The organism is Streptomyces sp. NPDC058464 (assembly GCF_042721035.1).
Classification (GTDB): domain Bacteria; phylum Actinomycetota; class Actinomycetes; order Streptomycetales; family Streptomycetaceae; genus Streptomyces.
In genome coordinates, this window is sequence record NZ_JBHXMA010000008.1 from 201,358 (window position 1) to 256,170 (window position 54,813).

General features: G+C 71.1%; 56 protein-coding genes (1 of these 56 only partly in view). 24 read left to right on the plus strand and 32 right to left on the minus strand.

Translation table 11 applies throughout. The features are described 5' to 3' along the window. Window positions 1-31: 31 nt before the first annotated feature. Window positions 32-883 (minus strand): menaquinone biosynthetic enzyme MqnA/MqnD family protein, encoded by an 852-nt coding sequence (locus tag ACFWPQ_RS13930; RefSeq protein WP_384032999.1) that lies wholly within the window; start codon window positions 881-883, stop codon window positions 32-34. 327 nt (window positions 884-1,210) lie between these two features. Here ACFWPQ_RS13930 and ACFWPQ_RS13935 point away from each other — a divergent pair, with 327 nt between their 5' ends. Then, window positions 1,211-1,414, plus strand: coding sequence for a cold-shock protein (locus tag ACFWPQ_RS13935; RefSeq protein WP_003992177.1), 204 nt, complete (start codon window positions 1,211-1,213; stop codon window positions 1,412-1,414). 94 nt (window positions 1,415-1,508) lie between these two features. Here ACFWPQ_RS13935 and ACFWPQ_RS13940 read toward each other — a convergent pair whose 3' ends face one another. After that, on the minus strand, window positions 1,509-2,081 hold the full coding sequence (locus tag ACFWPQ_RS13940; RefSeq protein WP_384033002.1) for a helix-turn-helix domain-containing protein: 573 nt from the start codon (window positions 2,079-2,081) through the stop codon (window positions 1,509-1,511). A gap of 72 nt (window positions 2,082-2,153) precedes the next feature. Here ACFWPQ_RS13940 and ACFWPQ_RS13945 point away from each other — a divergent pair, with 72 nt between their 5' ends. The 3 genes from ACFWPQ_RS13945 (at window position 2,154) to ACFWPQ_RS13955 (ending at window position 4,040) form a co-directional block, all read left to right on the plus strand. Further along, on the plus strand, window positions 2,154-2,840 hold the full coding sequence (locus tag ACFWPQ_RS13945) for an AzlC family ABC transporter permease (RefSeq protein WP_384033005.1): 687 nt from the start codon (window positions 2,154-2,156) through the stop codon (window positions 2,838-2,840). Then, the gene (locus tag ACFWPQ_RS13950; RefSeq protein ID WP_384033008.1) at window positions 2,837-3,151 is read left to right on the plus strand and encodes an AzlD domain-containing protein; all 315 of its coding nucleotides are present in this window, start codon (window positions 2,837-2,839) and stop codon (window positions 3,149-3,151) included. The genes ACFWPQ_RS13945 and ACFWPQ_RS13950 overlap by 4 nt, the downstream gene beginning before the upstream one ends. 223 nt (window positions 3,152-3,374) lie before the next feature. Further along, window positions 3,375-4,040, plus strand: coding sequence for a class I SAM-dependent methyltransferase (locus ACFWPQ_RS13955; protein WP_384033011.1), 666 nt, complete (start codon window positions 3,375-3,377; stop codon window positions 4,038-4,040). 4 nt (window positions 4,041-4,044) lie between these two features. Here ACFWPQ_RS13955 and kstD read toward each other — a convergent pair whose 3' ends face one another. The 3 genes from kstD to ACFWPQ_RS13970 all read right to left on the minus strand — a co-directional run bounded on the left by kstD (window position 4,045) and on the right by ACFWPQ_RS13970 (window position 7,108). Further along, complete coding sequence (gene kstD / locus ACFWPQ_RS13960) at window positions 4,045-5,823, minus strand: 3-oxosteroid 1-dehydrogenase (RefSeq protein ID WP_384033014.1); 1,779 nt, start codon at window positions 5,821-5,823, stop codon at window positions 4,045-4,047. 176 nt (window positions 5,824-5,999) lie between these two features. Then, window positions 6,000-6,245: a DUF397 domain-containing protein gene (locus ACFWPQ_RS13965; protein WP_384033017.1), complete on the minus strand. Its 246-nt coding sequence runs from the start codon at window positions 6,243-6,245 to the stop codon at window positions 6,000-6,002. Next, complete coding sequence (locus ACFWPQ_RS13970; protein WP_384033019.1) at window positions 6,242-7,108, minus strand: helix-turn-helix domain-containing protein; 867 nt, start codon at window positions 7,106-7,108, stop codon at window positions 6,242-6,244. The genes ACFWPQ_RS13965 and ACFWPQ_RS13970 overlap by 4 nt, the downstream gene beginning before the upstream one ends. A gap of 132 nt (window positions 7,109-7,240) precedes the next feature. Here ACFWPQ_RS13970 and ACFWPQ_RS13975 point away from each other — a divergent pair, with 132 nt between their 5' ends. Further along, complete coding sequence (locus ACFWPQ_RS13975; protein ID WP_384033021.1) at window positions 7,241-7,657, plus strand: ATP-binding protein; 417 nt, start codon at window positions 7,241-7,243, stop codon at window positions 7,655-7,657. Here ACFWPQ_RS13975 and ACFWPQ_RS13980 read toward each other — a convergent pair. Further along, on the minus strand, window positions 7,654-8,385 hold the full coding sequence (locus ACFWPQ_RS13980; protein ID WP_384033024.1) for a hypothetical protein: 732 nt from the start codon (window positions 8,383-8,385) through the stop codon (window positions 7,654-7,656). The two genes, ACFWPQ_RS13975 and ACFWPQ_RS13980, sit on opposite strands and share 4 nt — an antisense overlap. A 49-nt stretch (window positions 8,386-8,434) precedes the next feature. Then, complete coding sequence (locus tag ACFWPQ_RS13985) at window positions 8,435-9,304, minus strand: NAD(P)H-binding protein (RefSeq protein WP_384033027.1); 870 nt, start codon at window positions 9,302-9,304, stop codon at window positions 8,435-8,437. A 91-nt stretch (window positions 9,305-9,395) separates the two neighbouring features. Between ACFWPQ_RS13985 and ACFWPQ_RS13990 the strand changes: the two genes are divergently transcribed. Then, a complete protein-coding gene (locus ACFWPQ_RS13990; protein WP_384033030.1) occupies window positions 9,396-10,124 on the plus strand; it encodes a TetR/AcrR family transcriptional regulator in 729 nt (242 codons plus the stop codon). Window positions 10,125-10,136: 12 nt separating this feature from the next. Here ACFWPQ_RS13990 and ACFWPQ_RS13995 read toward each other — a convergent pair whose 3' ends face one another. The 3 genes from ACFWPQ_RS13995 to ACFWPQ_RS14005 form a co-directional block, all read right to left on the minus strand. Next, window positions 10,137-11,345 (minus strand): cytochrome P450, encoded by a 1,209-nt coding sequence (locus ACFWPQ_RS13995; protein WP_384033227.1) that lies wholly within the window; start codon window positions 11,343-11,345, stop codon window positions 10,137-10,139. An 11-nt stretch (window positions 11,346-11,356) separates the two neighbouring features. Beyond that, entirely contained in the window at window positions 11,357-12,340 is a 984-nt protein-coding gene (locus tag ACFWPQ_RS14000) for a DUF1259 domain-containing protein (RefSeq protein WP_384033033.1), read from the minus strand. A 203-nt stretch (window positions 12,341-12,543) separates the two neighbouring features. Next, the gene (locus ACFWPQ_RS14005; RefSeq protein WP_384033230.1) at window positions 12,544-14,448 is read right to left on the minus strand and encodes an AMP-dependent synthetase/ligase; all 1,905 of its coding nucleotides are present in this window, start codon (window positions 14,446-14,448) and stop codon (window positions 12,544-12,546) included. 348 nt (window positions 14,449-14,796) lie between these two features. Here ACFWPQ_RS14005 and ACFWPQ_RS14010 point away from each other — a divergent pair, with 348 nt between their 5' ends. Then, window positions 14,797-15,687, plus strand: a complete 891-nt coding sequence (locus ACFWPQ_RS14010; RefSeq protein WP_384033036.1) for a MaoC family dehydratase — start codon at window positions 14,797-14,799, stop codon at window positions 15,685-15,687. Between the two features lie 213 nt (window positions 15,688-15,900). Next, window positions 15,901-17,202, plus strand: coding sequence for a DUF6716 putative glycosyltransferase (locus ACFWPQ_RS14015; protein ID WP_384033039.1), 1,302 nt, complete (start codon window positions 15,901-15,903; stop codon window positions 17,200-17,202). A gap of 67 nt (window positions 17,203-17,269) precedes the next feature. Here the strand turns inward: ACFWPQ_RS14015 and ACFWPQ_RS14020 are convergent, their stop codons facing one another. The 9 genes from ACFWPQ_RS14020 to ACFWPQ_RS14060 form a co-directional block, all read right to left on the minus strand. Further along, window positions 17,270-17,908 carry a TetR/AcrR family transcriptional regulator gene (locus tag ACFWPQ_RS14020; protein ID WP_384033042.1) on the minus strand — a complete coding sequence of 213 codons (639 nt, stop codon included), beginning with the start codon at window positions 17,906-17,908 and terminating at the stop codon, window positions 17,270-17,272. Window positions 17,909-17,947: 39 nt separating this feature from the next. Further along, entirely contained in the window at window positions 17,948-18,301 is a 354-nt protein-coding gene (locus ACFWPQ_RS14025; RefSeq protein WP_384033044.1) for a DUF4229 domain-containing protein, read from the minus strand. Window positions 18,302-18,389: 88 nt separating this feature from the next. Next, the gene (locus ACFWPQ_RS14030; RefSeq protein WP_384033046.1) at window positions 18,390-18,914 is read right to left on the minus strand and encodes a GNAT family N-acetyltransferase; all 525 of its coding nucleotides are present in this window, start codon (window positions 18,912-18,914) and stop codon (window positions 18,390-18,392) included. A 223-nt stretch (window positions 18,915-19,137) separates the two neighbouring features. Continuing rightward, window positions 19,138-20,301, minus strand: a complete 1,164-nt coding sequence (gene mqnE, locus ACFWPQ_RS14035; protein ID WP_384033049.1) for an aminofutalosine synthase MqnE — start codon at window positions 20,299-20,301, stop codon at window positions 19,138-19,140. An 84-nt stretch (window positions 20,302-20,385) separates the two neighbouring features. Continuing rightward, entirely contained in the window at window positions 20,386-20,841 is a 456-nt protein-coding gene (locus ACFWPQ_RS14040) for an Lrp/AsnC family transcriptional regulator (protein ID WP_089099612.1), read from the minus strand. Window positions 20,842-20,901: 60 nt separating this feature from the next. Next, the gene (locus ACFWPQ_RS14045) at window positions 20,902-21,570 is read right to left on the minus strand and encodes a UbiX family flavin prenyltransferase (RefSeq protein WP_384033053.1); all 669 of its coding nucleotides are present in this window, start codon (window positions 21,568-21,570) and stop codon (window positions 20,902-20,904) included. A gap of 31 nt (window positions 21,571-21,601) precedes the next feature. Then, window positions 21,602-22,174 carry a Uma2 family endonuclease gene (locus ACFWPQ_RS14050; protein WP_384033056.1) on the minus strand — a complete coding sequence of 191 codons (573 nt, stop codon included), beginning with the start codon at window positions 22,172-22,174 and terminating at the stop codon, window positions 21,602-21,604. A gap of 46 nt (window positions 22,175-22,220) precedes the next feature. Beyond that, complete coding sequence (mqnP, locus tag ACFWPQ_RS14055) at window positions 22,221-23,123, minus strand: menaquinone biosynthesis prenyltransferase MqnP (RefSeq protein WP_384033059.1); 903 nt, start codon at window positions 23,121-23,123, stop codon at window positions 22,221-22,223. Continuing rightward, entirely contained in the window at window positions 23,120-24,577 is a 1,458-nt protein-coding gene (locus ACFWPQ_RS14060; protein ID WP_384033062.1) for a menaquinone biosynthesis decarboxylase, read from the minus strand. Before ACFWPQ_RS14060 ends, mqnP begins: the two co-directional genes overlap by 4 nt. Before the next feature lie 63 nt (window positions 24,578-24,640). Here ACFWPQ_RS14060 and ACFWPQ_RS14065 point away from each other — a divergent pair, with 63 nt between their 5' ends. Next, window positions 24,641-25,192 (plus strand): TlpA family protein disulfide reductase, encoded by a 552-nt coding sequence (locus ACFWPQ_RS14065; protein WP_384033065.1) that lies wholly within the window; start codon window positions 24,641-24,643, stop codon window positions 25,190-25,192. Window positions 25,193-25,209: 17 nt separating this feature from the next. On the opposite strand, the gene ACFWPQ_RS14070 is transcribed toward ACFWPQ_RS14065, so the two are convergent. Continuing rightward, the gene (locus ACFWPQ_RS14070; RefSeq protein WP_384033233.1) at window positions 25,210-25,740 is read right to left on the minus strand and encodes a DUF3515 family protein; all 531 of its coding nucleotides are present in this window, start codon (window positions 25,738-25,740) and stop codon (window positions 25,210-25,212) included. Between the two features lie 88 nt (window positions 25,741-25,828). Between ACFWPQ_RS14070 and ACFWPQ_RS14075 the strand changes: the two genes are divergently transcribed. Further along, window positions 25,829-26,095 carry a PLD nuclease N-terminal domain-containing protein gene (locus tag ACFWPQ_RS14075; protein ID WP_383720820.1) on the plus strand — a complete coding sequence of 89 codons (267 nt, stop codon included), beginning with the start codon at window positions 25,829-25,831 and terminating at the stop codon, window positions 26,093-26,095. Window positions 26,096-26,537: 442 nt separating this feature from the next. After that, on the plus strand, window positions 26,538-27,221 hold the full coding sequence (locus tag ACFWPQ_RS14080; protein WP_384033068.1) for a DUF6082 family protein: 684 nt from the start codon (window positions 26,538-26,540) through the stop codon (window positions 27,219-27,221). Window positions 27,222-27,702: 481 nt separating this feature from the next. Here ACFWPQ_RS14080 and ACFWPQ_RS14085 read toward each other — a convergent pair whose 3' ends face one another. Beyond that, window positions 27,703-29,403 carry a protein kinase gene (locus tag ACFWPQ_RS14085; RefSeq protein ID WP_384033071.1) on the minus strand — a complete coding sequence of 567 codons (1,701 nt, stop codon included), beginning with the start codon at window positions 29,401-29,403 and terminating at the stop codon, window positions 27,703-27,705. Window positions 29,404-29,646: 243 nt separating this feature from the next. Between ACFWPQ_RS14085 and ACFWPQ_RS14090 the strand changes: the two genes are divergently transcribed. Next, window positions 29,647-30,861 carry an esterase/lipase family protein gene (locus ACFWPQ_RS14090; RefSeq protein WP_384033074.1) on the plus strand — a complete coding sequence of 405 codons (1,215 nt, stop codon included), beginning with the start codon at window positions 29,647-29,649 and terminating at the stop codon, window positions 30,859-30,861. A gap of 66 nt (window positions 30,862-30,927) precedes the next feature. On the opposite strand, the gene ACFWPQ_RS14095 is transcribed toward ACFWPQ_RS14090, so the two are convergent. Next, window positions 30,928-31,278 (minus strand): winged helix-turn-helix transcriptional regulator, encoded by a 351-nt coding sequence (locus ACFWPQ_RS14095; protein WP_384033077.1) that lies wholly within the window; start codon window positions 31,276-31,278, stop codon window positions 30,928-30,930. A 127-nt stretch (window positions 31,279-31,405) separates the two neighbouring features. Here ACFWPQ_RS14095 and ACFWPQ_RS14100 point away from each other — a divergent pair, with 127 nt between their 5' ends. From ACFWPQ_RS14100 to ACFWPQ_RS14115, 4 genes are all read left to right on the plus strand, one after another. Continuing rightward, entirely contained in the window at window positions 31,406-32,056 is a 651-nt protein-coding gene (locus ACFWPQ_RS14100; protein WP_384033080.1) for an FMN-dependent NADH-azoreductase, read from the plus strand. A 125-nt stretch (window positions 32,057-32,181) separates the two neighbouring features. Next, window positions 32,182-32,433, plus strand: coding sequence for a chaplin (locus ACFWPQ_RS14105; protein WP_384033083.1), 252 nt, complete (start codon window positions 32,182-32,184; stop codon window positions 32,431-32,433). Window positions 32,434-32,594: 161 nt separating this feature from the next. Further along, entirely contained in the window at window positions 32,595-33,989 is a 1,395-nt protein-coding gene (locus tag ACFWPQ_RS14110) for a purine-cytosine permease family protein (RefSeq protein ID WP_384033086.1), read from the plus strand. Window positions 33,990-34,148: 159 nt separating this feature from the next. Then, a complete protein-coding gene (locus ACFWPQ_RS14115; protein WP_384033236.1) occupies window positions 34,149-35,162 on the plus strand; it encodes an alpha/beta fold hydrolase in 1,014 nt (337 codons plus the stop codon). Between the two features lie 12 nt (window positions 35,163-35,174). Here ACFWPQ_RS14115 and ACFWPQ_RS14120 read toward each other — a convergent pair whose 3' ends face one another. Further along, a complete protein-coding gene (locus tag ACFWPQ_RS14120) occupies window positions 35,175-35,939 on the minus strand; it encodes an SDR family NAD(P)-dependent oxidoreductase (RefSeq protein WP_384033088.1) in 765 nt (254 codons plus the stop codon). Window positions 35,940-36,139: 200 nt separating this feature from the next. Between ACFWPQ_RS14120 and ACFWPQ_RS14125 the strand changes: the two genes are divergently transcribed. The 3 genes from ACFWPQ_RS14125 to fumC all read left to right on the plus strand — a co-directional run bounded on the left by ACFWPQ_RS14125 (window position 36,140) and on the right by fumC (window position 40,254). Then, window positions 36,140-36,736, plus strand: coding sequence for a TetR/AcrR family transcriptional regulator (locus tag ACFWPQ_RS14125; protein WP_384033091.1), 597 nt, complete (start codon window positions 36,140-36,142; stop codon window positions 36,734-36,736). 357 nt (window positions 36,737-37,093) lie between these two features. Next, complete coding sequence (locus ACFWPQ_RS14130; protein ID WP_384033094.1) at window positions 37,094-38,767, plus strand: NAD-dependent malic enzyme; 1,674 nt, start codon at window positions 37,094-37,096, stop codon at window positions 38,765-38,767. Beyond that, window positions 38,764-40,254, plus strand: a complete 1,491-nt coding sequence (gene fumC, locus ACFWPQ_RS14135; RefSeq protein ID WP_384033097.1) for a class II fumarate hydratase — start codon at window positions 38,764-38,766, stop codon at window positions 40,252-40,254. The genes ACFWPQ_RS14130 and fumC overlap by 4 nt, the downstream gene beginning before the upstream one ends. Here fumC and ACFWPQ_RS14140 read toward each other — a convergent pair. Continuing rightward, on the minus strand, window positions 40,251-41,228 hold the full coding sequence (locus ACFWPQ_RS14140) for a CorA family divalent cation transporter (RefSeq protein WP_384033100.1): 978 nt from the start codon (window positions 41,226-41,228) through the stop codon (window positions 40,251-40,253). The genes fumC and ACFWPQ_RS14140 overlap by 4 nt on opposite strands. A gap of 202 nt (window positions 41,229-41,430) precedes the next feature. Here ACFWPQ_RS14140 and ACFWPQ_RS14145 point away from each other — a divergent pair, with 202 nt between their 5' ends. Further along, window positions 41,431-42,003, plus strand: a complete 573-nt coding sequence (locus tag ACFWPQ_RS14145) for a hypothetical protein (protein ID WP_384033103.1) — start codon at window positions 41,431-41,433, stop codon at window positions 42,001-42,003. An 8-nt stretch (window positions 42,004-42,011) separates the two neighbouring features. On the opposite strand, the gene ACFWPQ_RS14150 is transcribed toward ACFWPQ_RS14145, so the two are convergent. Next, window positions 42,012-43,352 (minus strand): PucR family transcriptional regulator, encoded by a 1,341-nt coding sequence (locus tag ACFWPQ_RS14150; RefSeq protein WP_384033106.1) that lies wholly within the window; start codon window positions 43,350-43,352, stop codon window positions 42,012-42,014. Between the two features lie 111 nt (window positions 43,353-43,463). On the opposite strand from ACFWPQ_RS14150, the gene ACFWPQ_RS14155 reads away from it, so the two are divergent. From ACFWPQ_RS14155 to ACFWPQ_RS14170, 4 genes are all read left to right on the plus strand, one after another. Next, complete coding sequence (locus ACFWPQ_RS14155) at window positions 43,464-43,913, plus strand: nucleoside deaminase (protein WP_384033109.1); 450 nt, start codon at window positions 43,464-43,466, stop codon at window positions 43,911-43,913. Continuing rightward, window positions 43,906-44,877, plus strand: coding sequence for an isopenicillin N synthase family dioxygenase (locus ACFWPQ_RS14160; protein WP_384033111.1), 972 nt, complete (start codon window positions 43,906-43,908; stop codon window positions 44,875-44,877). Before ACFWPQ_RS14155 ends, ACFWPQ_RS14160 begins: the two co-directional genes overlap by 8 nt. A 94-nt stretch (window positions 44,878-44,971) precedes the next feature. Then, on the plus strand, window positions 44,972-47,062 hold the full coding sequence (locus ACFWPQ_RS14165) for a hypothetical protein (RefSeq protein WP_384033114.1): 2,091 nt from the start codon (window positions 44,972-44,974) through the stop codon (window positions 47,060-47,062). A 25-nt stretch (window positions 47,063-47,087) separates the two neighbouring features. Next, window positions 47,088-48,635, plus strand: a complete 1,548-nt coding sequence (locus tag ACFWPQ_RS14170) for a hypothetical protein (protein WP_384033117.1) — start codon at window positions 47,088-47,090, stop codon at window positions 48,633-48,635. 97 nt (window positions 48,636-48,732) lie between these two features. Here ACFWPQ_RS14170 and ACFWPQ_RS14175 read toward each other — a convergent pair whose 3' ends face one another. The 7 genes from ACFWPQ_RS14175 to ACFWPQ_RS14205 all read right to left on the minus strand — a co-directional run. Continuing rightward, window positions 48,733-49,131, minus strand: a complete 399-nt coding sequence (locus ACFWPQ_RS14175; RefSeq protein WP_384033120.1) for a hypothetical protein — start codon at window positions 49,129-49,131, stop codon at window positions 48,733-48,735. A gap of 37 nt (window positions 49,132-49,168) precedes the next feature. Next, entirely contained in the window at window positions 49,169-50,065 is an 897-nt protein-coding gene (locus ACFWPQ_RS14180; protein ID WP_384033123.1) for a CU044_5270 family protein, read from the minus strand. Beyond that, a complete protein-coding gene (locus tag ACFWPQ_RS14185; protein WP_384033126.1) occupies window positions 50,062-50,703 on the minus strand; it encodes an RNA polymerase sigma factor in 642 nt (213 codons plus the stop codon). The genes ACFWPQ_RS14180 and ACFWPQ_RS14185 overlap by 4 nt, the downstream gene beginning before the upstream one ends. 77 nt (window positions 50,704-50,780) lie before the next feature. Further along, window positions 50,781-51,890 carry a c-type cytochrome biogenesis protein CcsB gene (gene ccsB / locus ACFWPQ_RS14190; RefSeq protein ID WP_384033129.1) on the minus strand — a complete coding sequence of 370 codons (1,110 nt, stop codon included), beginning with the start codon at window positions 51,888-51,890 and terminating at the stop codon, window positions 50,781-50,783. Continuing rightward, a complete protein-coding gene (locus ACFWPQ_RS14195) occupies window positions 51,887-53,599 on the minus strand; it encodes a cytochrome c biogenesis protein ResB (protein WP_384033132.1) in 1,713 nt (570 codons plus the stop codon). The genes ccsB and ACFWPQ_RS14195 overlap by 4 nt, the downstream gene beginning before the upstream one ends. A gap of 3 nt (window positions 53,600-53,602) precedes the next feature. Continuing rightward, complete coding sequence (locus ACFWPQ_RS14200) at window positions 53,603-54,379, minus strand: cytochrome c biogenesis CcdA family protein (RefSeq protein ID WP_384033135.1); 777 nt, start codon at window positions 54,377-54,379, stop codon at window positions 53,603-53,605. A gap of 1 nt (window position 54,380) precedes the next feature. Further along, window positions 54,381-54,813, minus strand: partial view of a TlpA family protein disulfide reductase gene (locus ACFWPQ_RS14205; protein ID WP_384033138.1) — the 3' portion only. The gene runs 158 nt beyond the window's last position; the window shows 433 of its 591 coding nt (coding positions 159-591); its start codon lies beyond the right edge, outside the window — the gene reads right to left on this strand; its stop codon occupies window positions 54,381-54,383.

The window sequence follows — 54,813 nt, forward strand, 5'->3', positions numbered from 1 at the left end:
CAGCCGCATATCCGATACAGCCCCGCGCCCCTTACGGGGCGCTCAGCAGCTCGACTTTCACATCTGCCGCGAAGCCGGTCGTCGGGCCCACCCGGCGGGCGAACTCCGCCACCGCCGCCAGCTGCGCCGCGCCGAAGCTGAAGTCGAGGGTGGTGAAGTACTGGGCGAGGGTCGCCTCGTCGAAGGCCTCCCAGCGGGCGGCCTGTTCGGCGACCTTGGCGACCTCCTCCAGGGAGAGGTTGCGGGAGTCGAGGAAGGCGCCGTGCACCTCGCGGGTGAGGTGCGGTTCGCGCTCCAGGTAGTCCCGGCGCGCCGCCCACACCGCGAAGACGAACGGCAGGCCCGTCCACTCCTTCCAGAGTGCGCCGAGGTCGTGGACCTGGAGGCCGTAGCGGGGGCCGTCCAGCAGGTTGGCGCGCAGGGCGGCGTCGCCGATGAGCACCGCCGCGTCCGCATCCTGCATCATCAGGCTGAGGTCGGGCGGGCAGGTGTAGTAGTCGGGCCGGACGCCGTAGCGGTCGGAGAGCAGCAGCTGGGCGAGGCGGACCGAGGTGCGCGAGGTGGAGCCGAGGGCGACCCGGCGGCCGTCCAGCTGGTCCAGCGGCACCTTCGAGACGATCACGCAGGACATCACCGGGCCGTCGCAGCCGACGGCGATGTCCGGGAAGGCGACCAGGTCGTCGGCGTTGCGCAGGAACTCGACGAGGGTGATGGGCCCGATGTCGAGGTCGCCGCGCACCAGCTGCTCGCTGAGCTTCTCAGGGGTGTCCTTGGTCAGCTCGAAGTCGAGGAGGGTGCCGGTTCTCGCGAGCCCCCAGTAGAGGGGCAGGCAGTTCAGGAACTGGATGTGGCCGACGCGCGGCCGGGTGCGAGCATTGTCCACATCGCGAGACTAGACCCCATGGGGTACCGTGCTGGGACCGCCCCCCGCCCCACCGCACTTGACGCGCAGGCCGCCCGTACGGTCAACCCGCCTTCGGGACCATTCAAACGTCCGGGTGACGTGATCTTGGCCTCTGTTGCTTTCCGCTGCCCACATGCTAGGCTCGCCGCAAGTTGCAGTTTGGTTTCCCTTGCAGTACAGAGCCTGCGGAGCATGTAACCGCGGGCTCTCGTCATTTTCAGACATATGCAGTTGTGCGGCACTTAGTTTGTTTTCACACTTGCAGGTTCTGGAGCAGGGCGACCCTTTTGAGCCCAAGGAGGGCTTATGGCTACCGGAACCGTGAAGTGGTTCAACGCCGAAAAGGGCTTTGGCTTCATCGCCCAGGAAGGCGGCGGCCCCGACGTCTTCGTCCACTACTCCGCGATCAACGCCAGCGGGTTCCGCTCCCTCGAGGAGAACCAGCAGGTGAGCTTCGACGTCACGCAGGGCCCGAAGGGTCCGCAGGCGGAGAACGTCACCCCCGTCTGATCCCAGACAAACCAAGTCTGATCGCAGACTGAGTGCAGTACCCAAGGAGCCCCGTGCCGTCAGGCAACGGGGCTCCTGCCTTTCCACCGCCCCCTCAGACGTGCTGCATGACCAGCACGAACGTGGTGCCGGGCAGCAGCGCCTCGTAGGAGTGCGGCACGTCCCCGCGATACGTCAGGTAATCCCCGGGGTTCAATTCGACGGTTTCTCCGCGTGGCCCGGCCTTAACCTGCCCGCCGCATACGACGAGATGTTCGACCGTTCCCGGAATGTGCGGCTCGGACTCCCGCGGCACCCCCGGCTCCATCCGCAGGTGGTAGATGTCCCGGCGGGCGCCGGGCGGGCAGGACGACAGCAGGGTGGCGGCGAAGTCGGCCCGTTCCGACGCGACCGTGGGCCCCTCCCCCGCCCTGATCACCTGGACCCCGGACACCGGCGGCTCCACCAGCGCGCTGAACGGCACACCCAGCGCCACGCCGAGCGCCCACAGCGTCTCCACGCTGGGGTTCCCGCCGCCGGCCTCCAGCTGGGACAGCGTGGACTTCGCGATTCCGGCCCGCTTGGCCAGCTCGGACAGCGAGAGCCCGACCCGGGCCCGCTCCCGCTTCAGCGAACCGGCGATCCACTCCATCGGAAGCCGGTCCGGCCGGTCGGGTGTCTCGGACATCTGATTCGTTCGCTCCATCGGTACGACCGTTCGCCTTGACGAACACGACTCTACGTGTTCATTGTAGAGAACATGCGTTCGTCACACCGAACCACTCTTCCGCCGGGCGCCCGAACGGGGAGTTCGCTCGTCCGGGACAGTTCACTCGTCTGGCTGGCCGGCGGGATCGTCGGCGTCTCCTTCGGCGCGGTCGCCGTGGCCGGTGGCCTGCCCGTCTGGGTCCCGGTCGTGATGTCCCTCGTCGTCTACGCGGGCTCGGCCCAGTTCAGCGCGGTCGGCGTGCTGCTCGCCGGCGGCGGCCCGCTGGCGGCGGCGGCCACCGGCCTGCTCCTCAACACCCGAACGGCCGCCTTCGGCCTCGCCGTCGCCGACCTCCTCGGCCCCGGCCGTGCCACCCGCCTGCTCGGCGCCCACCTGGTCACCGACGAGACGGTCGCCTTCGCCCTGGCCCAGCCGGACCCGGCGCGCCGCCGCGCCGCGTTCTGGATCTCGGGCCTCGGCCTGTTCGCCGCCTGGAACGCGGGGGTGCTGGTCGGCGCCCTCGCCGGCACGGCCCTCGGCGACCCGGCCCGCTACGGACTGGACGCGGCGTTCCCCGCCGTACTGGTGGCCCTGGTCCTGCCCGCGCTGCGGGCGGACGCGGGGGTACGCCGGGCGGCGCTGCTCGGCGCGGTGGTCGCCCTCGCGGTGACCCCGCTCGTCCCGGCCGGGGTCCCGGTCCTGCTCTCCCTCGCCGCCCTGCCGGTGGTACGACGATGAGCGCCACGGTGGTCATGATCCTCGCCCTCGCGGTCGGCACGTACGCCTTCCGTCTGGTGGGCCCGGCGCTGCACGGCCGGGTGGAGATCCCGGCGCGGGTCCAGGAGCTGGCGTCGGCGGGGGCGGTGGTCCTCCTCGTGGCCCTGCTGACCACCGGCGCGCTGACCGAGGCCGGCGGTTTCGCGGGCTGGGCCCGCCCGGCCGGGGTGCTGGTGGCGGGCGTACTGGCCTGGCGGCGGGCGCCGTTCGCGGTCGTGGTCCTCGCGGCCGCGGCGGTGACGGCACTGCTGCGGGCGACGGGCGTCGCCTAGTCCGGGCGGGCGCAGCCCAGTCCGGGCGGGCGCAGCCCAGTCCGGGCGGGCGCAGCCCAGTCCGGGCGGGCGCAGCCCAGTCCGGGCGGGCGCAGCCCAGTCCGGGCAGGCCTCGCCCAGTCCGGGCAGGCCTCGCCCAGTCCGGGCAGGCCTCGCCCAGTCCGGGCAGCCGTCGCCCGGTCCCGGCGGGCGTTGTCAGTGGCGGCCGTTAGGGTCCGCGGGCATGACCGCCGACTTCATCACCGCCACCCGTACCTTCTACGACGCGATCGCCGACGACTACGCCGACCACTTCCGCGCGGAACTCGTCAACAGGCCCCTGGAGAGGGCCCTGTTGGCCACCTACGCCGAACTGGTCGGCGCCGGCGGCGAGGTGGCCGACCTGGGCTGCGGCCCCGGCCGGACCACCGCCCGCCTCGCCGCCCTGGGCCTGTCCGTGTTCGGTCTGGACCTGTCGGAGTCGATGCTCGCCGTCGCCCGCCGCGAGAACCCCGACCTGCGCTTCGTACCGGGCTCGATGCTGGAACTGGACCTGCCGGACGGGGCGTTGGACGGAGTGGTCTGCTGGTACTCGTCCATCCACACGCCGGACGACCGGCTGCCGGAGCTGTTCGGGGGGTTCAGGAGGGTGCTGAGGCCCGGGGGCCAGCTGCTCCTCGCGTTCCAGGTGGGGGACGTGGCCCGGCGGTTGGAGGAGCCGTGGGGGCATCCGGTGACGCTGGACTTCCTGCGGCGGCGGCCGGAGCGGATGGCGGAGCTGCTGGGGGACGCGGGCTTCGACCTCCGCTCCACGACGGTCCGCGAACCGGACGAGGCGCTCGGGGAGACGAGCCCGCAGGCCTTCCTGCTGGCGGCCCGCCGCCCCGGAGCCGAACCGGTGGCCGGGTAGCGGGTCACGCCGGGAGCGCCCCGGCGAGATCCATCGCCGCGACGTACCCGAACGTCATCGCGGGGCCGATGGTCGACCCGGCGCCCGCGTAGCTGTGCCCCATCACCGCGGCACTCGCGTTCCCGGCCGCGTAGAGCCCGTTGATCACGGACCCGTCGCCGCGCAGCACCCGCGCCCGTGCGTCGGTCACCAGTCCGCCCTTCGTCCCCAGGTCGCCCGGCACGATCCGGAAGGCGTAGAACGGCGGCAGCCACAGCGGGGCCAGGCAGGAGTTGGGCAGTACGGACGGGTCCGTGTAGTAGTGGTCGTAGGCGCTGTCGCCGCGCTTGAAGTCGGTGTCCTTGCCGCTCACCGCAAGGGAGTTGAAGCGGTCGACGGTGGTGCGCAGGGCGGCGGCCGGGACGCCGACGGCGGCGGCGAGGGCGTCCCAGGTCCAGGCCTTGAACGCGGCGCCGGAGGTGTACCAGGCGTCGGGGAGCACGAACGTCGGGGCCACGTCCCGGAACAGGTACCGGTTGCGGTAGTTCTGGTCGACGATCAGCCACGCCGGGATGTCGGGGTCGGTCGGGTTGCGGTCGTACATGACGTGGACGACGTCGCTGTAGGGCGCGGCCTCGTTGACGAACCGGCGGCCCGCCGCGTTGATCATCAGGCCGCCGGGGAGGGTGCGTTCGGCGAGGCAGAAGTACGGGTCGGAGGGGAGCGGAATGGCCGGGCCCCACCAGGCGTCGTCCATCAGCGCGAGCGCGCCGCCGGCCGCCGCCCCGGCCCGGATCCCGTCCCCGGTGTTCTCCTTGGCGCCGACGGTCCAGTCGGTGCCGATCGGCTGCCGCTGGTACTGCGCCCGCATGGCCGCGTTGTGCTCGAAGCCGCCGGAGCCGACGACCACCCCGCGCCTGGCCCGCACCAGCCCGGCGGTGCCGCCCTGGGTCACCACCGCCCCGGTCACCACCCCGCTCTCCTGGTAGAGGCCGGTCAGCGGGGTGTTCAGCCACACCGGTACGCCCGCGTCCAGCAGCCCCTTGCGCAGCCCCGCCGCCAGCGACTGCCCCATGGTGAGCGGGGTCTGCCCGAGCAGTGCGGCCCGGGTCCCGCGGGCCAGGCACTCGGTGGCGACGGCGGCGCCCTTGACGCTGACGGCGGACAGCGCCAGCCACTTGTAGTCGGCGCTGAACACCACCATCCCGGACGGGACCTGGAGGTACGGCGGGTTCAGGTGGGCCAGTTCGGCGCCGAGCAGGTTGCCGTCGAGCTGGTCGGGCTCGATGGAGCGGCCGTTCGGGAGGCCGCCGGGCAGTTCGGGGTAGTAGTCGCTGTACCCCTCCATCCAGCGGAAGCGCAGCGGGCTGGATGTCATGACCTGCGTCAGCATCGCCGGGCCGTGGGCGAGGAAGGACTGCTGGCGGGCGGCAGGGACGTCGGAGCCGACCACCGCCGCCAGGTAGGCGGCCGCCTTGGCCTGGGTGTCGGGCACCCCGGCGGCCAGGATGACGGAGTTGTTGGGGATCCAGATCCCGGCGCCGGAACGGGCCGCCGAGCCGCCGAAGGTCGCCGCCTTCTCCACCACCACGCAGCTGAGCCCCTGCGCGGCGGCGGTGAGCGCGGCGGTCATTCCGGCGGCCCCCGCGCCGACGACCACGACGTCGTACGTGCCGAGCAGCGGCAGCTCGGCACCGGACGCGACGCCGCGCGCCCCGGCGGCGAGGGCCAGCCCCGTCGCCGCCGTGGTGCCCAGCACCTGTCTCCGGGTGGGTCTCGCACCGGGTCCCGCGCTCACCGACATGACCGTTCCCTCCAGACCTGACGCAAACATGAGGATTGGGGAGGGAAGGTCCCGCGGGGGTCTTGTGAAGTCAAGGGCCGTGCACCTGCTCGCGCGGGCCACCGGGGCGTTTCCCGGCGAGGTCGCCACGCGGGCGCAGACGGGACCGGGCCTGGTCCGGCCGTGGTGCACGTCCCTTACGAGGAGGTGAGGACCGCCAGGAAGGCCGTCCAGGAGGACGGGGAGAGGGTGAGGTGGGGATCGGCGGTCCGCTTGGAGTCACGGATGTGGATGGCGGAGGGGGCGGTGCGGACTTCGAGGCATTCGCCGCCGCCTCCGTCGCTGTACGACGACTTGCGCCAGGGGTAGGCGACTTCGAGGCACTGGCCGCCCTCGCCACTGCTGTAGCTCGACTTGAACCAGCTCAACTTCTCTATGATCATCGCTCTTCCAGCATCTCCTCGATCAAGTCCAGGGACTCGTGCGGGTTGAGTGCCTGCGCCCGGATGATCCCATAGCGGGCGGCGAGCACGCGGACCTCTTCTCGGTCGGTAATCAGCCGCGGATATCCCTGGCTCTCCATGTAGCCCACTTGCTCCTTCCCCTTGGGGGTTAGCAACGTGAACGAGTTATCCAGGCAGGGATGTTCGTGGCGCCCCGTAGGCATCACCTGGACCTGCACATTCCGCATCCGCCCGATCCGCAGCAGCTGCTCAAGCTGCGCCCGGTGAACCTCGGGTCCACCGATCGGCCTTTCCAGCACCGCCTGTTCCATGACGAAGCTGAACTCGGGTGATGGCCACTGCTCGAAGATCTGCTGGCGCGAGAGCCGGTCGGCCACCCGCTTCTCGATCGTGTCCTCGTCCAGGGGTGGGTGCCGTTGGGTGAACACGGCCCGTGAGTAGTCCTCCGTCTGCAACAACCCGAGGACGCCCATCGTGCTGTAGTCGTAGAGCGAGACCGCCTCCGCCTCCAGCCCCGCATATCCCCGATACCACTCGGGATGCCGCGTCCGCGCCCTCTTCATCGCCTCCTTCAGCTCGGGCACCGCCGCCCCGAGCAACCCCCCGCCCTCCAACAGCTCGTCCGCCTTCACCAGCATGTCCGGCTGAGGAACCCGCACCCCCCTCTCCATCGCCGAGATCGCGTCCGGCCCGTACCCCACCAGCGCGCCGAACTCCTTCTGCGTGAGCCCCTTCCGCTCCCGCAGCAGCTTCAGTTGCTTGCCCAGTGCGCTGAACAGCCCCGTCGTACCCTCGGCCTCCGCCGGTGTCTCCGGCCGCCGCTCCTGCTGTACGTCCGTCACGTACGCCTCCGCCTCACGTCGTCGTGGTCACGGCCGACAACCCGTACTCCTCACCCGACACACCCGTACGGCTACCGTGAGTCGCGTGATCGCCCCTGGTCAGGGTACGGAGAACCGGCCACGCTCTGTCACGTGAACGCCGAAATCTCCACCCCCGCCGCCGAGCTGACCCAGCGTCTGAGCGCCACCCCGCGGGGCGCCCGGCTGGCCCGGCGCCTCGTCGCCCACCAGCTGGCCACCTGGGGATATCCCCATGACAGCGACCTCAACTACACAGCCCAGCAGCTCACCGCGGAACTCGCCGCGAACGCGGTCACCCACGGTCGCGTCCCCGGCCGGGACTTCGAGGTACGACTGCTCCTGCTCACCCCCGGCAACACCCTCCGTATCGAGGTGAGCGACGCACGGGACGACCGGCGGCTGCGGTTCGTGCGGGACGCGGGCGCGGAGGGCGGACGCGGTCTGGTGGTGGTGTCGCTGCTGGCGCGGGCGTGGGGAGTGAAGGAGCGGGACGTCGGCAAGACGGTGTGGGCGGAGCTCGCTCTCTAGGGCGTCTCGGGCGCAGCGGTGTCCCGGCCCGCCCCGAACGAGAACAGGGACCGGAGGGAACGCCGGGCGGGAGGTGAGGCGCCGGGGTCGGTGCCGATCAGTTCGAGTGCCATGCCGTAGAGCAGGGCCCGGCCCAGCCGGAAGGCCCGGCCGGCCAGTTGCCCGCCGGGGGTCGTCGAGGTGCGGCCGGGCTCGGGGAGGGGGTGGACTCGGCAGGCTTCCATGGCGGCGAGCAGGGCCCAGCCGCCCTGCGCATTGTCGTCGGAGGCACCCAGTGTGACCGCCGACGAGTGCAGGAGCCCCGCGAGTTGCCGGCACAGGCCCTCCTGCCCGGCCAGTTCCCCGGCCACCAGTTCCGGGGCCCGTGTCCGGGCCGCCTTCTTCAGTTTGGAGCCGGGCGCCGCGAGGCCCGCGCCGCCGGGACGGAGGCGGGAGCGCCGGCCCAGCCCGTCGGCCAGCCCCAGCAGGAGGACGGCGGGCAGGGCCGCCGACTGCGCCCGGTGCTCGTCGAGGCCGGGGATCATTGTCTGCGCGATCGCCGGGACGGTCGTCGGCAGGGCGCTCGCCGCCGCCAGCAGCCAACGCGACCCGTCCAGGTGTTCCACCCCCGGATAGAGCCCACAGAGCGTGTCCGTCACGTCGTCGCGCAGGAGCTGTGCCATGGCGGCGGCGGAGGAGTACGGGACGCCGAGACCCTCGAACGCGTCTGCCACTAAGTCATCGGTCATGGCACGGCCGTGCCCCGGGAACCGGAAGGGAAAACCTGGTTGGCCCGGCCTACGGGTTTCCGGCGAGGCGCTCTCGCAACAGCGTGCGCAGGGAGGCGGGTTCGCGGCCGAGCAGCTTCGCCAGGGTGGGGTCGGGGGTCGCGAACTCGCCCTCGCGGGCGGCTGTGAAGATGCCCAGGAGCTGGTCGGCGGTCTCGACCGGGACGCCACCGGCCACGAGGTGCGCGCGGAACGTGTCGTCGGCTGCGGTGGTCCTGGTGATCGGGCGGCCGGTGAGTTCGCCCGCGAGGGCGACGAGGTCGGCGAAGGTGAGGGCCTCTGTCGCGGTCAGCGGGGGCGTCGGCCCCTCGAAGCGGGGGCACTCGTCCGCGAGGACCACGGCCGCCGCCTCCGCCAGGTCGGCGTGGGCCGTCCAGCAGACCGGGCCGTCGGCGGGCAGGGCGACCTCCCCGGCATCCAGGCCCTGCGCGAGGAAGCCGAGCCCGCTGTCCGCGTGGAAGCCGTTGCGCAGCGAGGTCCAGGCGACACCCGAGGCGGCGAGGGCCTCCTCCGTGGCCGCGTGGTCGCGGCAGGCCTGGAAGCGGGAGGTGGGGCTCGCGCCCATGTGGGCGGTGTAGACGATCCGGCGGGCGCCGGCCGCGACGGCCGCGTCGACGGCGGTGCGGTGCTGCCGTACGGCCTCCTCGCCCATCCGGTCCACGGAGACGATCAGGACCTGGGACGCGCCCTCGAAGGCGTGCGCCAGGCCGGCCGGATCGGTGAAGCCGCCCTGCCGCACCCGCACGCCCCGGTCCACGAGGGACCGCGCCTTCTCCGGGTCGCGCACGCTGACGCCGACCCCCGCGGCCGGTATGCGGTCCAGCAGCCGCTCCACGATCCGGCCGCCGAGCTGTCCGGTGGCTCCGGTCACGATGATCACGATGTCCTCCAGCGATGGCAGTAACAATGGAAACGTCTTCAGAGTAACACTGATACTAACGATGGAATCAAGTGCGCGATATCGTTGATACATGCCATCGGGACCACGTGACACGACCGCCGCCGCCACCGGCTCCGCCGCCCCCGACACCCGGCAGCGCGTCATCGACGCCGCCATCGGGCTGCTGGAGCGCGAGGGGCGGGACGCCGTCACCACCCGCGCGGTCGCCGTCGCCGCCGGGCTCCAGGCCCCGGCCATCTACCGGCTGTTCGGCGACAAGGAGGGGCTGCTGGAGGCGGTGGCCGAGCACGGCTTCGCCGCGTTCCTCGCGAGCAAGCGCGTCGTCCCGGACCCCGAGGACCCGATCCAGGACCTGCGGGACAGCTGGGACCTCGCGGTCCGGTTCGGGCTGGAGAACCCGGCGCTGTACGCGCTCATGTACGGCGACGTCTCACGCAGCGACTCGCCCGCCTTCCGGACCGGGCTGGAGATCCTGAAGGGCCGGGTCCGGCGGCTGGCCGTCGGCGGCCGGCTGCGGGTCGGCGAGGCGCTCGCGGCCGACGTCATCCACGCCACGGCCCGCGGCGCCGTCCTCACCTGGCTGTCCATGCCGGCGGCCGAGCGCGACCCGGCCCTGCTGACGACCCTCCGCGAGGCGATGGTCACGGCCGTCACCACGGAGAAGCCCGCCGTACGCACGACCGGCCCCGCCGGCGCCGCCCGCGCCCTGCGCGCCTCCCTCTCCGACCAGACGGCCCTCAGCCCGGCCGAACAGCACCTCATGAGCGAGTGGCTGGACCGCCTGGCCACCGATTCCTGACGGGTCGTACGGCTACCAGGCCACCGGCAGCTCCAGGGGGAACCGGCGGATGGTGTCGGTGTCCCAGCGGACCTCCTCCGGGCGTACCGCCAGGCGGAGCGTGGGGAAGCGGTCCAGGAGGCGGTCCACGGCGACCTCCAGTTCGGCCATCGCCAGGGGGACCGCGACACACCGGTGGCCGCCCCAGCCGAAGGTCATGTGGGGAGCGACGGTTCGGTCGGGCACGATCGCGTGCGGATCCGGATAGCGGTCCGGGTCGCGGTTGGCCGCCAGGTAGGACACGTGGACGAAGTCGCCGCGCCGGATGACCACCCCGTCCATCTCGACGTCCTCCAGCGCCACCCGGGGAATGCCCACGCCCTTGCGGAAGGGGATGTACCGGAGCAGTTCGTGGAGGAAGTCCGTCAGGTCCTTCCGGTGCTCGCGGGCGTACTCCTCCAGCTCCGGGCGGGTCAGCAGCAGGTACGCGATGTTGCTGATCTGGCAGGTCGCCGTGTCCTGGCCGCTGAGTGTGAAGGTCAGGGCCAGGACGGCCAGTTCCCGGTCGTCGAGCTGGTCCTCGCCGTCCCGTGCCTCGGCGAGCACGCTGATGATGTCCGTACCGGGGTTCTTCCGGCGTTCGGCGACGAGCTGGCTGAAGTAGGCCGTCAGGTCCTCCTTGGCCGCGCGGGCGACGTCCCGGTTGCCCGCTCCGAGCACCAGCAGCCGGTGGACCTGTTCCTCCATCCGGGGCCACTCGGCGCGCTCGATGCCCAGCAGGTCCAGGATGGTGTGCTGCGGAAGGGTGTTGGACAGGTGGCGGACCAGGTCGGCCGGCGGGCCCTCGGACTCCATCTCGTCCAGCAGCCGGTCCGTGAGGAGGGTGATCCGGCCCCGCATGCGGTCCACGTGGCGCTCGGTGAAGGCCTGGGTGGCCAGATGCCGGATCCGGCTGCTGTGCGGCGGGTCCATCACGTTGATCGACTCGGGGGAGACGATCGGCTCGGCCGTCAGGCGCGGATAGTCGTGCTCGATGATCCCGGCCCGGCTGAACCGGGGGTCCGTGGTCACCTGCTGCACCGACTCGAACCTGGTGACCAGCCAGGCGTCCGACTCGCCGTACGGCAGCCGGATCGTGCCGAGCGACTCACGCGCCATGAAGCCGGCCAGGGCCGGGTCGAAGTCGAGGGACTTGCTGAAACCGAAGGGGCAGTTGACCGGCTGCACGTTCGTCTCCTTCATCGGTCGGTCGCTCACGAGAACGGCACCACGTTGGTGGCGTGGACGGCGGCGCTCAGGTCCTTCGCGAGCCGCAGGGCGTCGCCGATCGCCCAGTAGTGGAGGAAGAACAGGCGCGGCTCGTCGTAGAGGTTGTGGTGGTGGAGCTCCACCAGGCCGACCCCGCCCTTGCGCAGGATCTTCAGGACCGGCTGGACCTCGCCCGCGGTCATCACGAAGTCACCGTTGACCGCGACCTTCCCCCGGCCCAGGGGCTGGAAGTTGACGGTGGTCGTCGAGCCGAGACCGGGCGGCAGGATCATGTCGCCGTCCACGATCCGCTCCACACGTGCCCAGACGCTCTTGTAGATGCCCTCGTCCTGGACGCCCTTGCTGCGGAGCGCGGCGTCGATGCCCTTGGTGTCCAGGTCGAGGACCGGAGTGGGGGGCGTCCGGTCGGGCGGGGTGCCGGTGCGGTCGAAGGCCGCGCGCAGCCCCCGGGCGACGGGGACCGGGTCGTGGGCGTGGGCGTGCAGATGTACCCAACACAGAGCGGGCTGGTGGGCGAAGAGGTGCTTGTGCACGGCGTTGATCTCGATGCCGTGCGCCAGGACGGCGTCGCTGAAGCCGTCCATCTCGTGCTCGGTGACCACGGCGTCGCCCATCAGCAGATGGGCGCCGTCCTTGTAGCGGACGAAGGCGACGTGGGTGCCGAGGGCCAGCGAGGTCTCGATCCGCACGCCCCGGGAGACCACCTTGAGGTCCCGGCGGGGGAAGCCGGTGTGGTACATGAACCGCTTCATGTCACCCGGCCGTCCGAGCGCCTTGGCCACGTCCGCCCAGTAGGCGAGGCCGGTCATCTCGGGTTCGGCCAGGGAGCGCGGGCGGTCGCGGGAGAGCGCCTGGGCGGCCGGGGTGGCCGCGCCTGCGAGGACGGGGGCCACGGCGCCCGCGGCAAGCACGCGGCGCCGGGTGGTGGAGGGTCGGGGGTGGGTGTCCTGCTGCCGGTCGTCGGCCATGGTGTACCTCCTGGCGCGATGGAATCACGGGCCGCGGACGGTCCCCGTGATGCCATCGCGCCAGGTGGGCCAGGTGGCCCAACGCAAACCACCGGACACCGGGACCGCAGACCACCGGACACCGGGACCCCGAACCACCGGACACCGGGGCCGCAGACCACCGGACACCGAGGCCGCGGACCGCCGCGCGCGGCGGCCGCCGGTCACTTCGCGTACAGGCCCTCGACCTCCGTCGCGAAGTCCTTCATGATCACCTCGCGGCGCAGCTTCATCGAGGGGGTCAGATGACCGGCCTCCTCGGTGAAGTCGACGGGGAGCATCTCGAAGCGGCGGATGGACTCGGGGCGGGAGACCAGCTTGTTGGCCTCGTCGACGGCGCGCTGCAGGACGGCCCGCAACTCCATGTCGTCCATGAGGAGTTCCGGCGGCACCGGGTGCTTGCCGTTCATCTGGCGCCAGTGGGTGAGGCCGTCCCGGTCGAGGGTGATGAGGGCACTGACGTACGGCAGCCCGTCGCCGACCAGCATCACCTGGGAGATGAGGGGGTGCGAGCGCAGCCAGTTCTCCAGCGGGGCCGGGGCCACCGACTTGCCGCCTGCCGTGATCAGCATCTCCTTCTTGCGGCCGGTGATGGTGAGGTAGCCCTCGTCGTCCAGTTCGCCGAGGTCGCCGGTGGCCAGCCAGCCGTCCCGGGTGGCCGCGACGACCCCGCCGGCCGCCGGGTCCCAGTAGCCGCGCAGCACGTGGTCGCCGGCGACCAGGATCTCCCCGTCGGCGGCGATCCGGACCTTGGTGCCGGGCATCGGCCAGCCCACCGTGCCCAGGCGGGGCTTGAGCGGCGGGGTGCAGGTGGAGGCGGCGGTGGTCTCGGTCAGGCCGTAGCCCTCGTAGATCTCGATGCCGGCCCCGGCGTAGAACGCGGCGAGGCGGCGGCCCAGCGGGGAGCCGCCGCAGATGATGTGGCGGACCTTGCCGCCCATGGCGGTGCGGATACGGCGGTAGACGAGCGGGTCGTAGAAGGAACGGGCCGTCTTCAGGGCGCGGCCGGGTCCGCTGCCGGTGCCGGTCTGCTTGGCCTCCAGCGCCTCGCCGTACCGCTGGGCGACCCCGGTGGCCCGGTCGAAGACCGAGACCCGGCCGCCCGCCTCCGCCTTCGCCCGCGCGGTGTTGAAGACCTTCTCCAGCATGTACGGGATGGTCAGGAGGCAGGTCGGTCTGAAGGCGGCGAGGTCCGGGAGGAGGTCCTCGGCCTTGAGGCTGGGGGCGTGGCCGAGGCGGACCCCGGCGCGGATGCAGGCGATCGCCACCATGCGCCCGAAGACGTGGGACATGGGCAGGAAGAGGAGGATGGAGACCTCCTCGTCGTTGCGCGACTTGAAGATCGGGTAGAGGAGTTCGATCGCGTTGTCGACCTCGGCGAAGAAGTTGCCGTGCGAGAGGGCGCAGCCCTTGGGGCGGCCGGTGGTGCCCGAGGTGTAGATGAGGGTGGCGAGGGTGTCGGGGCCCAGCATGCCGCGCCGTACGCCCACTTCGGCGTCCGGCACCTGCGCACCGGCTTCGGCCAGCCGGTCCACATGCCCCTTCTCCATCACCCACAGGTGCCTGAGGTCGGGCAGCCGGTCGAGTTCGGGTCCGAGCGCGGCGGCCTGTGCACTGGTCTCCGTGACCAGGGCGACGGCACCCGAGTCGTGCATGATCCAGCGGGTCTGGAAGACCGAGGAGGTCGGGTAGACCGGCACGGTCACCAGGCCGGCCGCCCAGGCGCCGAAGTCGAGGAGCGTCCACTCGTACGTCGTCCGGGCCATGATCGCGATCCGGTCGCCCGGCATCAGCCCCTCCGCGATCAGCCCTTTGGCCACCGCCAGCACCTGCGCGGCGAACTCCGCGGCCGTCACGTGCTCCCAGTCACCGTCGTCCTCCCCCGACCTGCGGCTGAGCACCACGGCGCCCGGCTCCGCCTCCGCGTTCTCGAACGGCAGGTCGGCGAGGGAGCCGTGCCGCACCGGCGGCGCGAACGGCGGTACGTACGCCTCCCGCACCACCCCGTCCAGCCGCTGGACGAGGGGCTCCACCAGGATCGGCTTCCCGTCGTAGTCCGTGGCCTGGATCGCCGTACCCGGGGCTACGGGGACGGCGTTCGGATAAGAGGACGTGGACACGGGGCGGCTCCTCGGGCGTGCAGCGGTGAACTGCTTGCTGCATGACGTACGTGCCTCGCGCACCGAGGCGTTCACCGGCACCGCCCCTCGGAAAGGGGTTACCGGCGGTTCAGGCTGGAGATCGTACGGGTCCGCTGTGGCGGGGTTGTGGGTTTTCGGGGGTTGTCCGGGGACGGGCCTGTGCAATCCCGGAGGTTACGTGAGGGTCCTTCACGTTCGGCCCGTTTCCCGGCACTTGACAGCTGTGACATAGACTTACCTACGGTAACCTTACTCCGGAGTCAGGAATCGGGCGACATGGGGGACGGACATGACGGACCGCTGCGGCACCGGCGTCGAAAGGCAGCCTCTGTGATCGTCCTTGACCGCACCCCGTCCCTCGGCCCCCTGTTCGCCCTCGGCGCGCTGCGGTCACCGTTCAAGCACCCCGCCCCCGACGCCGACCTCCCCCGCACCCGGCTCCTCCTCCCCCACGTCCGTCCCGACCTCGCGAAGCTCGCCGCCTATGAACGCGTCTGCGGGTTCGGTACCGGTGAGGACGGGCTGCCGATCACGTATCCGCATGTGCTCGGGTTCCCGCTGGCCATGCGGCTCATGAGTGCGCGGGAGTTTCCGTTGCCGCTGCTGGGGCTGGTGCACACCTCGATCGAGATCGTGCGGCATGCCGAACTACCCGGGGACGGGACGTACGACATGGCCGTCCACGTGGAGAAGCTGAGCCCGCACCGGCGGGGCACCGAGACCACCGTCGTGACCGCGGTGCGGGCCGGCGAGGACGTCGTATGGGAGTCGCGGAGCACGTATCTGGCGCGGCATCGCACACGGCACACCGGTGAGACGGTCCGGGACGAGCCCGGGCTCCTGCCCGTCGTCGGGGAGTGGCGGATCGCCGGGGACGTCGGCCGGCGGTACGGTGCCGCCTCCGGGGACCGCAACCCCATTCACCTGCACCCGCTCACCGCCCGCCTCTTCGGCTTCCCCCGGGCCATCGCGCACGGCATGTGGACGGTGGCCCGGTGCCTCGCCGCGCACGGGGTGCCGACGGCGGCGCAGGTACGGGCGGAGTTCCGGGCACCGGTGCTACTGCCGGGAACGGTCGAGTACGCCGCCGAGGGCGGTCGCTTTCAATTGCGGAGCGGCGACCGGGTGCATGTGGAGGGCAGCATCAGCCCACGCATTGCCCCGTGATCTACTAAAAACTCACAAAGACTGTGTTTCGCCTTTCTATGCGTATCCTGTCACGCATTTACGAAACCGCAGGTGGCAGCGGTGCCCCAAGATCCCCTCACATCGGACACCCAGCCCGTCCAAGGATCCGTGAAGGATTCCCTAATGCTGCGCCAAGAAAGCGTCCTTAGCCTCTGCTCACTTTTGTGATCCATTGCACGAAGGGCACTGAGCATGCCTCCCAGACGCGTCGCAGTAATCGCCGACTCGGACACCCGCTGGAAATGGGGGGCGTCGGTGGCCCGGCAGATCGCCCCCGAGCACGCGCTGGACGCGTACTTCCTGCGGGGCCGGTCCACCCCCACCGAACGGCAGCTCGCCGAGATCGGTATCGAGCCCGACACCCGGCGCGAGCTGCGTGCCGCCGAACTGGTCGACGACGAGGAGCTGGCGAACGCGGACGTCGTCGTGCTGGCGGTCGTCGGCGGCACGGTCCTGGCACTCGTCCACAGCCTGGGGCTCGCCTGGGAGGGCCGGCTGCACCGGCCGGTCACGGTCAGCGGGTACGTCGGCGTGGTCTACGAGAAGATGGTCGACGGTCTCCTGACCCGCGCCGGCACGGATCTGGTCCTCGCCAACTCCGACCACGACGCCCGCCGGTTCCGCTCCGTCTTCGCGAGCGTGGGCGTCGGCCCCGACTCGGTCGTCGAGTGCGCCCTGCCCTTCCTCGGCGGCGCCCCCTACCGGCCCTCCTCCGACCGCCCGTTCACCGTCACCTTCGCCGCCCAGCCGTCCGTGCCCAAGGACCGCGCGTCCCGGCTCGGGCTCCTGGAGCGGGCCGCCGCCCACGCCCGCCTGCAGCCGGAGCGGCTCGTCCTGGTCAAGCTGCGCAGCCGGCCCGGCGAGCAGACCACGCACGAGGAGCGGGAGCCGTACCAGAAGCTGGTCGAGGCCCTCGCCGAACCCGCGCCCGCCAACCTCCAGCTCGTCTACGGCAACATGGCCGAGGTGCTGGACCGCACCGACCTGCTGGTCACGGTCAGCTCGACGGCCGCGCTGGAGTCGATGCACCGGCGGATACCCACCGCGATCCTCACCGACTTCGGTGTCCGCGAGGCCCACGGCAACCACTACTTCGTGCACTCCGGCTGCCTCGCCTCCTGGGACGACATCGACGCGGGCGCGCTCCCGCAGCCGGACCCGGAATGGGCGGCGGCCCAGGGCATCGGCAGGAGCGACCCGTACACCGCGGCCCGGGCCCGCATCGCCGAGCTGCGCGCAGCCGACCCGCTGCGCCCGTTGCCACCGCTGCGCCCGTACTACACACCGCAGAACGCCGGCATCTACCTCGACGGCATCCTCCGGAACAACGGCTTCGACGAGCGGGGCCGCCCGCTGCCGGTACCGCTGGGCGGCGGCGGCCGGGGACGGGTGAAGAAGGCGGTACGGGCGGTCGCCGGGCGGGGCGCCGGGAAGCTGTACCGCGTGGGCCGTCAGCGGCTCGCGCCCGCCCTGCGCCGCTGGGGTTCCGTCTGACGGTCCGGGCCGGTCACGGCGGGGACCCCGGTCACGGCGCGGACCACGGTCACGGCGGGGACCCCGGTCACGGCGCGGACCACGGCCGGCCCTCCATCAGGTTGCCCAGACCCGCCCAGGCGAAGTTCATCAGGGTCGCCGCCGCCTGACGTGCCGTCACTCCCGGTGTGGCGTTGGCCCAGGCCGCGAGGGACTCGGCGGCGCCCACCAGGGCCTCGGCGAGGCCCGCGACCTCGCCCTCCCCGAGGTCGGGGTCGCGGTGCGCGGCGCGGGCGGCGGTGACGATGAGCTGGGTCACGAACGCGACGATCTCCTCGCGCATCGCCGCGACCTCGGAGGCGAACCGCTCGCCGTGGGTGCGGGCCTGGATGTGCAGCACCGACCAGCCGTCGGGGTGTTCCGCGGTGTACGTGAAGAACGCCCGCAGTCCGTCCCAGAGCTGCCGGTCGGCGGGCAGTTCGCGGTCGACGCCGGTCCGGACCGCCTCGGTCAGGGCTCCGGCCTCGCGGCGGATGCACGCCGCGAACAGGTCTTCCTTCGAGTTGAGGTACAGGTACACCAACGGCTTGGAGACACCGGCGAGTTCGGCGATCTCGTCCATCGACGCGGCCATGTAGCCGCGCTGGCCGAAGGTCCGCACGGCGGCGTCCAGCATCTGCTGCTCACGTACCGCGCGCGGCATCCGCTTGGTCTTGACGGTCCCCATGGGACAAAGCCTAGTTGGGGCCGGGGACCGGGGAGCCGGTCAGGAAGAGGCCTGGGCCTGCCCCGAGGCCTGGGCCTGGGCCTGGGTCTCGGTCTGCGCCTGGACCTGCGCCTGGTCCGCCTCGTCGACCGCCGCGTCCTCCTGGCTGCGGTTGGCCTCGATGTTGGCCTTCATCCGGTCGACCCGCTGCGAGACCTGCACGGAGGCGCGGTCCCGCTCCTTGCGCAGCACGATGAAGCTGATCGGCGCCGACAGGACGAGGGAGAGCAGCAGCACCCAGAAGAAGTTGGAGTCGCCGAAGCCACGCGGGAACGCGCCGGCGTAGACGAGGCCCCAGACGACGAGGAGGCAGCCCGCGAAGATACCGAGGCGCATCAGCGTGTAGCGGAGCATCTCAATCCAGTCTTCCGATGACGAAAAGGGGCACCGTCCAGTGAAGCACGCTGCGGGGCCGATCTTGCACCGGGGTCCGGTCGGGCCGTCAGGTCAGCGGGAGCAGCATGGTGATGTCGTCGCGGTCGTCGCCGGGTGCGACGCGGATCGCGGCGGGGACCCGGCCGACCTCCTTGTATCCGCAGGAGCCGTAGAAATCCTCCAGGCCGAGGCCGCCGCGGCAGGTGAGCCGTATCGCGTCGATGCCGTCGAAGCGGCGGGCCTCGTCGGCGGCGGCCGCGAGCAGGTCCCGCCCGTAGCCCCGGCCCTGGTGCCTCGGGTGCACCATCACCGTGTACAGCCACACCCAGTGCTTCATCAGCCGGTGCGTGTTGAAGGAGAAGAAGGCGGTGGCGGCGACCTCGCCCGCCTCGTCGTGCCCGACGAGGAGGCGGTGCCGGCCCTCGACCATGGCGGTCAGGTGCCGGACCAGCTCCGGCCGGATCTCCTCCGCCGTGACCGGCGCCACGAAACCGACGGCGCCACCGGCGTCGGACACGTCCGTCCACAGGTCGAGGATGCCGTCGCGGAGGGCGGGGGTGATGGCGGGGTCGAGGGTGAAGGTAAGGGGCATGGCGGGATGGTATCTATTACAAGGAGGGGTGTGCGACGACTATTCGCCATGCGGACCGGGGTGCGTTTTCGGGTGCGGGTGAGTGGGGGCTGATCGCGCAGTTCCCCGCGCCCCCAAAAAAGAAGGGGCGCACCTCAGCGCCCCTTCTGTTGCTTTGAGGGGCGCGGGGAACTGCGCGACAAGCCACGACGCACCCGCACCCGAAAACGCACCGTCGGCCCCCTCACACCCGCATCGGCTGCGGGGACTCCCTGCGGGACGGGTCCGGGCCGTCGTACTCGCGGATGATCTCGTAGCGGGTGTTCCGTTCCACCGGGCGGAAGCCCGCGTCGCGGATGAGGTCCAGCAGGTCCTCACGGGTCAGCTTGTTCGGCGTGCCGTAGTTGTCCGCGTCGTGAGTGATCTTGTACTCGACCACCGAGCCGTCCATGTCGTCGGCCCCGTGCTGGAGCGCCAGCTGCGCCGTCTGCACCCCGTGCATGACCCAGAAGACCTTGACGTGCGGGACGTTGTCGAAGAGCAGACGGGAGACCGCGAAGGTCTTCAGGGCCTCCGCGCCGGTCGCCATCTGGGTCCGGGCCTGGAGCCGGTTCCTGACCTTGCCGTCCTTCATGTCCACGAAGTCGTGCTGGTAGCGGAGCGGGATGAAGACCTGGAAGCCGTTCGTCTCGTCCTGCAGTTCGCGCAGGCGCAGGACGTGGTCCACCCGGTGCCGCGGCTCCTCGATGTGGCCGTACAGCATGGTGCACGGGGTCTTCAGACCCTTCTCGTGCGCCAGGCGGTGGATCCGGGACCAGTCCTCCCAGTGGGTGCGGTGGTCCACGATGTGCTGCCGGACCTCCCAGTCGAAGATCTCCGCACCGCCGCCGGTCAGGGACTCCAGCCCCGCGTCGATCAGCTCGTCCAGGATCTCCGACGCCGACAGGCCGCTGATCGTCTCGAAGTGGTGGATCTCCGTGGCCGTGAAGGCCTTCAGCGAGACGTTCGGGAGGGCCGCCTTCAGCTCGCGCAGCGAGCGCGGGTAGTACCGCCACGGCAGGTTCGGGTGCAGGCCGTTGACGATGTGCAGCTCGGTGAGGTTGTCGCCCTCCATCGCCTTGGCGAGCTTCACCGCCTCCTCGATGCGCATCGTGTACGCGTCCTTCTCGCCCGGCTTGCGCTGGAACGAGCAGTACGCGCAGGACGCGGTGCACACGTTCGTCATGTTGAGGTGACGGTTGACGTTGAAGTGGACGACGTCGCCGTTCTTCCGCGTCCGCACCTCGTGGGCGAGGCCGCCGAGCCAGGCGAGGTCGTCCGACTCGTACAGCGCGATGCCGTCCTCGCGGGTCAGCCGCTCACCGGCCCTGACCTTCTCCTCCAGCTCACGCTTGAGCCCGACGTCCATGCCCACACCTCTCTACGACAACTTCGACAACGGTACGCCCCCACCCTTCGGGCGGGAGGTGCCCCCAAACGGCGCTGAACGCGCCTACGCCTCTTCGGGAAGTTCCCCGACCCGGTTCTCCCACTTCGTGGACAGCACGATCGTGGTACGGGTCCGGGAGACGCCCTTCGTCCCGGACAGCCGCCGGATGGTCTTCTCCAGGCCGTCGACGTCCGTCGAGCGCACCTTGAGCATGAAGGAGTCGTCGCCGGCGATGAACCAGCAGTCCTCGATCTCCGGCAGGTCCCGCAGCCGCTGCGCCACGTCCTCGTGGTCGGCCGCGTCGGAGAGGGAGATGCCGATGAGGGCGATGACACCGAGGCCGAGCGAGGCCGCGTTGACGGTGGCGCGGTAGCCGGTGATGACCCCGGCCGCCTCCAGCCGGTTGATGCGGTCGGTGACGCTGGGTCCCGACAGTCCGACGAGGCGGCCCAGCTCCGCGTACGAGGCCCGGCCGTTCTCCCTCAGGGCCTGGATGAGCTGCCTGTCCACGGCGTCCATGCGATCGAAGCCTTCCGCTGAAAGTTCCCGAAGTGGATGAGAGGTGGTGCAGGGGTGGTGCTACTTGTTCGCGCCGCCGAGGTCGCCCTCCCAGCGGCGGTAGAGCCGGTGCCCCACACCGGCCGCGTCCAGCACCCGGCCGGCGACGAAGTCGACCAGGTCCTGAATGTGGGTCGCGCCCGCGTAGAAGGCGGGTGAGGTGGGGACGACGACCGCCCCCAGATCGTCCAGGGTGACCAGATGGCGCAGGGTCTGGCCGTTCAGCGGGGTCTCGCGGACGGCGACCACGAGGGGCCGGCGCTCCTTCAGGGTCACACTGGCCGCCCGCTGGAGCAGGTCCTTGGAGAGGCCGAGCGCGACACCGGCGACGGCGGCGGTGGACGCCGGCACGATCAGCATCCCCTTGGCCGGGTACGACCCGGAGGACGGCCCGGCGGCGAGGTCCCCGGCGCTCCAGTACCGCACCCGCGCGAGGTCCGTCCGGAAGGTCCCCGGCTTGCCGTCGGCCCCCCGTGCCAGCCATTCCCCCAGGTCGTCCCGCCAGTGCGCGTCCCGGAAGGAGATCCCGGTCTCGTCCAGCAGGGTGAGCCGCGAGGCCCGGCTGACCACCAGGTCGACGCTCTCCCCCGCGTCCAGCAGGGCACGCAGCACAGCAGCGGCATACGGCGTTCCGGACGCCCCGGACACCCCCACGATCCAAGGCCCGCGCTGCGTTTCTCCTGCGTTCACATCTTGAGCGTACCGGTGGGAGGAGAAGTGCTCAGGACCGGTGGGGCGCCTTGGGGTCGACGGGAAGACCGGAGGTGGACAGGGTGATCTTGCCGAGGGTCGAGGCGACGATCAGCTCGGGACCGTACGGAATGGTGTCCCGGCCCGCATAGCCATCGGGGCCAGGGTTCCAGAGCGTGACGACATGTCCCTGGAGGGGGTCGAAAATCAGGTAGTTGGCGATACCGCGCGTGGCGTACCAGCGCGATTTGACCTCGTAGTCCCGGCGGATGCTGCCCTTGGACACGACCTCGACCACCAGCTCGATGAGATCGGGCGGGTAAGCACCCTCGTTCTTCGACACCTCCACGGCCGGAATGATCGCCAGGTCGGGGCAGAACTCGTTGTCCTCGTCGAACGGGAAGGCGACATCGCTGGTGAAGCCCCACTCTTCGGCCACCTGCTCGCGGAGGGCGTTCCACACCAGTCGGAGGGTCTCCGCGTGGTGGGGCTTGACCGGACTCATCACGATGTTGCCCTCGACAATCTCCGTGTGATAGCCGGGGAACATATCCTCGAACCGGCTGAGCTGCGAGTGCAGGCGGTCAAGGTCCGAGACGGTCACGGTGGCCTCCCTGGGGTCCTGCCCTCGATGGTAGGCCGCACTGTATTCAGACGCTCAGACCTCGAACCAGAAGATCCAGCAGCGCGCACCCGAACAGGGCAATCCCGATGAACCCGTTGACGCTGAAGAAGGCGCGGTTGAGGCGGGAGAGGTCGTGCGGACGGACGATGGAGTGCTCGTAGGCGAAGGCGCCGGCGACAATGACCAGGCCCAGCCAGAAGAACGCGCCGGCGTCAGTGACGACCGCGTACCAGACGAACAGGCCGGTCACCACCGCATGGCACACCCGCGCCCCCCAGATCGCGGCCGGGATGCCGAAGCGGGCCGGGACCGACATGACGCCGATCTCGCGGTCGGTCTCGACGTCCTGGCAGGCGTAGATCAGGTCGAAGCCGCCGATCCAGATGCCGACCGCGAGGCCGAGGATCACCGCGTCCCAGGACCACTCGCCGGTGATGGCCAGCCAGCCGCCGATCGGACCCATGGCCTGGGCGAGGCCGAGGATGGCCTGGGGGAAGTTCGTGAACCGCTTGCCGTAGGGGTAGACCACCATCGGGATCACGGCGATGGGGGCCAGGGCCAGGCAGAGGGGGTTCAGCAGGGCCGCCGAGCCGAGGAAGACCGCCACCGCGATCAGCGCGCCCGTCCAGGCGTGCTTCACACTCATCGCGCCGGTGACCAGCTCGCGGTGGGCCGTGCGCGGGTTCCGGGCGTCGATCTCGCGGTCGATGATCCGGTTGACGGCCATCGCGAAGGTACGCAGGCCGACCATGCAGATCGTGACGAGGAGCAGCCGCCCCCAGTGGATGTTCCTGTCCAGCTCGAACATCGCGGTCAGCGCCGCGATGTACGCGAAGGGCAGCGCGAAGACCGAGTGCTCGATCATCACCAGCCGCAGGAAGGCCTTGGTGCGTCCCGGCTGCGGGAGTGCTGCGGAGGCGGAGCTCACAGGCCGTACTCCTTCCAGCGGCGGTCGACCTTCGCCGCCGTATCCGGGTCCGACAGGACCATGTCCGGCCAGCCCCCGTCCCTGGTGTAACCCTCCTCGGGCCACTTCTTCGTCGCGTCGATGCCCGCCTTGCCGCCCCAGAACTGCTGGTAGGAGGCGTGGTCGAGGTGGTCGACCGGGCCTTCGACGATGCTCAGGTCGCGGGCGTAGTCGGTGTTGCCGAGGGCCCGCCAGGCGACCTCGTGCAGGTCGTGGACGTCGCAGTCGGAGTCGACGACCACGATCAGCTTGGTGAGGGACATCATGTGCGCCCCCCAGATCGCGTGCATGACCTTCTGCGCGTGCTTCGGGTACTTCTTGTCGATCGAGACGATCGCGCAGTTGTGGAAGCCGCCGGCCTCGGGGAGGTGGTAGTCCACGATGTCCGGGACGATGATCTTCAGAAGGGGGAGGAAGAAGCGCTCGGTGGCGCGGCCGAGGGGGCCGTCCTCCGTGGGCGGGCGGCCGACGACGATCGACTGGAGGAGCGGGCGCTTGCGCATCGTCACGCAGTCGATGGTCAGCGCCGGGAACGGCTCCTGCGGGGTGTAGAAGCCGGTGTGGTCGCCGAAGGGGCCCTCGGGGAGCATCTCGCCCGGCTCCAGCCAGCCCTCCAGGACCACCTCGGCGCCCGCCGGGACCTGGAGCGGAACGGTCTTGCAGTCGACCATCTCGATCCGCTTGCCGGCGATGAACCCGGCGAAGAGGTACTCGTCGATGTCGCCGGGGAGCGGGGCGGTGGAGGCGTAGGTGACGGCGGGCGGGCAGCCGAAGGCGATCGCGACCGGGAGCCGCTCCCCCTTCCGCGCCGCGACCTGGTAGTGGTTGCGGCTGTCCTTGTGGATCTGCCAGTGCATGCCGATGGTGCGCCGGTCGTGGCGCTGGAGCCGGTACAGGCCGAGGTTGCGGATGCCGGTCTCGGGGTCCTTGGTGTGGGTGAGCCCCAGGTTGAAGAAGGAGCCGCCGTCCTGCGGCCAGGTGAACAGCGCCGGGAGCCGGTCCAGGTCGACGTCGTCGCCCGTCAGGACGACCTCCTGGACCGGGGCGTCCCCGGACTTCACCTTCTTCGGCGGTACGTGCGCCATCGCGCCGAGCTTCCCGAACGCCTCGCGCACGCCGACGAACCCGTGCGGCAGCTCGGGGCGGAGCAGCCCGCCGATCTTCTCGGAGATCTCGCCGTACGACTTCAGGTCCAGGGCCTTCAGGAGCCGCCGGTCGGTGCCGAACACGTTCATCGCGAGGGGCATGCTCGACCCCTTCACGTTCTCGAAGAGCAGCGCCGGTCCGCCGGCCTTCTGCACCCGGTCGACGATCTCCCCGACCTCCAGATACGGGTCGACCTCGGCCTTGACACGCTTGAGGTCTCCCTCGCGCTCCAGTGCCCGGAGCAGGGAGCGAAGATCGTCGTAAGCCATGTGTCCCAGTATCGGCCACCCGGGGTCCGGGCCCGGTCACCGCCCCCTGCATACTCGTCGGCCGTGACACGTCATCGCCGGTTACCGCTGCTCGCCCTGCTCGTCGCCCTTCCACTGGCCGCGTGTGCGCCGGCGCGGGAGGCGGGTGCCGCACCCGTCTCCCCGCTGACCCGGGTGCCGGTCGCCGACCGCAAGGCGGCACCCGACCTGACCGGCAGCAGCCTCGACGGCAGGGCGGTCAGCCTCGCCGGGTACCGGGGCAAGGTCGTCGTGCTGAACGTCTGGGCGTCCTGGTGCGGGCCCTGCCGCGCCGAGGCGCCCGAACTGTCCAAGGCGCAACAGGAGTTGGCGGCCGAGGGGGTCCAGGTGCTCGGGGTGGACACGGACGCCCGGCGGGACAGCGGGCGCGCGTTCCAGGAGGAGCACGCCCTGGTGTACCCGAGCCTGCACGACCCCGGCAGCCGCAAGCTGGTCCGGCTGCCGAAGGGGTACCGGCCGCAGGCGCTGCCGTACACCCTCTTCATCGACCGGGACGGGAAGATCGCCGCGAAGTATCTGAGTCAGCTGACGGAGGCCGACGTCCGCAGCATCACCCGGCCGCTGCTGGCGGAGTAGCGCGGCCCCGCTCCGGCTCAGCTCCCCGTGGCGTCCAGGCACTTGGCGCCGCCCCTGATCGGCGCCACCAGGTGGCTGAGGTCCACCAGCACCGCGTCGATGCCGGTCACCGAACCGGCGACGGAGACCTCCACGGCGGGGCTGCGGCCGTAGGTGACGAGCTTCCTGCGGCCGTCGGCGGCCGTCTTCCGCCACACCCAGTCGACGCCGTCCACGCTGACGCACGCGTCCGTGGTCGGCGCCGGCGGGTTCACACCGCAGCGCAGCTCCACCGTTCCGTGCCCCCAGACCGCGAGCCCCGCGTACGACACCCGGTCCCGGACGGTGCCCCCGAGCCGCTCGGGATACCGGTCCGCGAGCCGCCCGCACCCCGGGTCCTTCGCGAACGGCCCCTGCGCCAGCCCGAACACCGGCGAGTCCAGCTCACCGGCGACCAGTCCGGCACCGGCCAGCAGCCCGAACACGGCCAGCCCGACGGCCGCCCTGCTCCTGCGGGACCGCCCGCTCCCCGGCACCCGCTTCCCGCGAGGCCGGGCACCCATGATCATGGCCACCGCCGGTCCCCTCCCCTCATGAGGAGAACCATGATGCCCGGGTACCGATCCGCGGCCCCGGTCACCCGCTAGTCTGGCCGCCATGCTCAGGTATCTGCCCTACTTGCTGGTCCTCGCGCTGTGGATCTACGCCTTCGTGGACTGCCTGAACACCCCCGAGGACGAGGTCCGCGCCCTGCCGAAGCTGGCGTGGGTGTTCGTCATCCTGCTCTTCGGCGAGGTCCTGGTCGGCCCGGTGGCCTGGCTGATCGCGGGCAGGACCCGGCAGCCGCGCGAGCACTGGGTCGCACCGGACGACAACCCGGAGTTCCTGAAGTCCCTCAAGCCGGAGGACCCGCGCACCGACTGATCGGGCGGGATTGTCAGAACGTCCGCACGTGCCGTTGAATAGGCTCGTGTTCTGATATCGGCGGCGACGGGAACTGAAGTTTCCGGTTCCGAATGTGCGAGAGCATCCTCGGTGTTTGCGCAACGGCGCACGGAAGGCGCACCGGTGCACGGCCGTCAGCCACCAAGAGGTCACGCGGAGTACGGCTGATCAGCCTCCCGGACAAAGGACTCCACTGGCGAGCCGGCTGTCATCGACGAACAGACACTCGTGGTTTGGATGGCATTGCTGATGCCTGCCGAGGAGTCACGCAGAGGTCATCGCGCCCTCTCCGATCATCCGGGCACGACATGCTCCCCAGTGCGCCCTTCGCGTGCTTCACATCAAAAGTTTTCGTCATAGGGGCCAGGGAAAATCCCTTCCGGGAAGCGTCGGGGGACGCTTCGGTGCAGTGGAGGACACCATGGCCATGTCGAGCCATATGCGAGAAGCATGCATACTCGGAATCACCACGCTGGCCGCATGCGCCGGCTCGGCCGGACTCACCATGCTGCTCACGAGTCTCCCCGCCATCCAGTCCCCGGCCACCAGCAATGCCGGCCAGGCGTACGGTGCCGCCGCTGCCGCCACTTCCGTCGTGGTCCTCATCTACATAGCGCGCACATTCCGGCACCAGAACGACGAGGCGCGCATGCACCGGGAAGTGCTGGAGGCGCAGACGGCCGAGCTGTGCCTCCAGCGCGAGAGCACCCAGGGCCAGCACAAGACGGTACAGCGCTCGGCGGAGGCGGCGGTGCGCGCACGCCATGTGAAGCTTCTGGAAATGGCCATCAGCGATCCCGCACTAATGAAATGCTGGCCGATCTACGGCATGGCGGACTCGGACGAACTCAGGAAGCAGTATCTCTACTGCAACCTCATAATATCCCACCACTGCATGTGTTACGAGCTCGGATATTTCACCGACGACGAAGTGGAGCAGTCGCTCTACCATGCCTTCAGCAACGAAATAGTGCGGAACTTCTGGGATGCGACGCGACCGGCCCGGACCCGTACGGCCTTACACGGGGGAACCATGCGCAAGTTCTACGACCTGGCGGAACTCGCGTATACGCATCAAGTGGATGATCAGGGCGTGGCTCGATAAGGGATCGCCCGCACGGCCACGCCACCAAGGTCACGCGCCGGGCGGATTCCACCCGGCGCTGATGAGAATCTCACGCGGGACGATGACGAGTTCCTCCCCGTCGCCCACGCCCGAACCAGCGGGCAACGATTCCCGCGTCTCGGGCGATGCCGTCCGCCCGATGAAGGCAACGTCACCCGTCGATGTCGAGAACACCGCTGGACAGTTCTGGTCTCCGAGACAGCTATGCCCCTGAATATCCAGCCGCCTTGTGATTCGCATGTATGTACCCATTCCAGGTTCGTTCGAGGGTATTTCTCTACAAGCACTGACAGCCGACTGTCAAGGCGGACTCCAGAGCCCTCCGCCGAGGCGGTTCGCGATGATACTCAAGTCGACTTACCGACGATCGACCGAGTGCAATTGCCGGAATTTCTCCGTGTTGCCACTCCAGTGTGAGAACGACTGCTCCGATTGACGGCATTCGATTCGAACAGGGCCGCTACAGCAGCGCCTTGACCTGCGCCGCCGTCAAAGCCCGTTGGAACACCTGGACCTGCTTGATCGAGCCGGGGAACCAGTCGGTGGGGCCGGTGGGGCCGGTGGCGCGGCCGATGGTGAGGGGGCCGGGGGCCGCGACGGGGCCGGTGTCGTTGATGCCGGCCTCCTGGGTGCCGCCGACGTACAGGACGAGCTGGTTGCGCAGGCCCTCGTAGACGCCGACCAGGTGGGTCCAGGTCCCGGGTTCGGGGACGCTGTACGACAGGGCGCGCAGGCCGGGGCGGGCGAAGGCCCAGCGGTTCTCGGCGGGCGAGTACTGGAGGTAGAAGCCGCTCGCGTCGCCCGCGTCCTGGGCGACGGCGGTGGCGAAGGACGCCGGCCGGCCGCTCAGGCACACCCATGCCGAGACGGTGAAGCCGCGGCCCCTGCCGGTGCGGAGCACCTGCCCCCGGGTCACGATCTGGCTGGATCCGCCGTCGAACAGGGCGGTCCCGTCCTGGCCCCGGCCCCAGCCGACCGCGGTCGCGGTGCCGTCGTAGCGGCCGGTGTCGTCGGCGGCGACCGTCCCGGAGGTCTCGTCCAGCGGCCAGGCGGCGAGCGGAGAGGGCACGGAGACGGCGCCCGTGCCGGTGGAGCGCCGCGCGGAGCTCCCGTTCCCGGCCCGGCTGAGGACGTGTGCGACCGGTACGGCCCCGAGCGCGGCGACCGCGAGGACTCCCCCGGAGACGAGCAGCGCGCGGCGGCGCACGCCGTCCGGCGGGACGGGCGACGCCGACGGGGGCGGCGGTGCCGGGTCGAGCCGGGTGACCGGGCGGGTGGCGGCGGGTGCGGGGGCCGGGTCCGCGAGGCCGGCCCGGGGGTCCGCCGCCGGTCGGGCGAGGAGGGCGGTGGTGTCGGCGGCGGGGGCGATCCGGGCCAGGATCTCGCGCGGGGTGGGCCGGTCGGCCGGGTCCTTCGCCAGGCAGTGGGCGATGAGGGCGGCGAGGTCCGGATCGGTGACGGCGCCGATGTCGGGTTCGTCGTGCACCACCCGGTAGAGCAGGGCGGGGGTCGGCCCGTCGCCGAAGGGGTTGCCGCCGGTGGCCGCGTAGGTGAGGACCGCGCCGAGCGCGAACACGTCGCTCGCGCCGGTCACTTCGCCGCCCGCGACCTGCTCCGGCGACATGAACCCGGGCGAGCCGACCATGAGCCCGGCCCGCGTGATGGTGGCCGACTCGACGCTGCGGGCGATGCCGAAGTCGATGACCCGCGGCCCGTCCTCGGCGAGCAGCACGTTCGACGGCTTGAGATCCCGGTGCACCAGCTGCGCCGCGTGGATGGAGGTGAGCGCCTCGGCCAGCCCCGCGGCGAGTGCGAGCACGCTCGCGGCGGGCAGCGGCCCCTGTTCGGCCACCGCCTCCTGCAAGGAGGGCCCGGCGATGTAGCTGGTGACCAGCCACGGCAGCGGGGCGTCCGGATCGGCGTCCACGACGGGCGCCGTGAACGCGCCGCTGACCTTGCCCGCGGCCTCCACCTCGCGGCGGAAACGGGACCGGAACTCCGGCTGGCCCGCGACCAGTTCGGCGTGGACGACCTTCACGGCGACGGCCCGGCCGCCCGGCGAGCGCCCGAGGTACACCCGGCCCATCCCGCCCGCGCCGAGCCGCCTCAGCAGCTGGTACTCCCCGACGGAGCGCGGATCGCCCGGCTCCAGAGCTGCCACGATCCCTCCCGTGCCACGTGCTCCCCAAGACGCGGTCAGCATAGGACCGGGACGCGCGGCGAATGACCAATTCCCGCCCCTGTACGGCAAGTTGCCCTCCGGTCTGCCCTTCAGGACCCCACCCGGCTACAAATCGCACCATTTAACACGCATTGGTGAAAACATGGCGTAAGTGCGTGATGCCTGGTTCGCGCGCGAAGGATCTTCCCGGAACCGTTGCCGGCAGCGTGGAAGGGGATCTCTGTGGCCGACAGCAAGGTCGAGAAGGCGAGGCGGGCCGCCGGGTCGTTCGGACTCGTGACCCCGGTGGGCGGACGGGCGGCCGCACCGGCGCCCCCGGCCGACGAGGAGTGGGAGCTGCCCGGCGGCAGGGCCCGGGTGTACTACGGGGCGGGCCCCAAGGGCATGGTCCGGCCGGTCGTGCTGGCCGACGGGTTCGACCTCGGGCCGACCGACTTCGACCGGCTCTGGAACGGCATGGAGAACGGCCCGTTCCCGTTCGTCAGCGAACTGCGGCGCCGCGGACGCACGTTGATCCTCGTCGGGTTCGCCGAGCGCAGCGCGTCGATCCTGCGGAACGCCCGGACCATGACCGCCGCGATCACGCGGACCGTCGCCGAACAGCTGGGCGGCGCCCGGCTCCTGGTCGGCGGGTTCGGCACGGGCGGCCTCGTCGCCCGGTACGCGCTGGCCCTGATGGAGACGCAGCGCCTCGATCACCGGACCGGCGTCTACCTCTCGTTCGACAGCCCGCACCGGGGCGCCTGGCTGCCGATCGGCCTCCAGGCGTTCGCCCACCACCTCGCCCCGTACGACGACACCTACCTCCGGCAGATCAGCAGTCCCGCCGCCCGGCAGCTCCTCTGGCGCCACCTCGACGGCATCGACGGCACCCCCGCGGAGAGCCCGCTGCGGACCGAGTTCAGGCGGCGGCTGAACGACGTCGGCGACTGGCCCCGCATCCCCCGCGTGCTCGCCGTGTCCAGCGGCCGCGGCGACGGGACCGGCAACGGCGTCCGCGCCGGGGCGAAGACGCTCAGCTGCACCGGGCCGCTCTTCGACGGCGCCCGCTTCCTCGCCCAGGCGCAGGGCGAGAAGGCGGAGGTGGCCGTGGTGGACGGCGTGCTCGGCGGGCCGCACCCGATCACCACGAGCGGCTTCCCCGAACTCGACGGCGCGCCGGGCGGCACCCTCGAGTCCTTCGGTCTCCTCGCCGACGCGCTCGCGGCGGCCGGCGAGAACACCGACATCGCGCACCGGAGCGTGTGCTTCGTCCCGTCCGTCAGCGCGGTCTCCATCCGCGACCTGGACCAGCAGGACGACCTGTACGCCGACATCGGCAACCTCCCGCCGGAGGACTCGGACGCCGACGACTTCCTGCTCTCCTCGGGCAACGACGCACACGCCCTGATGACCGGGGAACTCGGCAGCTGGGTCCTGGACCGGCTTCCCGACTGAAGCCCCGTCGCCACTGAAGCCCCGTCGCCGCCGAAGCCCCGTCGGCGCCCCGTCCGAACGCGGCGCTCAGCAGGGCGCGTCGGGAAGGTGGTCCCTCGCCCACTCCCCGAGCGTCTTCAGCGACGGTTCCAGCGCGGCCCCCGCGGCCGTCAGGCGGTACGCGACCCGCAGCGGCGGCCCCTCGTCGACCTCGCGCACCAGGAGCCCCGCGGCACCGAGTTCGGTGAGCCGGTCGGAGAGCATGCGCTCGCTGATGCCGGGGATGGCCCGGCGCAGGTTGGCGAAGTGCGTGGGCTGGTCCATCAGGACGGACAGGATCGGGCCGTTCCAGCGCTTGCCGAGCACTTGGAAGACGCGCGTGATGCCGGCGTCCACACCTGCGCACGCCTCCGGGTCATGAGCCTGCTCCACCGCCATGGGATCAGGGTACCGCCCCACCACGGGTGGGGGCTGAAAAAAAGTAAGCACCTGTGTTATCTATAGCTGAGTACGAATTCTCAGCCCCCTCGGCCCTGCCCTGGGCCCGTGTATCCGGAGACATCTCATGGCCACCCTTCTCCACATCGACTCGTCCCTCCTCCCCGGCGGGGCCTCCTCGTCCCGTGCCGTCACCGACGCCTTCCGCACGGCCTGGCTGGCACAGCACCCCGACGGCACCGTGATCTACCGCGACCTGGCGGCGGACCCGGTGCCGCACCTCAACGCGGCCGCCCACACCGCCGCCTTCGCCGACCCCGCCGCGCACACCCCCGAGCAGGCCGACGCCTTCGCGGCCCGGGTGCGGCTGATCGAGGAGTTGGAGCAGGCGGACGCGGTGCTCATAGGCGCCCCGATGTACAACTTCACGATCCCGTCGACGCTGAAGGCGTGGCTGGACAACGTGGTCCTGTTCAACCGCACGATGGGCGAGAACCCCTCCGCCAAGGGCACCCCGGTCACCGTGGTGGCCAGCCGCGGCGGCTCGTACGCGCCGGGCACCCCGCGGGAGCCGTTCGAGTACGTCCAGAACTACCTGACCGCGCTGCTCGGCGAAGGCCTCGGCCTGGAGGTCGACTTCATCGTGCCGGAGCTGACCATGGCCCCGCAGAACCCGGCGATGGCCGAGCTCGTGCCGCTCTACGAGGCCTCCCGCGACCGCGCCCTCCAGGACGCGGCCAGCAAGGCGAAGGAGCTGGCGGACCGCCTCGCCGCGTAACTGCACCCACCGGCCTCCGGCCCCCGTTCCGGGGGCCGATTGCGCCGATCGGCCCAGCAGCGGATGCGGGCCCGGTGGCGGACGGTTGTTATGGACGGGTTCGCACCCCCTATCAGGAGGCTTTCATGCGCATCCGTGCTCTCGCCGCCACCGGCGCCATCGCCGCCACCCTCGTCCTCACCGGCACCACCGCCGCCTACGCCGACGGCCACGGTGGCGGCGCCACCGCCCACGCCGCCGCGATCGGCAGCCCCGGCGTACTGTCGGGCAACGTCGTCCAGGTACCGATCAACATCCCGATCAACGTGTGCGGCAACAGCATCAACCTCATCGCCCTGTTCAACGCGACCGGCGGCAACGTCTGCATCAACCGCTGACGGACCCCGTCAGCTCCTGACCCGCCTGTTCGAGGGAACTTCCGGAGGCCTCCGAGCCTCCGGAACTCCCCGACTGCGTGCAGGTTGTACGCCGGTGAGCCGCCCGAAGCGGACAGTGCGCCCCTGGGCCGCACCGGGAGCGATCCCGACACTTACCTCGTATGACGACTGCTCCCGCCGGTTCCACCACCAGCATCGCGCCCGAGTACGGCGACCGGGTCATCGCCGTGGAGGCGGCGGGCTCGGAACCGATTCCCGACGCCGAACGCCACGGCAGCCCGCTCCAGTTGCTGTGGACCTGGGCCTCTCCCAACATCGAGTTCGCGACCGTCTACATCGGCGTGATCGCGGTCCTCTTCTTCGGCCTGGACTTCTGGACGGCGACCGCCGCGATCCTGCTGGGCACCGCGCTCGGCGCGGTCACCCAGGGCGTGCTGTCCCTGGACGGGCCGCGGTTCGGCGTCCCGCAGATGGTGATCGGCCGCTTCTCCTTCGGCTTCCTCGGCAACATCCTGCCCTCCGCCGCCAACGGCCTGCTCGCGGGCGTCGGCTGGTTCGCCGTGAACAGCGTGAGCGCGGCCTTCGCCCTGAACACACTGACCGGCCTGCGCCCCCTGCCCTCCCTTCTCCTCGTCGTGGTCGCCGAGATCCTCATCGGCTTCATCGGCCACAACTTCGTGCACACCTTCGAGAAGTACGCGTTCCCGGCGCTCGCGGTGGTCTTCCTGCTGGCCGGGGTGTGGACCTTCAAGGACGCGGACCTCGGCGGGGGCGGCTCGGGCGGCGGCATCGGCGGCTTCCTGCTCGCGTTCAGCGCGGCCTGGGGCTACGCGGCCGGCTGGAACCCGTACGCCACCGACTACTCCCGCTACCTGCCGCGCACCGCGAACAAGGCGAAGACCGTCCTGTGGCCGGCCGTCGGCCTGTTCGTGTCGGTCTCGATCGTCGCCGTCATCGGCGCGGCCTCGGCGACCATCATCGCCCCGAAGGACGCCACCCCGACGGCCGCCTTCACCGGCCACCTCCCCGGCTGGCTCGGTGACCTCGTCCTGCTCGCCATCATGCTCGGCGGCGTCTCGGCGAACGCCCTCAACGTGTACTCCGGCGCGATCTCCATCGCCTCCTTCGGCCTGAAGCTCCCCACCTGGCTGAGCCGCAGCGCCCTGGTCGTGGTGTCGGGCATCGTCGGCACGGCGGCCGCCTGGGCCTCGCTGGACGACGCGGGCGCGGCCTACGAGGCGTTCCTGCTCGTCATCGCCTACTGGGTGGCGCCCTGGCTGGGGGTCGTCCTGGTGGAGCGGTGGCTCCAGGGCCGTACGGCGACGGACGAGGAACTCTCCGCCCGCCTGGCCGACCGCTCCTTCACCAACTGGCCCGGCCTCGCCGCCCTCCTGATCGGCGTCGCGGTCTCCGTCCCGCTCTTCTCCAACCAGGAGGACTACGTGGGCTGGGTGCCGAAGCACCACCCCGCCTTCGGCGACATCACGCCGGTCGTCGGCTTCGCGGTGAGCGCGCTGCTGTACGCGGCGCTGCGACGGCGCTCCCGGACCGCTTAGACAACGGGGCGAGGGGGGCGCCCGACCAATGTTGCGAGGGTCCACCGACGGGTGTTGCATGGCAAGCAGAGGCGCCGGCGCGCCTCTGCGCAGCCCCATCCGTGTTCTGCCGGTGCCACCTCGAAACAGGGAGATTCACCGATGGAAACGCACGGGTCCATGCACAACCGTCGTCAGTTCCTCGGTGCCGCCGCCACAGCAGCCGTGGCGGGCCGGTTCGGCATCAGGGGACGTACCCGGGCGGGAGCTCACAGCACGGCCGGTTCCCCGGCCCCGCCATCGTTCGGTCCGGTGAAGCAGGTCAACGCCGGTGAACTGAACGTGGGGTACGTCGAAGCCGGACCGGCGAACGGCCAGCCGGTCATCCTCATGCACGGCTGGCCCTACGACATCCACAGCTACGAAGCGGTCACGCCACTGCTCGCAGCGAAGGGATACCGGGTGGTCGTCCCCTATCTGCGCGGCCACGGCAGCACGCGGTTCCTCTCGGCCAGAACACCCAGGAACGCCCAGCAGTCGGCGTTCGCCGTCGACATCGTCGCCCTGATGGACGCCCTCAGGACAGAGAGACCCATTCTCGCCGGATACGACTGGGGATCTCGGACGGGCGACATCATAGCGGCGCTCTGGCCGGAACGCTGTAAAGGGCTGGTCTCCGTGACCGGATATCTGATAGCGAACGTCGAGGCCAACAAAATGCCGTCGCCTCCGAAGAGCGAATGGGCATGGTGGTATCAGTACTACTTCGCCACCGAAAGAGGCGTGCGCGGCCTCGACAGGTACCGACGCGATCTGGCCGAACTGGTCTGGAAGTTCAACTCTCCGACATGGCGTTTCGACAACGCGACATTCGATCGCACGGCAGCGGCTTTCGACAACGCGGATTACGTCGGTATCGTGATCGACAATTACCGCTGGCGGCTTGGTCTCGCAAAAGGTGAGCCCCGGTATGACGATCTCGAAAAGCGCCTCGCCGCAGCACCGGTCATCAAAGTGCCGACGATCACCATCGACGGAAAGCACGACCCGTTCACGCCTCCGGGAAACGGATCGGCCTATCGCGACAGGTTCGGAGGCGCATATGAGCACCGGACCCTGGACGTGGGACACAACGTTCCGCAGGAGGACCCGAGGGGCTTTGCCGAGGCTGTCGTGGCAGTCAACGGGTTCTGACCGGGCCGGGACCTACCAGGTCTGCTCGGAAGCGCGGACGAGGATCTCGTTGACGGAGACCCGGCGGTCGCGCGTGACCACGAACGAGACCGTGTCCGCGATGTCCTCGGGGCGCAGCATCTCCATCCCGGCCAGCTGCTGGTCCAGCGACGCCCTGATGTCGTCCCGCGAGTGGGTGACGAACTCGGTGTCCACCGTCCCCGGTTCGATCACGCTCACGCGCAGTCGCTGCCGCATGACCTCCTGGCGCAGGGCCTCGGTGAACGCGTTCACGCCGAACTTCGTCATGCTGTAGACCGCCGTGCCCGGCCGGGCCACCCGCCCGGCGGTGGAGCTGATGTTGACCAGGTCGGCGACCCGGCGGGGCGAGTCCTCCGCCGCGCGCAGCAGATGCGGCAGCGCCGCGTGGGTGACGTTCAGGAGTCCCTGCATGTTCACCGCCAGCATGCGCTCCCATTCCTGCGCGGGTGCATCGAGGACCGGTCCGGCCATTCCCACGCCGGCGTTGTTGACCAGGACGTCCAGGCGGCCGAGTTCGGCCACGACACGCTCCACGGCGGCCGTCGCCTCTTCCCGTTCCGTGATGTCGGCCGCAACCACGAGCGCCGCTCCGCCCTCGGCGCGGATCTTTCCGGCCAGTTCCTCCAGCCGGCCGCGGCGCCGGGCGACGACCGCGACGGCGGCACCCTCGGCGGCGAGGCTCAGGGCGGTCGCCTGGCCGATGCCGCTGCTGGCGCCGGTCACGAGGGCAACGGTGTTCTGCAGACGTGCGGACATGACTGTCTCCTTGGTTCGGATCGGGGTGGTTCAGATGCGGGATCGTTCGGACCGGATCGGATCCAGGCCGGTGGCGCAAGCACACGGGCCGCCGTACCCTCATATCCGGAACCGGTTCCGGTTCACGTTCCGAGAGTAAGCGGAACCAGTTCCGGTTTGCAAGAGTGACGGTAACAAGAGTGACGGGAAGGGGGTCGGCGGTGACCGGCCACGAGGGGGACACGGAGCGGCACACGGAGCGGCCCCGCAGGCCGCTGCGCGCGGACGCCCAGCGCAACGAGGACCGTCTGCTGGAGGCGGCTGCGGCCGCCTTCGCCCGGCAGGGAGCGGATGCCTCGGTCAAGGACATCGCCCGGGCGGCCGGCGTAGGCGTAGGCACCCTCTACCGCCGGTTCCCGTCCAAGGAACTCCTCATCGAGGCGATCTACCGAGAGGAGGTGCAACGCCTGTGCGAGGCGGCACCGGGCCTGACAGCCGTACTGCCGCCGACGGAGGCACTGCGGACGTGGATGGAGCGCTTCATCGACTTCATGGCGGCCAAGCACGGCATGGCCGAGGCGCTGGCCGTGGTGCTGACCGACGACAGTGAGAAGCTGCATACCCGGGCCCTGCTCGCCGACGCCATCGCCCACCTCCTGACCGCGGCGGAGGGACAGTCGGTGGCACGGCCGGGGGTCGCGGCCCAGGACGTGCTGATGGCCCTGGGCGGGATCAGCCTCATCGCCGCCAGCGAGGAGCAGCGCGCCCTGGCCACCAGGCTGATCGACCTGCTCCTGCACGGCATCGTGCCGAACTGACGCGAGCACGCGGCCTCCGGCGGCGAGGGGGGTCGCCCGCCGCTCCCGAGATCGGATACGGCGTGTCGACGAGTGGAGTCGCGCCGCCCCTCGCCCCGTCGTTAGCCTGAATTCGTACCGTGGCACCGATGAGGCGCTCACCGCGGCGTGCGTGGCCGACCCGCCGGACGCTGCTCCGGCGAGGCGGCACCCACCCCGGCAGCCGGCCTCACACCTCCATACTCCGCCGGGCACCCGGGGCCGGTCCGGCCTTCACGGGCTCCGGTCGAGGCGGCACCCTCAGCGGTCTTCGCCGCGCCGGTCCGCGCAGTCACCCCGGTCACCGCCTGCCCGGCATTCGCACAGAGGGAGAGTCCCATGTCCGAGAGCCGTGCGCGGACCCCGGCCACCCCGAGCGTCCTCGTGGACCCGTTGCGCAATCGCGGCGTGGCCTTCACCCCTGAGGAACGGGATGCCCTCGGCCTCACCGGCCGCCTGCCTTCGGGAGTGCTCACGCTCGACCGGCAGGCCCGGCGTGCCTATCAGCAGATGCAGGTGCAGAGCAGCGACCTCGCCAAGAACGTGTATCTGGAGCAGCTGCACGACCGCAACGAAACCCTGTACTTCAAGGTCCTCACCGACCACCTCGCCGAGTTGCTGCCGATCGTCTACGACCCCACCGTGGGCGAGGCGATCGAGAAGTACTCACTCGAGTACCGGCGCCCGCGCGGCATCTTCCTGTCCGTCGACCGCCCCGACGACATGGAGAAGGCGTTCGCCACGCTCGAACTGGGGCCCGAGGACGTCGACCTGATCGTGTGCACCGACGCGGAGGAGATCCTGGGCATCGGCGACTGGGGCGTGGGAGGGATCCAGATCTCGGTCGGGAAGCTCGCGGTGTACACGGCGGCCGCGGGCATCGACCCGCGCCGGGTGGTTCCGGTCTCGCTCGACGTCGGCACGGACCGCACAGCGCTGCAGGAGGACCCGCTGTACCTGGGCAACCGGCACCCGCGCGTCCGCGGTGCCGACTACGACGCGTTCATCGAGAAGTACCTGGAGACGGCGTCGTCCGCCTTCCCCGACGCGCTGCTGCACTTCGAGGACTTCGGGCCCAGCAACGCACGGCGGATCCTGGAGCGGTACGGCGGTCGCTACCGGATCTTCAACGACGACATGCAGGGCACCGGAGCCATCACGCTGGCCGCCGCCCTGTCCGCCGTCAAGGTCAGTGGCGTGCGGATGCGGGACCAGAGGCTGGTCGTCTTCGGTGCCGGAACCGCCGGGGTGGGCATCGCCGACCAGCTGCGCGATGCCATGATCCGCGACGGCGCCGCTCCGGAGCAGGCCGTCGCACAGGTATGGCTCGTCGACAAGCAGGGGCTGCTCACCGGGGACATGGCGGGCCTGCGCGACTTCCAGCAGACCTACGCACGCGATCCCGCCGAGGCCGCGGACTGGGCGCGGGAGGACAGCGCGATCTCCCTGCTGGAGACGGTTCGCCGGGTCAGGCCGACGATCCTGCTGGGCACGTCCACCGCGCACGGCGCGTTCACCCGCGAGATCGTCGAGGCCATGTCCGAGGGCACCGAGCGGCCGGTCATCTTCCCGATCTCCAACCCCACCTCCCGGATCGAGGCCATGCCCGCCGACGTCATCGCCTGGTCCAGGGGGAAGGCGCTGGTCGCGACCGGCATCCCCGTCCCGCCGGTGGAGTACGACGGCGTCACCTACCGGATCGGGCAGGCCAACAACGCGCTCCTCTACCCGGGGCTGGGCCTGGGCACGATCGTCTCCGGCGCTTCCCAGGTGACCGCCGGCATGCTGCTGGCGGCCGCGCAGGCCGTGGCGGACCAGGTCGACCCGTCGGGGCCGGGCGCCTCCCTGCTGCCGCCCGTGGACGACCTCAGGGAGTCGTCCGCGATCACCGCGACCGCGGTGGTCAAGGCGGCGCTCGACGACGGCGTGGCCTCCTCCAAGCCGGTCGACACCGCACAGGCCGTCCGGGACGCCATGTGGCAGCCGGTCTACACGGACGGAGCCGCGGCATGAACACCCACACCCCACCGCCCGACGCCGACGGACCCTGGCCTGCCGGTCGGGGCGACGCCCCGAAGATCCTCGACATCCCCGTCGGCCTGCACGCGACCGGCACCCGGCGGGAGACCGACTCCATGGGAGCCGTCGACGTCCCCGCGGACCGCTACTGGGGCGCCCAGACACAACGCTCCCTCATCCACTTCTCCATCGGGGACGACCGGATGCCCAAGGCCGTCTACCACGCCTACGGCTACGTCAAGAGGGCGGCTGCCGCCGTCAACGGGCGGGCGGGCCGGCTCGCTTCCTGGAAGGCCGAACTGATCCAGCGGGTGGCCGGCGAAGTCATAGCGGGCGAACTGGACGACCACTTCCCGCTGTACGTGTGGCAGACGGGGTCCGGCACCCAGTCCAACATGAACACCAACGAGGTGATCAGCAACCGCGCGATCCAGCTGGCCGGCGGGGAGCTGGGCAGCAAGGACCCGGTTCACCCGAACGACCACGTCAACATGGGGCAGTCCTCCAACGACACCTTCCCCACCGCCATGCACATCGCCGCGGTCAAGGAGATCCACGAGCACCTGCTGCCCTGCGTGCGGGCGCTGCAGCAGGCCATCGAGACCAAGGCGCGGCAGTGGCACGACGTGGTGAAGATCGGCCGCACCCATCTGGAGGACGCCGTCCCGCTCACCGTGGGGCAGGAATGGTCCGGCTATGCCCACCAGTTGCAGCAGGCCGTCGACAGGGCCACCAGGTCGGCCGAGGGGCTGCTCGAACTGGCGATGGGGGGCACCGCGGTGGGCACGGGGCTCAACGCCCCGCCCGGCTTCGGTGAGCAGGTCGCAGCCGACATCGCCGAAGCGACCGGCTACCCGTTCACCACCGCGCGGAACAAGTTCGCCGCCCAGGGCGGCCTGGACGCCATGGTCGGCGCCTCTGCCGGGCTGAGGGCGCTGGCCGTCCCGCTGATGAAGATCGCCAACGACATCCGCTGGCTGGCCTCCGGACCCCGCTGCGGCCTCGACGAACTCGTCCTCCCCGCGAACGAGCCGGGCTCCTCCATCATGCCGGGCAAGGTCAACCCGACCCAGTGCGAGGCCATGGTCATGGTCTGCATCCAGGTGCTGTCCGAGGACCAGGCCATCGGATTCGCCGGCACCCAGGGAAACTTCGAGCTCAACGCCATGCGCCCGGTCATCATCAACAACTTCCTGCACGCGGCCACCATCCTCGCCGACGCCTGCACCAAGTTGCGCGAATACTGCATCGAGGGCATCCGGCTCAACCGGGACCAGATCGACAGCTACGTCGACCGGTCCCTCATGCTGGTCACGGCCCTCTCGCCGGTGATCGGCTACGACAAGGCCTCCGCGATCGCCCACAAGGCCGACAACGAGGACACCACCCTGCGCACGGCAGCCCTGGCCTCCGGGTACATCAGCGCGGAGGACTTCGACCGCATCGTCCGGCCCGCCGCCATGGTCGGCCAGTCGTCCTAGTCGTCGTCCCGGAGTCTGCGCCAGATCCGGCTGCGGTGCAGCAGGAAGAGCGAGCCGACCACGGCGACCAGCTGGAGCCCCACGGCGAGCAGCCAGAACTCGTCCCGGGTCTCCAGCCGGTTCGTCAGGAACTCGAAGTTCATGCCGAAGAACCCGGTCAGGAACGACAGCGGCAGGAAGATCACCGAGACGATCGCCAGCCGGTTGATCACCCCGTTCTGTTCGCCCGCGACCAGCGAGCCGTAGCTGGCGAAGGCCCGGCGGGTGGCGTCCTGGAGGGACTCGATGTCCGCGAGGACCAGGCGCGCCGCCCGCTGGAACTCCTGGGCGAGCCGCTGCCGCTCCACCGGGAAGTCGGGGCTCATCATCCTGCGGGTGATCACCTCGTCGACCCCCTGGAGGTAGGGCAGCAGCGCGTGGTGCAGGACGGCGGAGTGGCGGCGCTGCTGGGACAGCCGGTAGACCTGCTCGGGGCGCCGCTCCTCGAACATCTCGTCCTCCAGCTCCTCCACCTGGAGCAGCGCCTCCACCGCGGCCCGGCGGAACGTCGAGAGCGCCTCCTGGAGCAGCAGGAACAGCGCGGCCACCGCGTCCCGCGGCCGCTCCCGCCGCACCAGTGCCGCGATGTCCCCCGCCAGGCCGGCCCTACGGCCCCAGTGGACGACCACCAGGAAGCGTTCGGAGCCCAGGGCGTGCACATGGTGGACCTGGCCGCCACGGACCACCGGCACGACGAACCCGGCGGTCTCGCCCAGGAACTCGGCCCGCGGGGATCCGTCCGGCCGGGCGAACCACTCCAGGTCCTCGTCGTCCAGCCCGAGCTGCCGGACCACCGGCTCCTGTGCCGGTCCCTCCTCCTCGGGCAGTTCGACGCCGAGGAGCAGGAACGGATCCGTGGCGAGCCGCCGGCGCGCCTCCTGCACGGAGACCCGCGTCAGGCCCCCGTCCGGCACCGACACCATCGTTACGATCATCGCCCTCACCGCTGATCCCGTCGCCCACGCTCCCAGCCTGCGTGGAGCCCGGGGTGCGCGCCGTGCTGCCGCCGCCGACCAGGTGCGGGCCGTCCGGGCGAGGCGGCGGGCCGGTACGGCATGGTGCCCGGGGCCGCGGCGCCCCGCGGCGGATGCTGAGGTGTCCCCCGCTGTTCTGTCTCCCCCCTCGCAGGAGAGGCCCGTGACCGGTCCCCGCCCCCGAGTGACCCCGAGGCCGGCCGCCGTCACGGCGGGCGACGCCGTTCCCGCCCCCGGGGTCATCGGCATCGGGCTCGCCGCGGTGCTGACGTTCGCGCTGGCCCAGGGTTCGTGGGAGTGGTTCGCCACCTTCATCGGGGTGACGCTGCTCGCGGTGCTGGCCGCCTTCCAGCGCCGGGCGGCCTGGACGCCGGGCCTCCGCTCGCCCTACCTGCGCGGCCTGGTCGCGTACGCGCTGGTCGTCGGCCTGTGCGTGGCGATCGCCCTGGCCCCCCTGCTGCAACGGCAGGCCTGGCTGTTCCCGATGCCCGGCACCCGCGACGACTGCGAACTGACGGGCCGGTACCAGGCCCTCCAGGTGAAGGCCGCCCTGGGAGACCTGGCCGGCACCGACGGCGCCGCCCTGGCGTACGCCCAGCAGACCCAGGCCCGCAAGGCCGTCGCCGAGTGCCTGGCCGCCACGACCACCCTGTGGCTGCCGCTGTACGGGCTGGCCGTGGCCCTGCTGGTGGGAACGGCCGCCTGGTTCCGCGACCGGGCACGGACCCGCGGCTAGGCGCTCCGCTAAGCGCTCCGCTGGAAGCGCCGCGACATGTCGTCTGCCGACTGCCGCGCCGTCGTGGTTGCTCGCGCGCACGCGGCGGTAGCCGCATATCGGACAGGGTCCCGTGCCCCTTCAGGGCGCGTCCCTCGCACCACCCGGTGCGCGCAGGTCGCCGTCAGGAGTTCGCCGAGCAGGTCGGGGTCGTCGATCTCCAGGCCGAGGAGGGACTCGATGCGCTCCAGGCGCTGGTAGAGGGACTGGCGGCCGATGTGCAGGAGGGCGGCCGTGCGGGTCGGTGAGCAGCCGTGCCGCAGGTGCACCTCCAGGGTGCGGACCAGGTCGCTGGCGTGGGCCGCCTCCCAGGCCAGCAGCGGGCCGAGGGTGTGCTGGACGAGGGCGGCGAGGCGGTCGCGGTTGGCGGCGACCCCGCCCCGGGTCAGCTCCCGCTCCAGGGCGAGGGCGCGGGCCGAGGTCACCGACGGGCCCTCGGGCGGCGCCGGTTCGGCGGGCGGCACGGTCAGCGCGAGTTCCAGGGTGGTCCGGGCCGCCCGCAGCGTCTCGCTCCAGTGCAGCCAGCCGCCGGGGCCGACCGCGTGTCCGACGGCGACCGTGGCCCCCGGCTCGGCGGCACCCCGGAAAGCCTCCTGCACGGCCCGCACCGGGTCGCCGGCGACCGCGGCCGGCACCGCGAGCAGCGCCAGCACGTCCCCCGGGAACGCGGCCCGCAGCGCCCCGGCCCCGCCCAGCACCCGTGCCGCCCGGTCCACCGCGCCCACGCCCCGGCTGCCGTGCAGCGAGACGCCGAGGAGCCGGGCGCCGGGGCCGGGGTGGAACCCGGCGAGGGCGGCCCGGGCCTCCACCTCGGGCTGGTTGAGGGCCTGTGCGTCGGCGAGGTCGGCGAGCAGCGCCGCCGCGTGGTCGTCGCCCCAGGCCCGGACGACCGTACGGCGGCCGGACAGGCCCCGGGCCACGATCGCCCGGTTGGCGGCCTCGGCGATCCGGACGAAGGGCACCACCCGGTGCAGGGCGAGCAGCGGCAGGTCGAGGCGGCAGGCCTCGTCGGTCACCTCGGGCGGCATGCTGGGCAGGGCCCGCCCGACCTCCACGGCGAGCCCGGCCGCACCGCGCGCCGCCAGCTCCCGCACGTACCGGCGGCGGACCTCGTCGCCGGCGTCGGTCAGCCCGAAGCCGTTGGTGAGGAGCAGTTCGCCGCCGTCGAGGAAGTTGGCGCCCTCGTAGACCTCGCTGGAGTGCACCCAGCGCACGGGGCGGTCGAGGGCGCCCTCCCCGGCGAGCAGTTCGGGGCGGGCCGCCCGCACGGGGTCGAGGGCCAGGACTTCGCGGAGGGTGAGTGCGGGCACGGTGACCTCCAGGGGACGGGCACGGCCGCTGACATTTCGTCCGGCCGGGGGTTGCCCGGAGGGTACTTTCCGCACGTTGCCCTCGTGTTTCGGCCACGGGAGAGTGACGTCATGGATCAACCGCAAGCCCGTTCCTGGCTCGCCACCGCCGTCGCCGAGGCCCGCGCCGGGCTCGCCGAGGGGGGCATCCCGATCGGCGCCGCCCTCTACGGTGCCGACGGCGCCCTGCTCGGCCGCGGCCACAACCGGCGCGTCCAGGACGACGACCCCTCCATGCACGCGGAGACGGCCGCCTTCCGCGCGGCCGGCCGCCAGCGCACCTACCGCGGCACCACCATGGTGACCACCCTGTCACCGTGCTGGTACTGCTCCGGCCTGGTCCGCCAGTTCGGCATCTCCCGCGTCGTGATCGGCCAGGCGGCCACCTTCCACGGCGGCCACGACTGGCTCGCCGAACACGGTGTGGAGATCGTCCTGCTGGACGACGAGGAGTGCGTCGCCATGATGCGCGACTTCATCAACGACAACCCGGCTCTGTGGAATGAGGACATCGGTGAATGAGCTCCGGCCCCGCATCCCCACCATCGATCTGCGTCCCTGGCTGGAGGGTGACCCGACGGCCCGCGAGGACATCGCCCGGACCGTCGACTCCGCCCTGCAGACCGCCGGCTTCCTGCTCGTCACCGGGCACGGGGTCGACCCGGAGCTCCGCAACGGGGTGCGGGAGGCCGCGCGCCGGTTCTTCGCGCTGTCCGACGAGGTGAAGCGGGCGTACGAGGTGAAGGTCGGCGGGCGCGGCTGGCTGGGGCCCGGCGCCGAGGCCAACGGGTACTCGGAGGGCACCGAGACCCCGCCCGACCTGAAGGAGTCGCTGACCTTCGCGACCCACGAGCCGTTCGAGGACCCGGTGGTCAACGCCGAGTGGTACGCGCCCAACGTGTGGCCGGCGGAGGTGCCGGAGCTACGGACGCTCTGCGAGGAGTACCTGGACCGGATGGGCGAGCTGGAGAAGGAGCTGCTGTCCCTCCTCGGGTACGCGCTCGGGCTCGAACAGGACTTCTTCTCCCGGCACATGGACCATCCGACGTACGGCTTCAACATCAACTGGTACCCGGGGACCGAGGTGCTCGGCGAGCCCGCGCCGGGGCAGTTCCGGATCGGGCCGCACACCGACTTCGGGACGGTGACCATCCTGGACCGGCAGGCCGGCAAGGGTGGGCTCCAGGTGTACACGGACGAGGGCGGCTGGGAGGACGCGCCGTACGACCCCGCCGCGTTCACCATCAACATCGGTGACCTGATGGCCCGTTGGACCGGCGACCGGTGGCGGTCGGGGCGGCACCGGGTGCTGCCGCCGCCCACGGACGCGCCCGCCGAGGAGCTGATGTCGCTCGTCTACTTCGGCGAGTGCACCCCTGGCACCACCGTCGAGTCCGTGCCGGCGCCGGTCGGCAGGGTGGCGTACCCGCCGGTCGACTCGCACGTCTACCTGCGGGCGAAGCTGGACTCCATCACCGTCGGCTGATCCCACAGAGTCAGGATTCGTGACCCAACAGTCATCATGCGATCTGGCCCGAAGCAACTCCCCCTTCCTACACTCGTGTTGAGGGGGGACTGCCTTGCACAGACGGCTGCACGGGCGCGGGGCGCTGTTCGACGTCGAGCCGGCCGGGCTCGTGCCGAGGATCGTCGGGTTACGGCCGTACCAGCATCGTGCCCTCCCCCTCGAACACCCGGGTGAGCTGCCGTTCGTCGTGCTGACCGGGGCCCGGGGGCTCGGCAAGAGTGCGGTGCTCGCCGAGTTGCGGGACGCCTACAAGGGGCACACCCCGGTCGCGCTCGTCGACTGTGCGGACGAGCAGTTCGCGGCGCCGCCGCCGGAGCGGCCCGCCGCGTCCTGGTCGCCGGTCGCGCAGGCGCTGCTGGTCGTCGCCGAGCAGCTCGCCGAACCGGTCACCGGCGCCGGGCGGATCACCTTCCCGCGGCTGATGTCGGGCCTGGTCGCGGTGGCCGCCGGCGGCTGGGGCGACGCGGACTCGGAGCGGATCCGGCGCGAGGTGGAGCGGATCCTGCTGCTGAACGAGAGCGGCTCGTGGATCAGCGGGTTCGCGGGGCGGTGGGCCGGGAAGGTGGCGGCGAAGGTCGTCGCCGCCGCGACCGGGACCGGGCCGCTGGTCTCCGGCGCCATCGAGGCCACCCTGGAGTCGGTCGCCGAGGGCTTCGCCAGCCGCCGCCACCAGAAGGCGTCGATCTGGTACCGGACCTACCCCAACGCGGGCGGGAACGCCCAGCGCGGCCTGATCCTGCTCTCCGGGCACTTCCGGGCGGGCGGCACCTCCCGCGAGCACGCCGAGCGGTATCTGGTCCGGGCCCTGCTCGCCGACCTGACCGAGGCGTACGCGGGGGTGCTGCCGCGGATGCAGCGGCTCGGGCGGCCGCTGGTGCTGGTCGACAACGTGCAGGCAGGGCCGGGGCCCGGCCTGGTGGAGGCGGTGCTCAGGGACCGGGCCGAGGGCATCGCCGACCAGGTGGCGTTCGTCGCCGGACTGCGCGGCGACGGCCGGGCGCTGCTGCGCGGCGGGGTACGGCGGGAGCTGGCCGGGGTCGCCCGGCGCAGCGAGTGGACGCCGGACCCGGCCGTACCCTCCTCGCGGGCGCTGCTGGTCGCGCTCCCGCCGCTGGCCCCCGACGACACCCTGCACCTGGTCGCCGCCCCGGCCGCGCCCCAGCTCCCGCACGCCGTGCACCGGCTGACCGGCGGCAACCCGCTGGGCATCGCCCTGCTCGCCGAGGCCGCGGCGCAGAATCCGGGGCGGACGGGATCGCTGGGCGCCCTGCTGACCGCCGACGTGCGGCCGGTCGAGGACGGCCCCGCCGCCCCGGCCTACCTCCAGCTCCTCGACCGGCTGGTGCCCGCCGACCGCCTCGACGAGCTGACCGTCCTCGCCGCCGCCCACGACCACGACTCGGCGTGCGCGCTGGCCGCCGCGCTGCTCCCGGACGACTTCGGCCCGGCCGACGTACGGGCCCTGCAGAACCGGCTCGCCCGGGAGGGGCTGCCCGCCGTGCCCGGCCAGTTCGTCGGGGACCCCTTCCTGCGGACCCTGCTGCTGCTCCGGCTGCACCTGCGGGACGCCGACCACAGCGGCTGGCGCACCGCCCACGAGACGATGGTCGCGTACTACACCGAGGACCGGCCGGACGGGCAGGCCCGCTTCCGGCTGCACCACCAACTCGCCCTGGGACAGGCCGGACCGGCGGTCGCCCACCTGCGCGACGGCTTCCCGGCCCTGGACACCCGTACCTGGCTGCACACCCTGCGGTTCATCGCCGCCGCGCCCTACTTCCACGCCCATGACGCCGAGGGCCGCGACTTCACCGGCCAGGGCGACCGGCGGGCGGCGGTGGCACTCGGCCGCACGGACGCGCAGCAGCGCGTACCGGACGGCGTGGACGCCGTACTGCACCTGCGGATACGGCGGTTGCTGCACGCGGTGTGGCTGCTGACCGATCCGCTGGTGCTGCCCGACCCGAAGGTGGGCGACCGGCTGCGCTTCGAGCTGGAGCAGCTGTCCAACCTGCGGCCGGCCGGCAACGCGCTGCTGTGGCGGGCCTCCCGGGACTGGCCGGCGGCCGCGCTGGCGGGACGCCCGCCGGCGGAGGACGGGGAGGACGACGAGGGTGACGACGAGCGGAGCGGGGTGGCGTGATGGTACGGCGGGGCGGGGTGGCGTGATGGCGGGCCGGGGCGTGGGCACGTGGTTGCGTGAGGGCGTCTGGGAGATTCCGCTGCGCCGCTATCTCGCCCTGCTGGTCACGGCCGCGGTGCTGGCCGGCCTGGTCGTCGGGGTACGCGTGGTCCTCCACGACGACCGGTCCTGCGCGCCGGGAGTGGCCCGGCCCGAGGGCAGCGACGAGTGCGTGGGCGTGGCGACGACCGCGTTCGACTTCGGGCACCCGCAGCTGCGGGCCACCGTCGAGGCGATCGCCCGCGAGAACGCCCGCCTGAAGCCCGGGAGTTATGTCACGGTCGCGGTGATGCTGCCGTACACCGCGACGGCGGCGGCGAGCCTCGCCGACATCCAGCACGAGCTCCAGGGCGCCTACCTCGCCCAGTACCAGGCCAACCACGACTCCAACGGCCAGTCCCCGGTGATCCGGCTGGTGCTGGCCAACCCCGGTGCGACCAGCCAGTACTGGCAGCGGATGGTCACGCAGCTGGCGGGCATGACCGGTGGCACGGACCGGCTGCGGGCGGTCGCCGGGGTCGGGCAGAGCACCGACAACAACAAGAAGGCCGTCAAGGAGCTGACCCGGCTGGGCATTCCGGTGGTGGGGTCGTCGATCACCGCCGACGACCTCGCCAACGGGCAGGGCGGCAAGGACCCCTACCCCGGCCTGGCCCGGGTCTCCCCCACCAACACCGACGAGGCGCGCGCCCTGGCCTCCTTCGCGAAGGTGACCGCGGGCCGGGCGCTGCTCGTCTACGACAAGCCGGGCGACCCGTACACCCGGACGCTCCAGACGTCGTTCGCGGCGCTGATCAAGGGCTCGCCGTACGAGCCGCAGCCGTTCACGCCGCCGGCCGACCGCACCCAGGAGGGGACGACCGCGAACACCTTCCGGCAGATCACCAACCTGGTCTGCGACACCTCGCGGACGACGGACACGATCCTCTTCGCCGGCCGCCACACCCAGCTGCGGCAGTTCATCAACGCGCTGGGCGGACGGGGCTGCCAGGACCGGAGGTTCACCGTGCTGACCGGGGACGAGGGGTCGTACCTGACCGGCGAGAAGAAGCTGGACCGCAGCGCCCTGCGGCACAACCTCGCCGTCCGCTACACCGCCCTCGCCCATCCGGACGCGTGGGGCGAGGGCAGCCCGAAGACGGGCGGTTCGGCGGCGGACATGGCGACGCTGACCGGGCTGCTGACGAGCGCGGAGAAGGCGCCGGTGGGGCCGATCGGGCCGGTCGCCCTGGAGGACGGGCAGCTGATCATCGCCTACGACGCGATGCGACTCGCGGTGCACGGGATCCGGGAGGCGGTACCGGAGGGGAAGCGGGTGCCGACGCTGGCCGACGTGGGGTTGCAGTGGCCGCAGGTGAAGGGGTCGCTGCGGGTGGACGGGGCGAGCGGGTGGATCTGCCTGGACGCCCACGGGAATCCGTACGACAAGGCGGTACCGATGGTGGAGCTGCGGCCGGAAGGCGGGTCGCGGTTCGTTCGTATTGCGTGGCCGGAGGGGAAGCCGCCGAGTGGGGAGTGTCTGCCGCCGTCGTAGGCGGGTGCGGGTGCGTGGGGGCTGGTCGCGCCCACGCGGCGGAGCCGCATATCGGTACAGCCCCGCGCCCCTTTCGGGGCGCCTCAGCCGAGGCGCCTCAAGAGTTCAGGGAGTCGATCAGACGCTCGAATCTGGCCCGCCAGCCCGGTTCCGTCTCGCCCTCGCCCTTGAACTCGTGGGTGAAGCGCAGGGTGCTGCCCGTGTCGCCGTCGCGTTCCAGGTGGAAGCGGATCCTGCCGCCGCCCTCCACCGTGTACTCCGCGATCCGGTCGACGTCCCAGGCGGTCACCCTGCCCGTGCCCAGGTCACCGAGGGTGACCGTGCCGCCCAGTCTCGGTTGCAGGACGTCGACCGGGGTGAACCAGGCGGCCAGGCCCTCCGGAGTGGACAGGCTGGGCCAGACCCGGTCCGTCCGCCCCGGGAGCCGGACCAGGAAGTGGAGGATGTGCGTTCTCCCGTGGGTCTGACTGGTGCCCTGTTCTATGGAACCGGTCATGACTCCAGCCTGACCCCGGCCTCCGGGATCCGCACCCCTACGGGCGCTCCCCCGCCTTGTCGACGACGGCCCGCACGATGACCGACGTGCCGCCCATCGACGTGCCGTGCAGGTCGTACAGCCGCTCCCCGAGGAACGCGTACGTCTTCTCGTCGAAGATCAACTGGACCTTCTCCTCGGCGGTGGTGCGGGTGATCGCGACGCCCTCCCTGCCGGTCAGGTCCTTGACGTCGCGAACCGCGTCGACGCCCGGGATCGTCGCGGCCGCCCGGTAGAGCGCCGCGCTCACCTTCGGCGGCATCAGGGACTCCTGGATCAGATCGGCGAAGAGCATGAACGCCGCGTCGTTCCGGTCCGGGCGTTCGGCGTCGACCTCGTCGGCGCTGACCCGGTACAGCCAGTCGTGCATCGCCTCGGTGCCGGTCGGCAGCTTGGCCAGGTCCCGGTAGTAGGTGGACCGCTCCCCCACCTTCTTCCCCTTCGTGCCGAGCGAGGCGTGCTCGTTGTCCGGCGTGTTCTCCTCCAGCAGGCCCTCCCGGGTGCCGTCCACGGACTGCCAGACCTCCCGGTCGTGGACGGGCTGGAGCTTCGCGGGCCCGTTGTTCTCGGAGACCGTGAAGGCGGTCCGGCTCTTGATGTACACGAACTGGTCGTCGCGGATGCCGGCCGGTGCCTTCTCGTGCTCGGCGGCCAGCGCGATGTGGCCCAGCAGGGCCGTGGCCTCCTGGGAGGTCTTCGGCTGTGCCGCGCCCCCGGACGGCACGGCCAGGGTGACGGCGACCGCGGCGGCGGCCGCCACGGCCGCGCCGATCAGCGCGGGCCGCAGCCACCCACGCGTCCGCCGGCGTTCTTCCCGTCGGATCTCGGTCATCAGATGCTCCTTGAGGAGTCGGTGACGGGCCGGCGGGAGGTCGTGTTCGTGCAGCTGGTTCATCGGGTTCCCTCCTTCAGAGGCCCGACCGCGTCGGTGCGGTCACCTCTCATCTGTCCGGGGATACGAGGGGGTTCCATATGTTTCGCGAGTTTTGCGCGGGCGCGGGAGAGGCGGGAGCGGACTGTGCCCACGGGCACGCCGAGTGCTTCGGCCGCCGCCGCGTAGTCCAGGCCCGCCCACACGCACAGCGCCAGCACCTCCCGCTCGGACCGGCGCAGCTTCGCCAGTGCCGCGCGCACGAGGGCCAGTTGAGCCGTGTCGTCGACGCGTCCGGCCACCTCGTCGGCGAAGTCCCGTACCGGTTCCTCGCGGGGCAGCCGGGACAGCGCGGCCGTGTGTCTGCGGGCGGCGCGGCGCTGGATGGGGGTCCCCCCGCTCGAGCGAAGCCGAGAGTGGGGGAGGGTGACGTTGGTGGCGATGCCCAGCAGCCAGGGGCGCGGTGAGCCGCCGTCCTCGTCGAGGTTCGCGCGCAGCCGCCAGGCCTCCAGGAACGTCAGCGAGACGACCTCCTCGGCGGTCGTCCACTGCCCCGTCAGCCGGTAGGCGTGGTTGTAGACCGAGCGCGCGTAGGCGTCGAAGAGGGCGGCGAAGGCGTCGTGGTCTCCGGCGCGGACGCGTCTTCGCAGATGTGTGTCCACGTCCTCCCACCTGTCCGTACGACGAAGGCCGGTTCCCGTGACCTGGGTCACGGGAACCGGCCTTGTCGGTGCGGGAGTTACACGCCCGCGTAGGAGTGCTTGCCGGTGACGAAGATGTTGACGCCGTAGTAGTTGAAGAGCCAGCAGCCGAAGGCGATCATCGCCAGGTAGGCGGCCTTGCGGCCCTTCCAGCCGGCGGTGGCGCGGGCGTGCAGGTAGCAGGCGTAGGCGACCCAGGTGATGAAGGACCAGGTCTCCTTGGGGTCCCAGTTCCAGTAGCGGCCCCAGGCGCTGCCCGCCCAGATCGCGCCCGCGATGATCGTGAAGGTCCACAGGGGGAAGACGGCCGCGTTGACGCGGTAGGCGAACTTGTCGAGCGAGGCCGAGGCGGGCAGGCGCTCCAGGACCGAGGTGGCGAAGTTGCCGGGCTTGCCGCCGTTCTCCAGCTTGCTCTCGTACGCGTCCTTGAAGAGGTAGAGGATCGTGGCCACCGCGCCGACGTAGAAGACCGCGCCGCAGAAGATCGCCGTCGAGACGTGGATGTACAGCCAGTACGAGTGCAGGGCCGGGACCAGCGGCTCGCTCGCCGTGTAGAGGACGGTGACCGCGAGGCCGAGGTCGAGCAGGACCGTGGTGATCAGGAAGAGGCCGAGCCAGCGGACGTTCTTCTTCAGGGCGAGGAGGGTCAGGTAGACGGCGACCGCGACCGTGGAGAACGTGATGTTGAACTCGTACATGTTGCCCCACGGCGCCCGCTGCACGGAGGCCGCGCGGGTGACCACGCCCGCCAGCTCCACGAGGAAGGCGAGGACCGTGAGGGAGATCGCGATCCGGCCGTAGAGGTCGCCCTGCTCGTCGCCGCCGTGGGCGCCGGGCCCGTCCGGCACGTCCCGGGAGCCCGCCGCGGAGCGGACCACGACCTGCGGGCGCTCCAGTACGGCGGTGCCGCCGGCCTTCTTGACCGTGACGGCGGGCGCCTTCTTCGTCTCCGTCTTGGTGGTGAGCGCGTTGGCGGTGCGCGCCACCCGGCTGCGGCTGCCGAGCAGCCACTCGAAGATGTAGGCGAAGAAGGCCAGCGTGTAGACGGCCATCGAGGAGTAGACGAGCGTGTTGCTCATGCTCGCCAGATGCTCGTTGGTCGCGGCGAGGGTCGTTGCGTCGAGCGCGGTTGCGGCGGCGGAAGTCATCGCTTCTCAGCCCCTTCGGCAGGTACGACTTCGGGGTCGGGGGATTCTGCGGGGTCGTCGTCAGTGGTGTCGTCGGGATCGGGAGCCCCCGACGCCTGGTCGTAGAGGATGCCCGCGAGGTCGCCGAGTTCCTCCGGCACCTTCGCGGACTCGCTGCGGCCCAGTCCGGCCATCTCGACCACCGTGACGCCGTCGGGGCCCGGCACCGCGCGCACCCACACCCGGCGGCGCTGGATGAACAGCGAGGCGGCGAGGCCGAAGATCGCGGAGAGGGCACCGCCCAGCGCCCAGCCGCTGCCGGGCTCCTGGACGATCTCGAAGCCGGCCCACTCCTTGACGTCCTTCTCGAACGTCACGGAACCGGCGCCGTTCGGCAGCTGCATGGTCTGGCCGGGCTTGAGGTTGTCCCGGAACTGCGCTCCCTTGGAGTCCTTGAACTCCTTCATGTGGGTCTTGTCGAGCTGGTACACGCTCTGCGGGATGCCCGAGTTGACGCCGAGGTCGCCGTGGTACGGCGTCAGGTTCAGCACCGGGTTGTCCAGCGCCGGGAAGGAGGAGAGGACCGAGGAACCGCCGGCGTAGGTCGGCAGGAAGAACAGCGAGATGCCGAGCTGTTCGCTGACGCCCTTGGCGTTCTGGTAGCCGTCCATCACCTTCACCACGCCCTGGGAGGTGACGTTGCTGTCGAGCGGGAGCAGCGGGACGGCGTCGTGGTAGACGACCTTGCCCTTGCTGTCGCGGACCGTGATGACGGGCGCGTAGCCGTGGCTGACGAGGTAGACCTTGGCGTCGTCGATGTGCAGCGGCTCGTTCACCTTGATGGTGGTCCGCTTCGGCTTGCCGTAGGCGCCCACGCTGTAGTCGACGTCCGCGGCGAAGGAGACCGCCGTGCCCTTGCTGGGGCCGCTGGTCTGGTAGGTGGCGTGGAAGTTCTTCAGGTCGAAACTGAACGGCACCAGGTCGTCGGTGCTGAACATGGAGCCGGACTTGAAGTCGTCGTACTGGAGGATCGAGTTGGCGAACCCGTCGCCCTCGACGACCAGCTTGGTGCCGTCCGACTTGTACATCTGGCCGGAGGCGAAGGCGATCAGCAGCACGATCAGCGCGATGTGGAAGACCAGGTTGCCGAACTCGCGGACGTAGCCCTTCTCGGCGGCGACCGCGTCCCCGGCGAGGTGGGCGCGGAAGTGCCGCTTCTTCAGCAGCTTCAGCGCCGCCGCACGGACCTCCTCCGGCTCCGCCGTGGTCCGCCAGGTCGTGTACGCCGGGAGCCGGTCCAGCCGCTTCGGGGCGCCCGGCGGGCGGCCGCGCAGCTGGCCCACGAACTGCCAGGCGCGCGGGATGATGCAGCCGACGAGCGAGACGAAGAGCAGGATGTAGATCGCCGAGAACCACACCGAGCTGTAGACGTGGAACAGGCCGAGCTTGTCGTAGACCGGCGACAGCGTCTTGTGGGCCTTGCGGAAGTCGTCGACCTTGGAGATGTCGGCGCCGCTCTGCGGGATCAGCGAGCCGGGGATCGCGCCCAGCGACAGCAGCAGGAGCAGCAGCAGCGCGACCCGCATCGAGGTGAGCTGCCGCCAGAACCAGCGGGCCCAGCCGACGACCCCGAGACCCGGGGCGACCGGGGGTTCGGCGGGGGCGGTGGAGAGCTGGGAGCCCGCCGCGCCGAGGTCCGGCTCGGTGTTCTCGGTTTCGGTCTTGCTCATCGATCAGATCCCCACAGTGAAGCCGGCGGACCAGGACTGCATGTCCTGCACGAGACGGTCCCAGGTGCCCGTCAGCAGCAGCAGACCGGTCACGATCATCATCGTGCCGCCGATCCGCATCACCCATACGTAATGACGCTTGACCCAGCCGAAGGCGCCGAGCGCCTTGCGGAAGGCGATCGCTGTGAGCACGAAGGGCACACCGAGGCCCAGGCAGTAGGCGACGGTCAGTATGGCACCGCGGCCTGCGCTGCCCTGCTGGGAGGAGAGGCTCAGTACGGCGGCGAGCGTCGGGCCGATGCACGGGGTCCAGCCGATCCCGAAGAGCGCGCCCAGCAGGGGTGCCCCTACCAGACCTGCCACCGGCCGCTTGTGGAAGCGGAACTCGCGCTGGGTGAACCAGGGCATGAGGCCCATGAAGAACAGTCCCATGGCGATCATCAGGACGCCGAGGACCTTGTTGAGAGTGCCGGACTGCTCCTGGAGGTCCTGGCCGAAGTAGCCGAACAAGGCGCCGCTCGACACGAACACGACCGTGAAGCCGAGCACGAAGAGCGCGGCGCCGGTGGCCATCCGGCCGCGCCGGGCCTCGGCGAGGTCCGTGCCGGCGACCCCCGTGACGTAGGAGAGGTAACCGGGCACCAGCGGCAGCACGCACGGGGAGAAGAAGGAGACGAGGCCGCCGAGCAGCGCGATCGGCAGCGCGAGCAGCAGCGCGCCGTTCATGACCGTCGTGTTCGGTCCGTCGGTCGCGCCCGCGAGCGTCAGGAGTGCGCTCACGTCACTTCTCCGCGACGACCGGCTTGAGCATCTTCAGCAGGTTCTCCTCGCTGAGCGCCGCCAGCGAGCGCGCCGCGATCTTCCCCTGCCGGTCGAGTACCAGGGTGGAGGGGATGGCCTGCGGGTTGAGCGTGCCCTTCTTGAAGCGGAGCATCAGCTTGCCCGTCGGGTCGTACAGGCTCGGGTAGTCGATGCCGTTCTGCTTCTCGAAGGCGACCGCGGAACCGGTGCTGGTGTCGCGGGTGTTGATGCCGACGAACTGGACGCCCTTGGTCGCGTACTCCTTGGAGACGGAGGCGAAGTAGGGCGCCTCGGCCCGGCAGGGGCTGCACCAGGAGCCCCAGACGTTGATGACGACGACCTTGCCCTTGTAGTCGGCGACGTTCAGGGTGCTGCCGTCGATGGTCTTCCCGGACAGGTCGGGGGCCGCCGCG

Bases quoted from the DNA above. Each gene is read 5' to 3' on its own strand.
- ACFWPQ_RS13935 (WP_003992177.1), top strand. From the start codon at position 1,211: ATGGCTACCGGAACCGTGAAGTGGTTCAACGCCGAAAAGGGCTTTGGC.
- ACFWPQ_RS13940 (WP_384033002.1), bottom strand. From the start codon at position 2,081: ATGTCCGAGACACCCGACCGGCCGGACCGGCTTCCGATGGAGTGGATC.
- ACFWPQ_RS13945 (WP_384033005.1), top strand. From the start codon at position 2,154: ATGCGTTCGTCACACCGAACCACTCTTCCGCCGGGCGCCCGAACGGGG.
- ACFWPQ_RS13950 (WP_384033008.1), top strand. From the start codon at position 2,837: ATGAGCGCCACGGTGGTCATGATCCTCGCCCTCGCGGTCGGCACGTAC.
- ACFWPQ_RS13955 (WP_384033011.1), top strand. From the start codon at position 3,375: ATGACCGCCGACTTCATCACCGCCACCCGTACCTTCTACGACGCGATC.
- kstD (WP_384033014.1), bottom strand. From the start codon at position 5,823: ATGTCGGTGAGCGCGGGACCCGGTGCGAGACCCACCCGGAGACAGGTG.
- ACFWPQ_RS13965 (WP_384033017.1), bottom strand. From the start codon at position 6,245: ATGATCATAGAGAAGTTGAGCTGGTTCAAGTCGAGCTACAGCAGTGGC.
- ACFWPQ_RS13980 (WP_384033024.1), bottom strand. From the start codon at position 8,385: ATGACCGATGACTTAGTGGCAGACGCGTTCGAGGGTCTCGGCGTCCCG.
- ACFWPQ_RS13990 (WP_384033030.1), top strand. From the start codon at position 9,396: ATGCCATCGGGACCACGTGACACGACCGCCGCCGCCACCGGCTCCGCC.
- ACFWPQ_RS13995 (WP_384033227.1), bottom strand. From the start codon at position 11,345: ATGAAGGAGACGAACGTGCAGCCGGTCAACTGCCCCTTCGGTTTCAGC.
- ACFWPQ_RS14000 (WP_384033033.1), bottom strand. From the start codon at position 12,340: ATGGCCGACGACCGGCAGCAGGACACCCACCCCCGACCCTCCACCACC.
- ACFWPQ_RS14010 (WP_384033036.1), top strand. From the start codon at position 14,797: ATGGGGGACGGACATGACGGACCGCTGCGGCACCGGCGTCGAAAGGCA.
- ACFWPQ_RS14015 (WP_384033039.1), top strand. From the start codon at position 15,901: ATGCCTCCCAGACGCGTCGCAGTAATCGCCGACTCGGACACCCGCTGG.
- ACFWPQ_RS14020 (WP_384033042.1), bottom strand. From the start codon at position 17,908: ATGGGGACCGTCAAGACCAAGCGGATGCCGCGCGCGGTACGTGAGCAG.
- ACFWPQ_RS14025 (WP_384033044.1), bottom strand. From the start codon at position 18,301: ATGCTCCGCTACACGCTGATGCGCCTCGGTATCTTCGCGGGCTGCCTC.
- ACFWPQ_RS14030 (WP_384033046.1), bottom strand. From the start codon at position 18,914: ATGCCCCTTACCTTCACCCTCGACCCCGCCATCACCCCCGCCCTCCGC.
- mqnE (WP_384033049.1), bottom strand. From the start codon at position 20,301: ATGGACGTCGGGCTCAAGCGTGAGCTGGAGGAGAAGGTCAGGGCCGGT.
- ACFWPQ_RS14040 (WP_089099612.1), bottom strand. From the start codon at position 20,841: ATGGACGCCGTGGACAGGCAGCTCATCCAGGCCCTGAGGGAGAACGGC.
- ACFWPQ_RS14060 (WP_384033062.1), bottom strand. From the start codon at position 24,577: ATGGCTTACGACGATCTTCGCTCCCTGCTCCGGGCACTGGAGCGCGAG.
- ACFWPQ_RS14070 (WP_384033233.1), bottom strand. From the start codon at position 25,740: ATGATCATGGGTGCCCGGCCTCGCGGGAAGCGGGTGCCGGGGAGCGGG.
- ACFWPQ_RS14075 (WP_383720820.1), top strand. From the start codon at position 25,829: ATGCTCAGGTATCTGCCCTACTTGCTGGTCCTCGCGCTGTGGATCTAC.
- ACFWPQ_RS14080 (WP_384033068.1), top strand. From the start codon at position 26,538: ATGGCCATGTCGAGCCATATGCGAGAAGCATGCATACTCGGAATCACC.
- ACFWPQ_RS14095 (WP_384033077.1), bottom strand. From the start codon at position 31,278: ATGGCGGTGGAGCAGGCTCATGACCCGGAGGCGTGCGCAGGTGTGGAC.
- ACFWPQ_RS14100 (WP_384033080.1), top strand. From the start codon at position 31,406: ATGGCCACCCTTCTCCACATCGACTCGTCCCTCCTCCCCGGCGGGGCC.
- ACFWPQ_RS14105 (WP_384033083.1), top strand. From the start codon at position 32,182: ATGCGCATCCGTGCTCTCGCCGCCACCGGCGCCATCGCCGCCACCCTC.
- ACFWPQ_RS14110 (WP_384033086.1), top strand. From the start codon at position 32,595: ATGACGACTGCTCCCGCCGGTTCCACCACCAGCATCGCGCCCGAGTAC.
- ACFWPQ_RS14115 (WP_384033236.1), top strand. From the start codon at position 34,149: ATGCACAACCGTCGTCAGTTCCTCGGTGCCGCCGCCACAGCAGCCGTG.
- ACFWPQ_RS14120 (WP_384033088.1), bottom strand. From the start codon at position 35,939: ATGTCCGCACGTCTGCAGAACACCGTTGCCCTCGTGACCGGCGCCAGC.
- ACFWPQ_RS14130 (WP_384033094.1), top strand. From the start codon at position 37,094: ATGTCCGAGAGCCGTGCGCGGACCCCGGCCACCCCGAGCGTCCTCGTG.
- fumC (WP_384033097.1), top strand. From the start codon at position 38,764: ATGAACACCCACACCCCACCGCCCGACGCCGACGGACCCTGGCCTGCC.
- ACFWPQ_RS14140 (WP_384033100.1), bottom strand. From the start codon at position 41,228: ATGATCGTAACGATGGTGTCGGTGCCGGACGGGGGCCTGACGCGGGTC.
- ACFWPQ_RS14155 (WP_384033109.1), top strand. From the start codon at position 43,464: ATGGATCAACCGCAAGCCCGTTCCTGGCTCGCCACCGCCGTCGCCGAG.
- ACFWPQ_RS14170 (WP_384033117.1), top strand. From the start codon at position 47,088: ATGGCGGGCCGGGGCGTGGGCACGTGGTTGCGTGAGGGCGTCTGGGAG.
- ACFWPQ_RS14175 (WP_384033120.1), bottom strand. From the start codon at position 49,131: ATGACCGGTTCCATAGAACAGGGCACCAGTCAGACCCACGGGAGAACG.
- ACFWPQ_RS14180 (WP_384033123.1), bottom strand. From the start codon at position 50,065: ATGAACCAGCTGCACGAACACGACCTCCCGCCGGCCCGTCACCGACTC.
- ccsB (WP_384033129.1), bottom strand. From the start codon at position 51,890: ATGACTTCCGCCGCCGCAACCGCGCTCGACGCAACGACCCTCGCCGCG.
- ACFWPQ_RS14195 (WP_384033132.1), bottom strand. From the start codon at position 53,599: ATGAGCAAGACCGAAACCGAGAACACCGAGCCGGACCTCGGCGCGGCG.